Genomic DNA, 57,671 nt, shown 5'->3' on the forward strand with positions numbered 1-57,671 from the left:
AACGCGCTAGAACATCGGCCCACATCTTTCGGTACCCCTGAATGAAATTTCAGGGGATTTTACTAAAGACCTTGAAAGGGATGACCCTAAGTACGCGATAGAAAACGCTTTTGTAGTGAGCGGGGGTGTTGTGGTGGAGTGGGGGTGTTGTGGTGAGCAGGGTTGTTGTGGTGAGCGGGCTTGCCCCGCGCTGGGTGGCGAAGCCGCCCCAACAAAGACACCGCCGAGCGCCTGATAAACCAAGTCGCCTGGTTTGGGGCGGCTTCGCCACCCAGCGCGGGGCAAGCCCGCTCACTACAAAAAAGCACGCACAAAAAAAGCAGACACAAAAAAAGCAGACACAAAAAAGGCCACTCTTTCGAGTAGCCTTTTTTGATGTTTGGTTGCGGGAGCCGGATTTGAACCGACGACCTTCGGGTTATGAGCCCGACGAGCTACCAGACTGCTCCATCCCGCGTCTGTGTGTCGGCATTCTACAGAGGAACGCGTGTGTGTCAACCTGTGAATTGAAGAAAAGCGCTTGTGGTTCAAGTGGTTAGCTCTCCAAGCTGACGCCGGATGAGGCTCTGGGCCAGTAGGGCCGAGGGTTTCAGCTCTATTGGGATGCGAAATTCGATTGAGAAAATAAATTCATCTTGGAATTTTCCTACCGCTCAAGCGGAAGATTCAAACTACTGGTGCTATATACAGGTGTGAATGCGATACTGGCGCCCCGTAGGTTCACACCCCGTTTATATGACGCAGCGCAAAATCATCCACGTCGACTGTGATTGCTTCTACGCCGCCATCGAGATGCGCGATGACCCGAGCCTGGCGCAAAAGCCGTTGGCGGTGGGCGGCTCGGCGGACCGGCGCGGGGTGATCGCTACCTGTAACTACGAGGCACGCGCCTACGGGGTGCGCTCAGCGATGTCGTCACGCCATGCCTTGAAGTTGTGTCCGGACCTGACCATCGTCAAGCCGCGCATGGATGCGTATAAGGAAGCGTCGAAGGAAATCCAGACGATCTTTCGCGATTACACCGACCTGATCGAACCGCTGTCGCTGGATGAAGCCTACCTGGACGTGTCCGACAGCCCGCATTTTGGCGGCAGCGCCACGCGTATCGCCCAGGACATTCGCCGCCGCGTCTCCAACCAATTGCATATCACCGTGTCCGCAGGCGTGGCGCCGAACAAGTTCCTGGCCAAGATCGCCAGTGACTGGAAGAAACCCAACGGGTTGTTCGTGATCACCCCGGACCAGGTCGAAGACTTTGTCTCGCAGTTGCGAGTGAGCAAGTTGCACGGTGTGGGCAAGGTCACCGCCGACAAGCTCGCGCGCCTGGGCATAGAAGACTGCTTGCAGTTGCGTGAATGGAACAAGCTGGCGCTGGTGCGCGAATTCGGCAGTTTTGGCGAGCGGCTGTGGAGCCTGGCCCGTGGGATCGATGATCGTGTGGTGCAGAACGACAGTCGCCGGCAGTCGATCAGTGTAGAAAATACCTACGACGTGGACCTGCCGGACCTCTCAAGCTGCCTGGCCAAACTCCCCGAATTGATGGAAACCCTGGCCGGACGCATGGCGCGCATCGACAGCAGTTACCGTGCGGGCAAGCCGTTCGTTAAGGTGAAGTTTCATGACTTTACCCAGACGACGCTGGAACAGGCGGGGGCCGGGCGGGACCTGGAGAGTTATCAGCAACTGCTGACCCAGGCGTTCAATCGTGGCGGGAAGCCGGTGCGGTTGTTGGGGATTGGTGTGCGGTTGCTGGACCTGAGCAATGGCAACGAGCAGCTCGAGTTCTCTTGGTAGGAACCCGGAACCAAAATGTGGGAGGGGGCAAGCCTCTCCCACATTTGATCTGCAACACTTCGAGCGTCTCAGCGTGCTCCAGGGTCTGCGACTAGCCGCCCCGCATCCTTGGTCAGTGCCTGCAGGAATTCCTGCTGCAACTCGGGATCATTGCGGGTCAGTTCGATCAGGCTTTGTTCCAGCTCGCTGGCTTCCTCTTCCAGGCCCAGCTCCGACAGGCGCTTGACGCGGTGCACCCACTGGCTGACTTCGTCGTCTTCCAGGTCGTCGTAGATCAGGCCATGGGCTTCCAGCAACTTGCCGCGCAGGGTGTTGCTGATCGCCAGGGTCGAGTCCGAATGCACATCGTCCTGGCCATCTTCCACGCTGATCTTCAGGGTCGTGACGCGGTTCAAGTCCTGCTCGGCAAACGGGCTGTCCAACAGGTTCAGGCGCAGCACGCCGTTGCGGTCGGTGGTCAGCTCATGCACTTGCTTGCCGGCAGTGACCTGCACCGGGCGTTCACTCCAGGGCAGGCTCGAATACTCCACACGCTTGTCGCGCTGGACTTCATCGATGCCCGCCAGGTTCTGTTGCGCACGGCCGTGGGATTGCACGTTCATGAACGGGTTGAGACCGTCCACACCGTAGGTCAGCCAGTCGTGGGTCATGCTGGTCGGCAGGTTGCCGAGGGCGAAGATGTTCACCACGTTGGCGCCCGCGCCCGCCACCAAAGCGACCGCGCCCAAGGGCATCTCATAGAGTTTGCGCCAGGGTTGGTAAGGGGTGTAGCGATCGTAGCGACGGGTGACTTCGAACTCGGTGACCTCGAAGGTCTTTTGCTCGTGAATGCGTACCCGGCGTTGCGGCAGCTCCAGCACTTTGGGTTCGCCTACATCGATCTGCAGGCTGTGGTCGAGTAACTTACGCTCGACCCGCTCCTCGTGCTCACTGCGTTGCGACATCTGGTTGGCGCAGCCGCTGACCAGCAGGGCGCCGCACAAGGCGGCGCCCCCCAGGGCTCTGGTGTTTCGCTTGAACATGACTTCTCTTGATCTGGTTTTCAGCGACGAATACGCGCCTGAAGGAAAGACAGCACGTCAGCCACCGGCAACGGTTGGGCTTCGGCTTCGGTCCGGCTCTTGTATTCCAGATTGCCATCGGCCAGGCCGCGGTCACTGACCACGATCCGGTGTGGGATGCCAATCAGTTCCATGTCGGCGAACTTGATGCCCGGGCTGGTTTTCTTGTCCCGGTCATCCAGCAACACTTCAAAACCGGCGGCCGTCAGTTCGGCATACAGTTTGTCGGTGGCTTCGCGCACTTGCTCGGTTTCATAACGCAGCGGTACCAGGGCAACCTGGAACGGCGCCAGGGCGTCACTCCAGATGATGCCTTTCTCGTCGTTGTTCTGCTCGATGGCTGCGGCCACCACGCGCGATACGCCAATGCCGTAGCAACCCATTTCCAGGGTGATCGGCTTGCCGTTCTCGCCCAGCACTTCGCACTTCATCGCCTTGCTGTACTTGTTGCCCAGCTGGAAGATGTGCCCGACTTCGATGCCGCGCTTGATTTCCAGGGTGCCCTTGCCATCCGGGCTTGGGTCGCCGGCCACCACGTTACGCAGGTCGGCCACGGTTGGCACCGGCAGGTCACGTTCCCAGTTCACGCCGAAGTAGTGCTTGTCGTCGATGTTGGCGCCGATCCCGAAGTCGCTCATCAGCTCGACCGAGCGGTCGATGATGATCGGCAGCGGCAGGTTCAACGGGCCGAGGGAGCCGGCACCGGCGCCAATGGCGTCGCGCAGTTCGGCGTCGGAGGCCATGACCAGCGGGCTGGCCACGCCAGGTTGCTGGGCGGCCTTGATTTCGTTGAGCTCGTGGTCGCCACGAATCACCAGGGCGATCAGCTTGCCTTCTTCTTCGGCGTGCACGATCAGGGTCTTGATGGTCTTTTCAATCGGCAGATTGAATTTCTCCACCAGGGCCGCGATGGTCTTGGTCTCTGGCGTATCCACCAGGCGCAGCTCTTCGGCCGGCGCTGGACGGGAGGTTTCCCGTGGCACGGCTTCGGCTTTCTCGATGTTCGCGGCGTAGTCGGAACCGTTACTGAATACGATATCGTCTTCGCCGGACTCGGCCAGCACGTGGAATTCGTGGGAGCCGGCACCGCCGATGGAGCCGTTGTCCGCTTCAACCGGGCGGAATTTCAGGCCCAGGCGCGTAAACACGTTGCAGTAGGCCTGGTGCATGCGGTCGTAGGTGACCTGCAGGGACGCCTGGTCAGCGTGGAACGAATAGGCGTCCTTCATGATGAATTCGCGGCCGCGCATCAAACCGAAGCGTGGGCGGATTTCGTCACGGAATTTGGTCTGGATCTGATACAGGTTCAGCGGCAGCTGCTTGTAGCTGCTCAGCTCGTTGCGCATCAGGTCGGTGATCACTTCTTCGTGGGTCGGGCCGGCGCAGAAGTCGCGGCCATGACGGTCCTTGAAGCGAAGCAGTTCAGGGCCGTACTCTTCCCAGCGCCCGGATTCCTGCCACAGCTCAGCCGGTTGGGTGCTCGGCATCAACACTTCCAGAGAGCCGGCGGCGTTCATCTCTTCACGCACGATGGCTTCGACCTTGCGCATCACCTTCAAGCCCATGGGCAGCCAGGTGTACAGGCCGGAGGCCAGTTTGCGGATCATACCGGCGCGCAGCATCAGCTGATGGCTGATCACGACCGCGTCGGAAGGCGTTTCTTTCTGTGTGGCGAGCAAATATTGACTGGTACGCATGGTAGGCCGTTGTCGGTTGCTTGGACTTGAAATGACTTGGGATTGTACGGGCGCAAGCTGCCGCCGTACAGGCATCAGAATACAGGGCTGTTTGTAGTGAGGGCGCTTGCTCCCGTTCGACAGCGCAGCTGGAGCCGGCTTTTATAGGGGCGCTTCGCACTCCAGCGGGAGCAAGCTCCCTCACTACACAAGCATGTGTGTCAGTCGTCTACCGGTGGATTCAACCGAATCCGCCGATTCTCCTGATACCAATGCAGCGCAATCAGCAACAACGTCGGCACACCCAACATGCAGGTGATCAGGAAGAAATTGTGATACCCGAACTTTTCGACCATCACCCCCGAATACCCACCGATCAGGCGCGGCAGCAGCAGCATGATCGAGCTGAGCAGGGCGTATTGGGTGGCGGAGAACTTCAGGTTGGTCAGGCTTGAAAGGTAGGCGACGAACGCCGAGGTCGCCAGCCCCGAGCTGAAGTTGTCCAGCGAGATGGTGAAGATCAGCATCTGCAGGTCCGGGCCCATGTCCGCCAGCATCACGAACAGCAGGTTGGTACCGGCCGACGCGATACCGCCGATAAACAGGATCGGCAGGATGCCGAAGCGCACGATCAGTAGGCCGCCCATGCCGGCACCCACCAACGTCATGATCAGGCCGAAAATCTTGCTGACCCCGGCGATCTGGTCCTTGGTGAAGCCCTGGTCGATGTAGAACACGTTGGCCATCACGCCCATCACCGTGTCGGACATGCGATAGGTGGCGATCAGCCCCAGCAGCAGTAATGCTTGCCAGCGGTAGCGCAGGATGAAGTCATTGACCGGCGTCAGCACAGGGGCCAGGCCGCGTCGACCCATGGCCGAGAGGCACAGGGCGGTCAGGGTGATATAGAGGATGGCGCGCAGGAAGGCACGGTCTTCCATCAGCAAGTCCCACAGGCTCATGCCGTGGAACAGCACGCTTGCGAAATCCGTGTTGAACAGTTGGGTGAACATCGCCGGCACCGACACCAGCAACACGATCAGCACAAACACCGAGACCAATTGATGCACGAAGCTGTAGCGCCCGGCCTGCAACTGGGTGCGCAGTGGCACATTGGGTTCGCGCATGAACAGGGTGGTCAGCAGCGCAGGAATCATCAACACGCCGAACAGCACATAGGTGCCGGTCCAGGCTGAGTGTTTATAGTTGAAGCCGGTGGAACCGAAGCCTTCGGCAAAGAACAGTGCACCCGCCGTGGCCAGCAGCGCGGCGATGCGATAACCGGACATGTAGCTGGCGGCCAGGGCAGCCTGGCGGCTGTCGTCGGCGATTTCCAGGCGGTAGGCGTCGACGGCGATGTCCTGGGTCGCCGACGCGAAGGCCACGACGACGGCGATAGCGATCAGCCAGGACAAGTGTTTCTGCGGGTCGCAAAAGCCCATGCCGATCAATCCGAGGATCACCAGCGATTGGGCCAACACCAGCCAGGAGCGGCGGCGTCCGAGTTTGCCGAGCAACGGCAGGCGCCATTGGTCGAGCAGCGGCGACCAGACCCATTTAAAGGCATACGCCAGACCGATCAGGCTCGCGTAACCGATGGTTTCGCGGGCCACACCGGCCTCACGCAACCACACTGAAAGCGTCGAGAACACCAACATGTAAGGCAAGCCGGCGGCAAAGCCGAGCAACAACAGGACTAACGTCGAGGGGCTGGCATAGGCGGCGAGCGCGGCGCGCCAGGTTTTACGGGGCATGGGCTGGAGTCTGCCTCAGGTTTGCGGAAACAAAGCGCGCACTCTAACCGCTGTGCTCTACCGGGCGCCAGCCATGGCGCTGAATATCCACGCGATTGTTGCGGACAGTGACACCTTCATCGCGTAAACGCGCGCGCTGTTCGTCACCTGACGCACTGCCCGCCGGCAGACTTATCCGACCACCGGCACCCAATACACGGTGCCAAGGCAGCTTGGTGTCTTCGGGAAGCTGGCTCAAGGTGCGGCCCACCCAGCGCGCCGCGCGTCCGAGCCCGGCCAGGTGTGCCAGCTCGCCGTAACTGACCACGCAACCTTCAGGCACTTGCGCCAGGGTCAGGTACAGCGCGGTGCGGCGCATCTCGGCGGGGCTTTGCGGGGGCTCGGCAGATTTATTCACTGTGAGTCTATCCGTTGAAATCGTCGTCATTTGTGTAAGAAACGTCTGTAAACATGGCGATGGGCATTGAACTCAACCCCGATCCTTGAGTCAGTCCTTGCTAAGACGTTATCTAACACGATAATGCCCTCTTTTCGCCAAGCCCGAGCCTCGAATCCGCTTATGTTGTCCAGAACCCTGCTGTGCCTCGCTGTTGTCAGCGCCTCAACGCCCTTGCTCGCAGATACCGTGTGGTTAAAGAACGGTGACCGCCTGACCGGCAAGATCAAGGTCTTCGACGGCGGTAAGTTGCTGATCCAGACCGACTACGCGGGCGCCATCCCGGTGGACTGGAAGCAGGTCAAGACCCTGCAAAGCGACCAGGAGTTGCTGGTCAAGCAGGATGCCTACACGGGCGAGAAGGCCAAATCATTGCAAGCGGCGGATGATGGCAAAGTGGTGCTGGCCAATGGCGAGGCGCCCAAGACCGTCGACCTTGCCAGTATCCAGCAGATCATCAAGCCCAAGCCGGTGATCGAAGACTTGGTATGGAAGGGCAATGTCGACATGGCGCTGGACTACAAGCGCGCCGAGAAGGACACCAACGACTACGATGTCGACTTCAAGACCACCGCGCGGCATGGCCAATGGCGCCATACCGGGCAGGGCGAGTACAACCGCGAATTCCAGGACGACGTGACCACCACCGACAACTGGGCGTTGGAATACGACCTCGACCGCTTCCTGACCGAACATTGGTTCTGGCAAGGTCGCTTGACCTACAAGCGTGACAAGGTTGAAGACCTCGCCCGCCAGCGTACGGTCGGTACCGGCCCGGGCTACCAGTTCTGGGACGATGAGCTGGGGGCATTCTCCCTGGGTTCGCTGGTTAACCGCACCGATTACGAATATTCCGACGGCGGCAAGGACAACTTCTATTCCCTGGCCATGAAGTGGAACTACAACCGCTATCTGGTAGGCAAGACCGTTGAGTTCTTCACCAGCGGCGAACTCGGCAAACCCATCGGTGGTCCGGCGGAGTATTCCCTGGATGCGGAAATGGGCCTGCGCTACAAAGTCACCGAATGGGCCTCGCTCAACCTCAAGGCTGAACGCGATGTCATCAGTGGCGACTCGGAAAGCAGCCTGAGCAAGACCCGTTACACCGCAGGCTTCGGTGTGGCCTGGTAACAGCCTTCGACACATCCCGGCAGGAGAGCCTCTGGCAACTGGTGCGTAGATTGATTACCTTGTGTTGAGATCCATTCCCATATGCCATGGGCGGCGGAATACCCGAGGAGTCAAACGTTGAGCGCACAGGTTGCCAAGAACGCCCGAGAGCTGTTGCTCAAGGAATACCGTGGGGCCCTCTCCACATTGTCCAAGGCCATGCCCGGTTTCCCTTTCGGGTCGGTCGTGCCGTATTGCCTGGACGAGCAGGGCCGCCCGCTGATCCTGATCAGCCGGATTGCCCAGCACACCCATAACCTGCAAAAAGACCCCAAGTGCTCATTGCTGGTGGGTGAACGTGAGGCGGATGACGTGCAGGCGGTCGGGCGCCTGACCTACCTGGCCGAAGCCGAAAAACTGGAAGAGGGCGCCGCGATTGAAGCTGCGGCCGAACGCTACTATCGGTACTTCCCCGATTCGGCCAACTACCACAAGGCCCACGACTTCGACTTCTGGGTACTCAAGCCGGTGCGCCACCGCTACATCGGCGGCTTTGGCGCGATTCACTGGGTTGACCAACTGACCCTGGTCAACCCGTTCGCCGGCCAGGCTGAGCGCGGCATGATCGAACACATGAACAGCGATCACACCAAGGCCATTGCCCACTACGTTGAACTGGCAGGCCTGCCTGCCACCGAACCTGCGCAGTTGGCGGGCATCGACAGCGAAGGCATGCATTTGCGTATTGGCCAGTCGTTGCATTGGTTGCCGTTTGCAGCGCCTTGCAACACGCCGACACAAGTCCGCGAAGCACTGGTTTCATTGGCTCACGCCGAGGTCTGGCCGAAAAAAGAGGCCGCTGACGCTTGAATTCACGAAATGGCGACGTCATCTAAGGTGGACTGGCAAGGCATTCTTGCGTTGAGGAACCATTTGATGCGCCCTTTTTTATTGCTCTTTCTGCTGTTCCCGGTGTTGGAGCTGTTCGTATTTGTTCAAGTCAGCGGTGCGATCGGGTTTTTCCCGGCCCTGTTGCTGATCATTCTCGGCTCGATGCTCGGCGTCTTGGTGCTGCGCGTCGCCGGCCTGGCCACGGCGCTACGTGCCCGTGAAAGCCTCAACCGTGGCGAACTGCCCGCGCAGACCATGCTTGAAGGCCTGATGATGGCCCTGGCCGGTGGCCTGTTGATCCTGCCAGGCTTTATCAGCGATGTGGTAGGCCTGGTGATGTTGCTGCCGGTCACCCGTAAGCTGCTGGCCGGCAAGATGCGCCAGCGGGCTGAAGAGGCTGCGATTCGCCAGCGTGCCTTCGCCGAAGACCTGCAACCCCGTGGTGGCCCGGCTCCGCGCCAGCCCCTGGGGCGTGAAGGCGATGTGATCGAAGGTGAGTTCGAACACCGCGACAGCAAATAACCGCTTCATTGGCACGGCACCTTCGGGTGCCGTGTTGCTTTCAGCCGTCGGCACAGGTAAAAAATTTCCGCCGCGGCCCCTTGTAATAAGCTTATGCGCCCTTATGTAACGGTCACCGCAAGGTTTCTGGTGGCGACACCAGACAGACTTCCGCGTCTTGCTTGGCGAGGCGCGACCGGCACAGCCGGAAGACAACCCGCCGGTACACACACCGGCCGATGAAAAACACAATTAGGAGAGATCGACAATGAGCAAGCTTCGTCCTCTGCACGACCGCGTCGTAATCCGTCGCAGCGAAGAAGAAAAGAAAACCGCCGGCGGGATCGTTCTGCCAGGTTCGGCTGCTGAAAAAGCCAACCACGGTGTGATCGTCGCTGCTGGCCCAGGCAAGACCCTGGAAAACGGTGATGTACGTGCGCTGGCCGTTAAAGTCGGTGACAAGGTTGTATTCGGCCCTTACTCCGGCAGCAACACTGTGAAAGTCGACGGCGAAGACCTGCTGGTTATGGCTGAGAACGAGATTCTCGCCGTTCTGGAAGACTGATTTCCCCGCTCATTTTCCCGTTACTACAAAGTATTTAAGGAATATCGATCATGGCTGCTAAAGAAGTTAAATTCGGCGATTCCGCCCGCAAGAAAATGCTCACCGGTGTCAACGTCCTGGCTGACGCAGTAAAAGCGACCCTGGGCCCGAAAGGCCGTAACGTGATCATCGAGAAGAGCTTCGGCGCTCCGACCATCACCAAGGACGGCGTTTCCGTCGCCAAAGAAATCGAACTGGAAGACCGTTTCGAAAACATGGGCGCGCAGCTGGTCAAAGACGTTGCCTCCCGTGCCAACGATGACGCAGGCGACGGCACCACCACTGCTACCGTCCTGGCCCAGGCGATCGTCAACGAAGGCTACAAAGCCGTCGCTGCCGGCATGAACCCGATGGACCTCAAGCGCGGCATCGACAAGGCGACCATCGCCATCGTTGCTGAGCTGAAAAACCTGTCCAAGCCATGCGCTGACACCAAGGCTATCGCTCAGGTAGGCACCATCTCCGCCAACTCCGACAGCTCCATCGGCGACATCATTGCCGAAGCCATGGAAAAAGTCGGTAAAGAAGGCGTGATCACCGTTGAAGAAGGCACTGGCCTGGAAAACGAACTGTCGGTTGTAGAAGGCATGCAGTTCGACCGTGGCTACCTGTCCCCGTACTTCGTCAACAAGCCGGAAACCATGGTTGCCGAGCTGGACAGCCCGCTGATCCTGCTGGTCGACAAGAAAATCTCCAACATCCGCGAAATGCTGCCAGTGCTGGAAGCCGTTGCCAAAGCCGGCCGCCCACTGCTGATCGTTTCCGAAGACGTTGAAGGCGAAGCCCTGGCGACGCTGGTTGTGAACAACATGCGTGGCATCGTTAAAGTCGCAGCCGTCAAGGCTCCAGGCTTCGGCGACCGTCGCAAGGCCATGCTGCAGGACATCGCCGTTCTGACCGGCGGTACCGTTATCTCCGAAGAGATCGGCCTGAGCCTGGAAAGCGCCACCCTGGAAAACTTGGGTAGTGCCAAGCGCGTGACCATCTCCAAGGAAAACACCATCATCGTTGACGGTGCTGGCGTTGAAGGCGACATCCAATCGCGCATCACTCAGATCCGCGCCCAGGTTGCCGAGACTTCGTCCGACTACGACCGTGAAAAACTGCAAGAGCGTCTGGCCAAGCTGTCCGGCGGCGTTGCAGTGATCAAGGTTGGCGCCGGTTCCGAAGTTGAAATGAAAGAGAAGAAAGCCCGCGTTGAAGACGCCCTGCACGCAACCCGCGCAGCCGTTGAAGAAGGCGTGGTACCTGGCGGTGGCGTTGCGCTGATCCGTGCTCTGGAAGCCCTGACCAACCTGACCGGCGACAACGCTGACCAGAACGTTGGTATCGCTGTGCTGCGTCGTGCTGTTGAAGCGCCGCTGCGCCAGATCGCTGCCAACTCCGGCGACGAGCCAAGCGTTGTGGTCAACGAAGTCAAGAACGGCAAAGGTAACTACGGTTACAACGCTGCGACTGGCGTCTACGGCGACATGATCGAAATGGGCATCCTGGACCCTACCAAGGTGACTCGTTCCGCGCTGCAAGCTGCAGCCTCCATCGGCGGCCTGATCCTGACCACCGAAGCTGCAATCGCTGACAAGCCTAAGGCTGAAGGCGCTGGCGGTGGCGGTATGCCAGACATGGGCGGCATGGGTGGCATGGGCGGCATGATGTAAGCCAGCCTTACCCCCGCTCTGAATAAGCCCCGCCTGCAGTGATGCAGGCGGGGCTTTTTTGTACCTGTATGGGCATCGGCAGTGGTTGAACAGGTTGCCCGTCTACGTGTGGAGTTCCCGCACCTGCGGCACCTCAACCCTCGAGGGCCGGTAGAGCAACAGGCAGTACAGGCCCAGGCAGATTAACCAACAGAAAATCGCCGTCCATACATTGTGGGAGAAGAAGTGGGCGCCTTGCAGCATGCGGCTCACTGAAAAAGCGCTGCCCAGGCCGATGGCAAAGATGAATGCCTTGCGCGCCAGGCGTGGCCGGCGATCGCGTAGCGCAAAGAACCAGGCAAACAAGGCAAACCCGGTTGCCGCATGACCGCCGGGCCAGCAGCGCCCAGGTTTATCCGTGGGCGGGCGCGAGCTCAGCAGTGCGCTGTAGGTTTCCTGGCCGCCGAATTCCTTGAGGCTCCAGGGGCACTGCACGGCGGTGATGGTTTTCAACGGCGAGACGAAGGCCGTCGCCAGGCCGAGGGACAGGACCAGGCAGACGAGTTCGCGGCGATAAGGCTTGAGCCGTTGCAGGATGAAGGTGCCGACAAGCCCTAGAATCGCCAGGACCGAAAACAGGATGACCAATTGCTTGGCACGGTCATGCAGGATGTCTTCAAGGAAGAAACTGTAACGCCCGATGAAGCCGCCATCCGCCGCATTGTAGAAACGCTTGGCGAGGTCCATGTCCAGCGATGTCAGCTCCAGCAACAGCATCAGGAGCGCGCCACCGGCGGGTATGCCCAGGCACAGCCAAAGATTGAGTGGCTTGGAAGCCGGCGCCGCGAGTGTGGACTGCATGACGAACCCTGCTTGAAGAATCCCGTACCGAACGGCACGGGACGTGTTCGTTAACGCTTGCTAAGTACCGGAGCCTCGTCCTTGGGGGCTCGCCATCCAAGTAATTGCTGCTTGAACCCGTAACTGGCGGCTTGGTAGTAGGTGATCGCCCGTTGGATCAACGCGTCATCGCTGCCGACCCGCAGCTCCTGGCTCTCGCCCAGGGCTTGATCGTGGCGACGCAGACCCAGGCGTGGGCTGAGGATCGCCAGGTCAGTGCCGTCAAACAAACCCAGGTGTTGATAGTTACCGACCACTACGCGCGGTGGCAGCGGGTTGTCCTGCAACAGGTTGCGGCCGAAGAAGGTTGATTCGTAGCTCAGGTTGATCAGGCCCAGCAAGGTTGGCGCCAGGTCGATCTGGCTGGCCAGTTGCGCGGTTTCCCGAGCATCGATCAGCTTGGGCGCATAGATGAACAGTGGAATCTGGTAGTTGGTGATAGGCAAGTCTTCCTTGCCCGCGCTGCCGGCCGTGTGGTCGGCGACGAACACGAAAATCGTGTTATCGAACCACGGCTTCTGGCGTGCTGCCTCCAGGAACTCGCCGATGGCATGGTCGGTGTATTTCACCGCGCCATCACGGCCGTTGCCGGATTTGATATCGATGCGCCCGTCCGGGTAGGTGTAGGGGCGATGGTTGGACGTGGTCATCAGTTGCAACAAAAACGGCTGCTGTTTGGCGTAGTCGGCATCGGCCAGCTTGAGGGTCTGTTTATACAGATCCTCGTCGGCCATGCCCCAGGCGTTTTTAAACGAGATCTCCGATTCAGGCACGCTGCTCTGATCGACGACCCGATAACCGTTGCCGCTGAAGAACGCGTTCATATTGTCGAAGTAACCACGCCCGCCGTAGACGAACACACTGTCATAGCCAATGGCGCTGAGGTGTTGGCCGAGGCTGGCGAAGCCGCTTTCCCGGCCGATGCGCTTGACGATCGAGCGCCCAGGCGTGGGGGGAATTGCCAGGGTGATCGCTTCCAGACCGCGATCGGTGCGGGTGCCGGTGGCGTAGAAGTTATTGAAATACAGGCTCTGTTTGCGCAGCGCATCCAGGTTAGGCGTAAGGTTGCGGCCATCGCCATTACTGCCCAGGTACTTGGCGCTGAAGCTTTCGATGGTCACCAGCACGATGTTGGGTTTACGTAGCGTGCCTGGGTTGGTGATGGCGCGGCGGATATCCAGCGGATCCTGGCCGATGAAGCGCGCGTTGGGTTCGCTGAGTTCAGCGCGCAGTTGTCGTGCCACGATGTCCGTCGGCAGGGTTTTGTAGAACTGCGGGTAATCCAGCTCGTTATTACGGAAGGCGGCAAAGAACTGATACGGGCCATTGCTCGCCAACTCGTTCTTGTAGGCATTGCCGCCCTGCGTGCGCGGGCTGTCCTGGCTGATCAGTTGCAGGCTCAGGCCGGTGACGACCAGCAAGGCCAGGGCGTTCAGCAGACGACCACGCATCGCCGGCAGCGGGGCACTCATCGCTGCGTTGAATGGCTTGCGCAGGGCCAGGCTCAGCACAATGGCCAGCATCGCCAGCAGGCTGAGCAGTTTGCCGATCGGGTAGGACTCCAACAGGTTGTTCAACACCTCATCGGAATACACCAGGTAATCGACGGCGATAAAGTTGAAGCGCACGCCGAATTCATCCCAGAACAACCATTCGGCAACCGAAGTAAACAACATGGCGAACAGGCTGACAGTCAGCACTGCCTGCAGGAACCAACGGTGCCCACGGCGGCGCCACAGGGCGGGTGGGCATAGCAGCAGGTACAGCCCCAGTGGCAGGGCGGCGTAGGCTAGAAAACCCAAGTCGTAGAGCACACCCACACCAAACACCGGCAGTAAGTTGCCTCCGACCTCGTCCAGGTGAGTGATGAGCAGTACGCTGCGTGTGAGCAAGAAAATAACCAGCCAGGCACCGGTTACCAACAGCAAATAGCGCATTGGCGCAGTTTTGAACAAACCCATGTCTATGTTCCTTATATCAATGGGGGCGATCTTCGCCCTGACACTGTAGTCAGTTTGTGAAGCTATAGTGAAAAACTCGTTCGACAATACAATCAGTTGAAAAGCTTTATCGACAGGCCTTTCAGCTCTATCCCTGAGCCCCACTTGGCCTTAAGCTGCGCGAGCCAACACGGCCGTTACCGCGTACGGAGACACTGCCCATGCGAATTTTATTGGTTGAAGACAACCGCGATATCCTCGCCAACCTGGCGGATTACCTGGGGTTGAAGGGCTATACCGTGGACTGTGCGCAGGACGGTTTGTCAGGCCTGCACCTGGCCGCCACCGAGCATTACGACCTGATCGTGCTCGACATCATGCTGCCCGGCATCGACGGCTACACCCTGTGCAAGCGCCTGCGTGAAGACGCCCGCCGTGACACGCCGGTGATCATGCTCACCGCCCGCGACCAACTCGACGACCGGCTGCAGGGCTTCAAGTCCGGTGCCGATGACTACCTGCTCAAGCCGTTTGCCCTGTCGGAACTGGCCGCGCGTATCGAAGCCGTGCTGCGCCGTGCCCAGGGCGGCGGTCGCCGCGCCCTGCAGGTGGGTGACCTGAGCTACGACCTCGACACCCTGGAAGTCACCCGCGAGGGGCGCCTGCTCAAGCTCAACCCGGTCGGCCTGAAACTGCTGGCGGTACTGATGCAGAAAAGCCCGCACGTGCTGCGCCGCGAAATTCTCGAAGAAGCCCTGTGGGGCGATGACTGCCCGGACAGCGACAGCCTGCGCAGCCACGTTCATCAATTGCGCCAAGTGATCGATAAGCCGTTCGCCAAACCGTTGCTGCAAACAGTGCACGGCGTGGGTTATCGCCTGGCCGAGGGTCGTGATGGAGTTTAAGCAAAGCCTTTCCCAACGGATCATCATCGCCTTTGCCTTGATGAGTGCGTTGGTGGCGGGCGCCTTTGCCATGGGCATCGTGGCGACTGTGCACTTGGTCGAAGAAAAGTTGATCTCGGCGGGCCTGGGCGGTGACTTGCAGCGTCTGCTGCTGATGGACACGGTCGAGGACTGGCGGCACCGGCCCGAGCCGGACCAACTGTTTTACTTCAGCGGTGGGCCTGGCGACTTTGAGTTGCCCAAGGATTTGCGGCACCTTGAGCCCGGGTTCCATGAAGTATTCCGCGAGACGCTGTCGTACCACGCCATGGTCGAAGTCATTGACGGCAGGCGCTACGTGCTGCTGCAGGATCAAAGCGATTTCGAAGAACGCGAGCGGGTGCTGTTTGCGGTCGTGCTGGTGGGCTTCGTCCTCAGCCTGGCGCTGGCAGTGTTCCTGGGTTGGGTGCTGGCGCGCAAAGTGATGGCACCGGTCGTGCGTCTGGCCCGCCAGGTACGTCACCGTGACCAGTTGCTGGGCCTGGCACCGCCCCTGGCGCCGGACTACGCGGCGGATGAAGTGGGTGAGCTGGCCGTGGCCTTTGATGCCACGCTGGGAAGGCTGCGTCAGGCGCTGTCCCGCGAGCAGATGTTTACCAGCGATGTAAGCCACGAATTGCGCACGCCGTTGATGGTATTGGCCAGCTCCTGCGAACTGTTGCTGGAAAACCCGGCCATCGATCAGCGTGGGCGTAACCAGGTACAGCGTATCGCCCGGGCGTGTGAAGAGATGCGTGAGCTGGTGCAAACCTTCCTGATGCTTGCCCGCGCCGAACACGACAATGCGTCGATGTCGCCACAGGTGACGTTGCCGCAGGTCGCCGATGACTTACTCGGCATCTGGCGTGAACAAATCGAGCGTAAAGGCCTGGAACTGATCTACCAGCCGGGTAACCCCCTGGACACGCGCTACAACACCACCTTCCTGCATGCGGTAATGGGCAACCTGTTACGCAACGCCTTGCACTACACCGAACACGGCTTTATCCGCCTCACGTTGGAGCCGAGCGGTTTTGTGGTGGAAGACTCCGGAGTGGGCATTCCGGAAGACAAGCGCGAAGCGATGTTCGAGCCCTTCGTGCGCGGCAACGAGAAACGCGGTGAAGGCTTGGGCTTGGGCTTGTCGCTGGTCCAGCGGATCTGCGAAAACCAGGGCTGGAGCGTCAGCCTCAGCACCATGGAGCCCAACGGCTGCCGCTTTCATGTGCAATTGAGTCAGGTCAACGCCTGACTCCACCCCTCCTGCCGCAATCCTGCCAGAGATCCCCGCTATTCGGCGAAGATGGCCCCATGCCATTGCTTGTGTCTGTAAAGTCTTGAAATGTATGGGATTGGACAGGACAAGTTTTTCACAACTGGTTGACCTGTTGATCACAGTTCACTGCTTAAGGTTGTAGGCATCAGTAACTGGAGATCAGTGATGTCTACCCCGATCAAACTCGAATTTTCCGAAAAGTACGACGACGAGCACGCGCAGAATTATTTGCTCAAGCATCAGGACAATCTGGCTCGCCGGCTGTCCCACAAACGCGACGAGCAATTAGCGCGCGGTGCGCTGGCCATGGCCGGTGAGCCGGGGTTGGTGCTGGACCTGCCATGCGGGGCCGGGCGGTTCTGGCCGTTGCTGGCGGAGAAGCCCAACCGTGTGATTATCGGTGCCGACAATTCAGAGTCGATGTTGAAGGTCGCCACAATCGCCCAACCGGCGGACGTGGTGAAACGGGTACGCCCCTTGCAGACATCTGCCTTTGATATCGATTTGCCAGATAACTCGGTCGACAGCATCTTCTGCATGCGCCTGATGCACCATATTGGTGATCCGGCTCACAGGCTAGCGATACTGCGGGAATTTCAGCGTGTTACCCGCGACAGCGTCATCATTTCGCTTTGGGTGGATGGCAATTTCAAGGCCTGGAAACGCAAGCGCGCCGAAGTAAAACGTCGCAACAAGGGTGAGCAGGAAGGTTACCAAAACCGGTTTGTGTTACCGGCTGCTACTGTTGAAGCAGAATTTGAGGAAGCGGGTTTCCGTGTCCAGGAGTCCCTGGACTTCATACCGCTCTACGCCATGTGGCGAGTCTATGTATTGCGCAAGAGGTAACAGGATGGCAGTTGAGTGCGTAGCGGGCAGTCACGTAGCTCCCGAAGAGCGATTCGATTATTTCTGGCGCCAGCAGGGCGAGTGGGTCGAGGAGCCTAACCGTCGGCGTGGCGGTGAAAGTGGCGTGCAACGGGTCATGGGCCCCAATGGACGCTTGCTCTACAGCAAACGCCAGACTGGGCATATCTACCGCAGCTGGTTGCACCCGTTCGGCCGCCCCACGGTGTTGCGTGAGCGCGATGCCATCAAGGGCCTGCGCCTGTTGGATGTGCGAGTGCCGGAGATGGTGTTTTGCGAGGCGCGCCGCGACCCCGAGCACCAATGGAAGGCGTTATTGGTTACCGCCTCTCTCGACGGTTTCGACGAAATCGAAAACTGGTACGCCGCCGGTGGCCGCGAACAGTACGGCGAGTTGGTTCACGAGCGTCTGCTCAAGGAATTGGCCGGGACCCTGGCGCGTATGCACAAGGGCCGCTGGCAGCATGGCTGCCTGTACATCAAGCATATTTTCGTGCGGGTGACGGGCGAAGGTGACTCGGCCAACGTGGAAGTGGCGCTGCTGGATTTCGAGAAATGCCGCCAGCGTTTGACCGCTTATCGGGCGGCCTCCCATGACATGCTGCAATTGCGCCGCCATTCGTCGTGGAACGATACCGACTGGAAGAAACTCAGCTATTTTTATGAGACGGCGTTTGGCAGCGCTATCAAGGGTTTAACCAGATGAAGCTAGAAATAGCACGAGGTTTGTTCCTGGTCGGGGCGCTGGGCGTTGCAGCCTTGGCGCTGGCGGCGTGGGAACAGCCCCGCACACAGGTGCTCAGTGCAACGCAGGGTGGCGGGCAATGCCTGTTGCCGCGCGTCGCCAAGACCAGTGTGGCGGTCAAGCCTGATCATGAGTTGTTGCTGTTCATGTTTGGAATGTCTCAAGGGATGAGGCCGCAGAGTTGAAACGATTCAAACCCCCGAAAAAGGGCCTTGCGATGCGAGGCCCTTTTTTTTGCCTGCAGGTCAGGCCTTATCCGGTTTGGCCAGCAAGGTATACACGCAAGGCAGGACAAACAATGTAAACAGCGTGCCGATCGACATCCCTGTCGCAATCACCATACCGATATCAAACCGGCTGACCGCGCCCGCACCCGTGGCGAAAATCAGCGGCACCATGCCGAACACCATCGCCGCGGTGGTCATCAACACCGGTCGCAGGCGAATCGCTGCCGCTTCTTCCACCGCCTGGCGTGGCGTCAGGCCCTTGTCTTTGCGCAGTTGGTTGGCGAACTCCACGATCAGGATCCCGTGCTTACTGATCAAACCGATCAGCGTCACCAAACCGACCTGGGTGTAGATGTTCATGCTCGACCAACCCAGGAACAGCGGAATCAGCGCCCCGCAGATCGACAACGGCACCGTCACCAGAATCACCAACGGGTCACGGAAACTCTCGAACTGCGCCGCCAGCACCAGGAAGATAATCGCCAGGGCCAGGCCAAAGGTGACCCACAGCGCCGTGCCTTCCTGGATAAATTGCCGGGACGCGCCGCTGTAGTCGAACGCATATCCGGGCGGGGTTTCTTCAAGGGCTATCTGGCGCACGGTGTCGATGGCCTCGCCCATGCTGACGATGGGAAACCCCGAGATCAGCGCCGAGTTGAGTTGCTGGAACTGGTTCAGCTGCCGGGGGCGGGCGCGGTCCGTCAACGTGATCAGGGTCGAGAGTGGCAGCAACTCGCCCTGGGCGTTTTTCACGTAGTAGTTGTTCAGCCAGTCGGGGTTGTCGCGGTAGGCACGCTCGACCTGGGCAATCACTTTGTAGCTGCGTCCATCCAGGGTGAACCGGTTGATTTCCGCCTCCGCGAGCAACGTCGCCAGGGTGCCGCCGAGGTCCTGCATCGACACGCCCATCTGCGCCGCCTTGGCACGGTCGATATCCACCACCACTTCGGGTTTGTCGAATGCCAGGTCGATATCGACAAAGGCAAACTTGCCCGACGCCATCGCGCGCTTTTTCACCCGGTTGGCCACATCGAGCAACGACTCATAGTCGTTGGCCGTGTTGATCACAAAGCCGAACGGCAAGCCTTCGCCCGTGCCCGGCAAAGAGGGCAGGTTGAAGCCGAACACTTGCAGGCCGGGAATCTGCTCGAGGCGCTTTTGTACCTCGGGCAGGATTTGCATCTGGGTGCGGTCGCGCTCGTTCCACGGCTTGAGCAGAAAACCGCCGATGCCCGATTGCACACCGTTGAAGCCGTTGATCTGGAACGACGAGTAGTACTCCGGGAACTCCTTGAAGATTTTGATGAACTCGTCTGTGTAGGTGTTGAGGTAGTCCAGGTTAGTCGGCTGCGGCGCGCTGGCCATCATGAAGATAATGCCTTGGTCTTCGTCAGGCGCCAGTTGCGACTGGGTGAACTTGAGGAACACCGGGATCAGGCACAGCACGATCAACGCAAACACGATCACCACCGGCCGCGTGTTCAACGTGCCGTGCAGCATGCTCTGGTAGCGGCGCTTGAGGCTGTCGAAGATCCGGTCGAGGCGGTGAGCCAGGCCCGAAGGGTTTTCATCGTGACGCAACAACAGCGCGCACATCATCGGCGACAGCGTCAGGGCGACGATGCCGGAAATGATCACTGCACCGGCGAGGGTGAGGGCGAATTCCTTGAACAGCGCACCCGTGAGCCCTTCGAGAAAGCCAATCGGCGCATACACCGCCGCCAGGGTGACGGTCATCGACACCACCGGCAGCGCGATTTCCCGTGCACCTTCCAGCGCTGCATCCAGAGGCGTCTTGCCGTCTTCGATATGCCGGTGGATGTTTTCCACCACCACGATGGCATCGTCCACCACCAGGCCGATGGCCAGGACCATCGCCAGCAGGGTCAGCAGGTTGATCGAATAGCCCATCAACTGCATGAAAAACAGCACGCCGATCATCGACAGCGGGATCGTGATGACCGGGATCACCACCGACCGCAGGGCACCGAGGAACAGGAACACCACCACAATCACGATCAGTACCGCTTCAAACAGCGTCTTGACGACTTCGTTGATGGACGCCTGGATAAACAGCGTGGCGTCGTAGGCGATTTCGGCCTTGAGGGTGGGCGGCAGCTGGGATTCCAGCTCCGGCATGATCTTGCGCACTTCCTTGATCACATCCAACGGGTTGGCGCTGGGCGTGGCCTTGATACCGATGTACACCGACGGCGTGCCGCCAAATGAGCTGATGGCGTTGTAGTTTTCCGCGCCCATTTCAACCCGGGCCACGTCCCGCAGCAGCACACGGCTGTCGCCGTCGGTTTTCACCGTGATCGCGCCAAATGCGTCGGCGGACTTGAGGTCGGTGTTCGCGTTGATACTGGTGACCACGAACTCGCCCTTCACCTCGCCGGCGGCGGACAGGAAGTTGTAGCGGCGCACGGCGTCGGTGATGTCGCTGGCGCTGAGGCCGAAACCGGCGAGTTTCACCGGGTCGAGCCAGATGCGCATGGCGAATACCTGGTTGCCGAGGATCTCCGCTTCGGCCATGCCGGGCAGGGTGGCGAGCTTGGGCTGGATCACCCGAGACAGGTAGTCGGTGATCTGCGGATTGCTCAGTTGCCCGCTGGAGAAGCTGATGTACATCAGCGCCGAGGCGTCGGCGGCTTCTTTGCTCAGCACCGGGTCCTCGGCATCCTGGGGCAGCTTGTTCTTGACCTCGTTGGCCTTGGCCAGCAATTCGGTAAACAGGCGGTCGCTGTTGGCGCCGATGCGCGCGTAGATCGAGATCACCGAGAAGTTCTGGCGACTCACCGAGGTCATGTAGTCGATGCCTTCGGCGCTGGCCAGGCTTTGTTGCAGGGGTTGGGTGATATAGCCCTGGATGGTCTCGGCGTTCGCACCGGGGTAGGCGGTGGTCACCGTGATCAGGGCGTTCTCCATGCTTGGATACTGGCGCAGCGGCAGCTTGCTGTAAGCCTGGAAACCCAGCAGCACGATCAGCAGGCTGACCACCATGGCCAGCACGGGCCGGCGAATAAAGACGTCGGTGAACTTCATGGCTCAGTGCCCTGCCGGCAGGTTTTTGTCCGGGCTGATGGCAATAGGCGTGCCGTTGTCCAGCTTCAGCTGGCCGGCGCTGACCACCTGCTCGCCGGCTTTCAGGCCCTTGCTCACCAGCACCAGGCCGCCGCGCCGCTCACCGGTCTCGACGAACCGCCGTTCGGCGATCAGCAGCGGCTTGCCATCGGCATCCTTTTCCACCTCGCCGCCCTCGGTTTTTTTCTCGGCCACGGCGTACACCGAGTTGCCGTAGAGGGTGTAGGTAATCGCGCTTTCCGGCACCACGATCTGCGCGGCGGGATTGGGCAGCAGCACGTCCAGGCTGGTGAACATGCCGGGCAGCAGCTTGCCCTCCGGGTTGGCCAGGGTGGCGCGCACCAGCACATTGCGCGTGCTGTTCTCGACCTTGGGGTTGATCGCACTGACGCTGCCGGGGAATGGTTCGCCCGGGTAAGCCGAGACGCTGACCTGCACGGCCTGCCCAAGGGCGACTTTGGGCACGGCGTGCTCGGGGATATAGAAGTCGACGTAGAGGCTGCTGATGTCCTGCAAAGTGGCGATCACCGTGCCGCTGGCCAGGTAGTCGCCTACGTCCACTTGGCGAATGCCGATGGTGCCGCTGAATGGCGCGACGATGTGCTTTTTCGCCAACGACGCCTTGAGCTGATTGACCGTGGCCTTGTTCTTTTGCAGTTGCGCGGAGAGGCGGTCGAACTCGCCTTTGGAGATGGCTTGGCTGCCGACCAGTTGACTGCCGCGACCGTAGTCCAGCTGGGCCAGGCCGAGGTCGGCCTGGGCGGTTTCCAGCAGGGCGCTTTCCACTGCGCTGTCGAGTTGCACCAGCGGCTGTCCGGCCTTGACCTTCTGCCCGGACGCGAACTGCACATCCTTGACTGTGCCGGCAACCTCCAGGCTCAGGTTGACCCCTTGCAAGGCTTTGAGCGTGCCCACCGAGGGCAGGCGCAGTTGCCAGGGCTGCTCGGTCGCCGTGGCGACGGCCACACTCACCGGCGGCTTGGGTTTGGAGAAGACCTGGATTTGCTGATAGATGGAAAAGGCTTTATAGCCCGCCAGCAGCAGGACAATTAACAGGACAACACCCAACATGATCAGCAGGCGACGGCGCAGCATATTCCGGTTCCTTGGAAAAACTGGGGCAGACGAAGACAGGCACATCCGGAACATACTCCGAGTGTCGGAGGTATTCCAGCGGGTAAGTTTTACCGTCGGTGGCAGGCTGGAACTCACCGATTGTCAGTTATAAAAGGTGAGAAAGGGCTGTCAGCCCTTTCCAGTGAATCAGTGCGGGGATGTGCTGCCAACCGTTCGAGCCGCTGGGTCGGCTTTGGTCAATGCCGCGTACACCGATGGCAGGACGAACAAGGTAAATAATGTCCCGATCGACATGCCGGTGGCGATCACCAGGCCAATATCAAATCGGCTGACGGCGCCTGCGCCGCTGGACAAAATCAGCGGGATCACCCCCAGCACGGTCGCCAGGGTGGTCATCAGAATAGGTCGCAGACGGATTGCTGCTGCCTCCTCGACGGCGGCGCGCGGTGACAGGCCCCGTTCCTTGCGCAGTTGGTTAGCAAATTCGACGATGAGGATTCCGTGCTTACTGATCAGGCCTATTAACGTGACCAAACCGATTTGCGTATAGATGTTCAGGGTGGACCAACCCAGGAACAGCGCGATCAACGCCCCGGCTATCGACAGTGGCACCGTCACCAGTATCACCAAGGAATCGCGCAGGCTTTCGAACTGTGCGGCCAATACCAGGCCGATGATCGCCAGCGCCAGGCCGAAGGTGCCCCACAGCGCGTTCCCCTCCTGAACAAACTGGCGGGTAGCATTGCTGTAATCGAAGGTGTAACCCGGTGGCGCCTCTTCTTGGGCGATTGCTTGCAGGGTTTCGAGCGCATGACTCATGCCGACAATCGGAAATCCTGAAACGATGACTGAATTGAGCTGTTGGAACTGATTCAACTGCCGTGGTCGCACCTGTTGGCTGGATACTTTGATTAATGTCGAAAGGGGAAGCAATTGACCGTCGGCGTTTTTGACTGCGTAGTGGCTCAGCCATTGCGGATTGTCTCGGTAGGTGCGCTCGACCTGGGCAATCACCTTGTAGAGGTGGCCATCAATGCTGAATCGGTTGATTTCCGTTTCAGCCAGCAGGGTCGCCAGGGTCAGGCTCAGCTCTTCCATGGATACCCCCATTTGCGCGGCTTTGGTCCGGTCGATGTCGATCACCACTTCGGGGCGGTCGAACGCCAGGTCGATATCCACGTAGGCAAATTTTCCTGAGTCTATTGCACGTTGCTTGATGCGTTCGGCCACGCTCATCATCGACTCATAGTCTTGCTGGGAACTGAGCACGAAGCCGAAGGGCAGGCCCTCACCCCCTCCTGGCAGGGACGGCAGGTTAAACGCGAAGACCTGCAGGCCGGGGATACGGTCCAGTTTTTCGCGCAGGGGGGCAAGTACCTGCATCTGTGTGCGGTCACGCTCTTTCCAGGGTTTGAGTAGAAACCCACCGACACCTGAATGAACACCGTCCAGGCCGTTGATCTGGAACGAAGCCTGGTATTCGGGCAGCGTCTTGAACGGCTCGATAAATGCCTGGGTATACGTATTCAGGTAGGCCAGGTTGGTCGGTTGCGGCGCACTGGAAAGGATGAATATCAGGCCCTTGTCCTCATCGGGTGCCAGTTCCGAAAGGGTGAACATGAGCATTACGGGAATCAGGCCGAGTACGACCAGGGCAAACACCAAGACCACCGACTGCGCTTTCATGATCTGATGCAGGCGTTGCTGATAGCTTTTTCTCAACGCATTAAAGAAGCGGTCCAGGATCAGGAACAGGCCCTTGGGCTGTTCTTCGGGGCGTAGCAGCACCGCGCACATCATCGGCGACAGGGTCAGCGCGACGATACCGGAAATCACCACGGCACCGGCGAGCGTCAGGGCGAACTCCTTGAACAAGGCGCCCGTAAGGCCTTGCAGGAAACCGATAGGGGTATACACCGCAGCCAGTGTGATGGTCATGGACAGCACCGGCACACATATCTCTCTCGCACCCCGGATAGCCGCTTCAAGAGGGGATTTACCCCTTTCGATGTGCCGGTGAATGTTTTCCATCACCACGATGGCGTCATCGACGACCAGGCCGATCGCCAGAACCATGGCCAGCAGGGTCAGAACGTTGATGGAGTACCCCATCACTTGCATGAAAAACAGCGTGCCAATCAGTGACAGCGGAATAGTGACGACTGGAATTAGCGCTGAGCGCAGCGAACCCAGGAACAAAAAAACCACCAACACCACGATCACGATGGCCTCCACCAGGCTGGACAGCACCTGGTCGATAGAGGCGTTGATGTACAGCGTCGAGTCGTAGGCGATGTCCACGTCCAGGCCAGGTGGGATCTGCGATTGCAGCTGCGGCAGCAATTCGCGAACGTGCTTGGCCAACTCCAGGGGGTTGGCGTCGGGGGCCGGTTTGATGCTGATGTAGAGTGCAGGAATGCCATTGAACGTACTGAAACTGTCGTAGTTCTGTGAACCCAATTCCACGCGTGCCACGTCACCCAGGCGCACCTGGCTGTCGCCCTTGGTTTTCAGGGGGATCGCATTAAACCCCTCTACCGAATGGAGTTCGGTGTTGGTCTGGATGCTGGTGACGACATATTCACCCGTTACATCACCTGCGGTGGGCTGCACGTTGTAGCGCTTGATCGCCTGCGTCACCTCACTGGCGCTCAAACCAAAACCAGCGAGTTTTATAGGGTCCAGCCACAGGCGCATGGCAAAGCTCTGGTTGCCGATGATCTGCGCTTCGGCCATGCCCGGCAGGGTCACCAGCCGAGGTTGAATCACACGACTCAGGTAGTCAGTGATCTGGGCGTTGTTCATGGTTTCGCTGGAAAAGCTCAGGTACATCAACGCGGTATTGTCAGCTGCGACCTTGCTCAGTATCGGGTCGTCAATCTCGCGCGGTAACTGGTTCCTGACTTCATTGGTCTTGGCCAGCAGCTCCGTGAACAAGCGGTCGCTGTCGGCGCCGACTCGCCCGTAGATCGAGATGATCGAGATGTTCTGGCGACTGGAAGACTTCATGTAATCGATGCCTTGCGCGCTGGCCAGGCTCTTCTGCAACGGTTGGGTGATGTAGCTTTGAACACTCTCGGCACTTGAGCCTGGAGAGACCGTGGTCACCGTGATCAGCGCACTTTCCATCTGTGGGAACTGGCGCAACGGCAATTTTCCGTACGCCTGCCAGCCCAGCAACACAATTAACAGACTCACCACCAGCGCAAGTACGGGGCGGCGAATGAACAGGTCGGTGATCGTCATTCTTGGTTTTCCCGATAGGTCGCCTGGGGCAGGTCATCCGGTTGATTCCTGTCGATGCTGATATGCACCGGCGTACCGTGCACCAGCTTGTTCTGACCAGCAGTGACGACTTGTTCACCCTTGTGCAGGCCCTTGTCGACCACGACAAGGCCATCGCGTCGCTCGCTGCTTTGGATCAAGCGCCGCTCGGCGATCAGCACCGGCGTGCCGTCTTCCTGCAGCCCATGCTCCTGGGTGTCATCGGGGGGGGGCACAACGTACACGTATTGCCCGTAGGGGCTGAACGTGATCGCGCTTTCCGCAACCACCGTGTGCAATTGCGGGTCGGCCAGCTGTATCCGCAGGTCAGCGAACATGCCTGGCAGCACATTTTTGGGCGGGTCTGCCAGGGTCGCCCGCACCAATACATTTCGCGTGCTGTCATCAACAATCGGGTTGATGGCGCTGACGCTGGCGAGGCTGAAAACACCGGGGCGCGCAGAGACTTCAACCTGAACCGACTGGCCGATCGTGATCAATTGGGCGGCTTGCTCGGGGACATGGAAATCAACGTAAAGACTGCTGGTGTCCTGCAGGCTGGCGATCACCGTACCGCTTTGCAGGAAGTCACCCAGATCCACTTGGCGAATACCGATGATGCCGCTGAAAGGGGCGACGATAGATTTCTTTTTCAGTGCTTCGCTGCGTTGCGCAACGAGGGCATTGTGCCGCGTGAGCTCTGCACTCAGTCGATCGTACTCACCTCGGGAAATGGCGTTGATCGTCACCAGCTCCTTGCCGCGTTCGAAATTCTGCCGGGCCAAACGTTGGTCGGCCCGTGCCATGTCCAACTCGGCCTGTTCGGTCTGGTGCTCAAGTTGCAGCAACGGTTGGCCTGCATCGACCCTTTGCCCTGACTCGAAGTGCAGCTGGGTGACCACGCCGGGAACTTCGATACTTAAATTGATACCTTGCAATGCCTTGAACGTGCCAGCTGCCGGCAACTGGCGCTGCCAGCGCTTTTCGAATGCGTTGGAGACCGCGACGCTCACGGGCGGCTTTGGCGCATGCAGGATTTGCAGCTGTTGGTAAACCCAAAACGCCTTGTAGCTGGCAAGCATCAGTACGACTAACAGGACGATACTGAGCATGGTAAGCATCCGACGGCCCGGCATAGCTGATTCCTTGTAGTGAGGCGAGTGAGGTGTTGCATGAAGGACGCGCAGGCAGGACCATCCGACGACACGCTGAGCGCCGAAGTTTTCACGAGAAAGGCGGGGGCAATAAGCAGTAAATTCGCGAGTTTCTGTAGGAATACAGATCTCTAAATGAAAGGTGTTTTCATATTTGTTGTAGGAAAAATGCGGAGTGTTGCTGAGGGAGGGGCATGCGCCAGGGCGTCAGCCCAGGCGCTAAGGCGCTGAAGAGAGTCCCGGCGTTAGATCAGATGCAGATGGTTATCCCAGAGCCCCGCCGGCAGCTCCAACGGTTTTGCAAGCAGTGGGTTCTGGCGGCAGTCGTAGAACCGGCAACGCCCTTGTCCCGACGTCACGACAAACCCATCGTCTACGGCACCGACACCGGCACAGTCGGGCAGCGGCCCATCAAGCCGCAGTTCGCCGCTGTCCATGTCCCAGATGAAGAAGCGGTTGCCACGCGGTGCGGTCAACGCCACCAGGCGCAGCTCGCTGTGCACTGCAACGCTGGCGGTGTAGTGCCCCATGGCCTGCAGCTGTTCATCGGCCACCGGGAATGCCACGAAGGGCTGCCCTGGACGCTTGATCGCCAACAACTCGGAGCGTTCCTGGGACGGCCCCATGAACTGCTGCCCGGTGAGAATGGTGCCGTCGCGGGCGATCCCCATATGGCGCACGCTGTTCATCTGCTGGCCGAGGGTTTCCTTGCTGATCAGCGTACCGTCACGCTGCATCAGCACCAGGCTCGGTTCCATGGCGTTGAGGTTCATCTCCACGCGGCTTTCGGCTTCAGTGCGAATGCCGCCGTTGGCCACCACCAGGGTTTCGCCGTCGGGCATCCACGACACCTGGTGCGGACCGATACCGTGGGTGGAGATTTCGCCAGTGTGCACCAGCCGTTCGCCTTCGAACCTGTACACGCCGAGCAGGCCACGGCCAGGGTCGGACGTATCGTTTTCGGTGGCGTACAGCCAGTCGCCGCTCTTGTGAATGACCGCGTGGCCATAGAAGTGGCGGTTGGCCTTCGAGGTGATGGTTTGCAGCAACGCGCCATCCCGCAGGTCGATCAGGTAACTCTCGGTGCCCGGGCGACGGGCGACAAACAGCGCAATCGGCAACGTCGGGTGGTTGATGATGTCGTGGCAGCGCTGGCCGACCTGGGTGGCAAACACCGGCTTGCCGTCCAGGCGATAGCCCACGGCGTAGTGCTTGCCGTCCGCATCATCCCGCGCCGAGAGCAGCAGCGGGCCCTTGTCTTTACTTTTGAACAGCGTCCAGCCACCCAACGTGAGTGCGCTGAGCAGCACGCTGCCAACGGCCAAAGCCTGTCGCCTGAGCATCATCAGTCACCGTCGTTGGCATTGAAGCCCAGTTGGATGCCCAGCGCCTTGGCCAATTCGCCTTCGTGCAGGCGGTGGACGACGTTGAGGCTGTCATAGATATCGTTGAGCTGCTGGCGCCCGGCATCGTCGGCCAGCAGCTCGTTGAGGGTGCGCGGGTTGCTGTCGAACAGTTTCAGGGACGCGGCGTAGGCGGCGTCGATCTTGTCGGCCAACGGTTTCTGCTCGGACGGCAGCAGGCCGCGCAGGCCTTTGTTGTCGACGCCGACCCACACGGTCTGGGCCGCCGCGAGGCTGGCTTGCAGGCTTTGCAGGGACGACTGGCTACGCCACGCATCGGCCTGGAAAGGCTGCGGGATACCCTTGGTCTGGCGGCCCATCGGCGTGCCGAGCTTTTTCTTCAGGGTGTCCAGTGCGGTCACTTGGACGCGCAGCAGATCGGCAATGGCTTCGTGGGAATCGGCGTAGCGCTGGTTCGGGAACTTGGTCATCTGCGCGAGCATGCCGTCGGTGCTGTTCCAGCTGGCCAGGATCTCTTCGGCGAGCGCCTTCTGGCGATCACCGATGGCCACCAGCAATGGGCAGTAACGGGCCTTTTGGGCGTCGTCGGCGATATCGGTCTTGGCGTCGTAGAGGATGTATTCGTAGGCCGACAGACCTTGCACCACCACGCTGGACTTGGCCAGGGCGGCACCGTCGATCTGCGGCTGGCTGGCGACCAGTTGCTCGACCTGGCGGCCGACCAGGTTTTTCTTGTCCGGCCAGAATTGCACCTGCCACGCACGGTTGCCTTCAGCCAGCGGGCCGATCAACAGCGGTTGCAGCTCGGCCCAGGCCTTTTGTGCGTGGAGGAAGTCGGCACGCGCGGTGTCCAGGCTCTCTTTACCCTGGCAGTAGGCCAGGGCGCTGACGGCCAGTTGACGGTCGGCTTCAACCCAGCGGCTGTAGGTGGGCAGAATCACTTGCTTGGCGATGGCCGCCGAGGTCACGGCTTGCGGGTCTTGCGGCGAGCAGGCACCGAGGGCGAGGGCGGCAAGGCTGGTGAACAACAACTTGGGACGGAACATGTCGAGCTCCCTTCTGTAATTGGGGCGAAGCTTATAAAGAATTCAGGAACGCCAGCAACGCAGCGCGCTGCTCGGCATTAAAAGACAACACATGCTGCTGCGCCGCTTGTGCTTCGCCGCCGTGCCACAGCACGGCTTCCAGCAGGTTGCGAGCGCGGCCGTCATGCAGGAACTGGGTGTGGCCACTCACGGTTTGCGTCAAGCCGATACCCCACAACGGCGGCGTGCGCCAGTCGCGGCCGCCGGCCTTGAATTCGCTGCGGTTGTCGGCGAGGCCATCGCCCATGTCGTGCAACAACAGGTCGCTGTAGGGGCGGATCACTTGGTTGGCCAGCTCAGGTTCGGCGGCGTTGGCGGCCGTGGTGAACGCGGGCGTGTGGCAACCCTGGCAGCCAGCTTGATAGAACAGGTTTTTACCGGCCAGCACCTGTGGCGTGTTGACGCCTCGGCGCGCCGGTACGGCCAGGTTACGGGTATAGAACAGCACCAGGCGCAGGATATTGTCGCTGACCTCCGGCTCGCCGTCGGGGCCATTGCCGTTAGGGGCTTGTTTGCAGGCGACTTGGGCATCGGTGCAGTCATCGAACGGTCTCAGGGAAGTCGTGAGGCCCATATCACCAGAGAACGCGTGAACATTTTGTTGATTGAGGTTGGGTTGCCCGGCTTTCCAGCCAAAACGCCCGAGCACGGTTTTTTGCTGGGCGTCGTCCCAGACCCAATTGGCGCGGCCGACGATGGCTTCCTTGTCGGCGGTCTTCGGGTCGGTGTTGCGCAGGATATCGGCGTCGCTGATGGCTTCGAGCAGGCCCAGGCCGATCATCGGCGGGGCGATGCGCGCGGAGAAGCGTGTGTCCGGATGCATCGGGCCGTAGCCGAGTTGGGTGATTTGCAGGTCCGGCTTGCGTAACTCGACCACGGTGCCGTCCTTGAACGTCACGTTGACCGGTGTGTAGTCCATGCGCACCTTGCCTTCGGGCACTACGCCCGGCACCGCCATGTCCTGCAGTTGCCCGCCGTAGACCGGCTCGGGCACTACGCCGATCTGTTCGATGAGTTTGGCGTAGGGCGCAGCGTCCGGAATCGACAGGCGCACCAGCATTGACACCGCATTGGGTGCGTCGGGCAATGGCGGATGCCCACGGCCGTCCTTGATATGGCAGTTCTGGCAGGCGTTGGTGTTGAACAGCGGGCCCAGGCCATCACGCGCCGTGGTGGTGGACGGGGCGATCACCCACGGGCTGCGAAAGAAGCTGTTGCCGACGCTGAAGTCCAGGCGCCGCGTGGGCGACAGGTTCGCCGAGGGCAAGGAAAACGCGTTCTGGTCGCGCTTGTTCACCGTCGCAGCGCCGCCCGCCCGTGATTCACCCGGCTCGGCCTTGGTAAACCTGGGCGCGTCATCGCAGGCAGTCAGGCTCAAGGCCAGCAACCCCGCGGACAGGCGAAAAAGCGAACGGAACATCGGGTTTCCTGAGTGAAGGCGCAAAATAGGGGCGCAAAGTCTAACAGGGCGGGGCGCAATGAATAAGAGCAATTATCGTTTGGTGGTATCCGATTCATTCCCGCTAGAATGACCGCACATTTTTTTCTGGAGGTGGCCAATGCAGGCTCTCGACGCTTTGCTCAACCGTGTTTCCGTGCCGCGCCTGCTGGAACCGGCACCGACCCAGGAGCAGCGCGACGTGCTGTTTGCCGCCGCCATGCGTGCACCCGACCACGGCCAGCTGCGCCCTTGGCGTTTCCTGACGGTTGAAGGGGCTGCCCGTGAGCAAATGGGTACGCTGCTGGCCGAGGCTGCGCGCCTGCAAGACGCGGACGCACCGCAAGCCGCCATCGACAAGGCCCAGAACGGCCCGCTGCGTGCGCCGCTGGTGGTGGTGGTGATTGCCCGTTTGCAGGAACACTTCAAGGTGCCCAAGTCCGAACAACGGCTGGCCGCCGCCTGCGCGGCCCACGGCATCCTGCTGGCCGCGTATGCCCAGGGGATTGGTGCGGTGTGGCGCACCGGCGAACTGTCCTACTCGGCCCACGTCGCTAAAGGCCTGGGGCTGACGGAGGATGAGGAAGTGATTGGCTTCCTCTATTTGGGTACGCCGCAAAACCCGCCGCGCACGGCGGCTAAGGAAGACCTGACGCAGTTTGTCAGTGCCTGGACGGGTCTCTAAGCCTGCAGCGATCTAAATGTGGGAGGGGGCTTGCCCCCTATAGCGGTGTGTCAGCTACAGATAAGTAGACTGATACTCTGCCATCGGGAGCAAGCCCCCTCCCACATTGCTCCTTTGGTGTTATTTAAACCTTGAACTGATCCATGAGTTTCATCTGCTGGCTGGCCAAGGCATTGAGTTGGCTGCTGATGGCCGCCGACTCAGTCGCCTGCCCGGTCAGGGTTTCGGTCACGGTGCGGATCGCCGAGACATTGCGGTTGACCTCTTCGGCCACCGCGCTTTGTTGTTCGGCGGCGCTGGCGATCTGCAGGTTCATGTCGCTGATCACGGTGACAGCATCGCTGATCTTGCCCAGGGCCTGCACCGCTTGGTGGATCTGCCCCGCATTGCTCTGGGCCTGGCTTTGGCTCGAATGCATGGTGGCCACCACGCCACGGGTGCCGCTCTGGATGCGTTCGATCACCAGGCGGATTTCCTCCACCGAATCCTGGGTGCGCTTGGCCAGGTTGCGCACTTCGTCGGCCACCACCGCAAACCCACGGCCACTTTCCCCGGCGCGCGCCGCTTCGATGGCGGCGTTGAGGGCCAGCAGGTTGGTCTGCTCGGCAATGCTGCGGATCACTTCCAGCACTGAGCCGATCTGCTCGCTGTTGACCGCCAGGGCTTCGACTTCCGTCACCGCCTTGCTGACTTCCTCGGCCAGGGTCGTGATATCCCGTGTGCTCCGTTCAATGATTTGCATGCCTTCGCGTGCCGATTGATCGGCACCGCGTGCCGCGTTGGCAGCATTCGAGGCGCTGTTGGCGACGTCGTGGGCGGTGGCGCTCATTTCATTGGACGCGGTGGCCACCTGGTCGATTTCACGGAACTGCACCTGCATGCCTTCACTGGTCTGGCGCGCGATGGCGGAAGACTGGTCCGCCGTGCCCCGGGCTTCGGTGATGCTCTGCTTGATCTGGGCGATGGTCGGTTGCAGCTTGTCGAGGAAGCGGTTGAACCAGTTCACCAGTTCACCCAGTTCATCCTTTTTGGCATAGGCCAGGCGTTGGGTGAGGTCGCCTTCGCCGCTGGCGATGTCCTTGAGCATGGCCGCCACGCCGTTGATCGGGCGGGTCACGCCGGTGGCGGTCAGCCAGATCAGCAGCAGGCCCAGCAGGCCGGCGGCAGCGGCCACCAGCAGTGCCTTGAGGGTGCCGGCCGCCTGGGCTTTATCGAGTACCCCTTGCAACGCGACGTTATCGGCCAGCATCACGGCTTTTGGCAGCTTGATCACCACGCCCCAGGATTTGGCGTCGGCGATCGGCTTGACCGGGTACACGGCGCGAATGGTGCCGTCTTGTTCGCGGATCATGCGGTTGTCACTGGCCAGCAGTTGCACGATTTCCTTGCCTTCGGCGCCGAGGGTGTCGATCAGGTTCTTGCCGACCTTCGCCGGCTCGCCGCTGTAGGCGGCAATCAAACCGGTGCTGGAGAGAATCTCCAGGTGTGCTGCGCCGTTGAACAGGTCCTTCTGTGCAGCGTCGGCGGTTGCTTGCAGGGCGGTGAGGGCGATGTCGACACCGACGACGCCGATGAGTTTGCCCTCCACGATCAGCGGCGAGGCGATGGTGGTCATCAATACCTTTTTGCCGGCCACCGTGTCTTCATACGGGTCCAGCAGGCAGGTATTGCGGGTGTCCCGTGGGCAGGTGTACCAGATGTTGTAGGGCGTACCGTTGAGGGTGAGGGTGGTCTTGTTCAGGTCTTCTTCGACCATGATGGTGTTCACGCCTTCGCCGCCGGCACGGCTCCAGTAGCTGGAGAAGCGCCCTTTTTCGTTGGAGACGCGCGCCTTGTCATCGACGAATTCGCTGTCCTTGCCGTCGAGGCCGTTGGGTTCGAATGACAGCCAGAAACCCAGCACTTTGCTGTTGCGATCAAACGTGGTTTTCAAGCTCTGGTTGATTTCTTCGCGCAGCGCGCCGGCTTCCAGGCCACGCTTGCTGGCCATGATGCGCAAATCCTTGATTTGGTCGGCCAGTGCGGTCAGCGCCATCAGGCTGTCACCGAAGGTTTTCTGCAACTGCACCGCCTGTTCGGCCGCCCTGGCTTGCAGCAGTTGTTCGACGCTGGCAGTGAGCATGCGCGAGCTTGAGTCGCTGACCAACCGATCATTCTGGGTGGTGTTGTAGATATTGATGCTGACGACCAGCGCGATCACCCCCAACAGGCAAAGACCGGACAGCAGCACAATTTTCAAGCGGATGGAGAGGGTGTTGAACATAGGTTCACTCACGAATGGACTCATGGGTATGCAAGCACCAGAGCCACGTCCATTCAGCGCTATGTCTGAAACATCGGCGTCATAAATCAATACATGAGAGGCAGGCGATGAACGGCGCGCAAGCGCCTGTACGCGCCGTTATACGGGCTGTGCGAGCCGTTCGGGGCGTGACCAGATCCACAGGTTGCCCAGGCTCATCCCGGCAATCGCCAGGTAGATCGGCCAGCCGTGGTCGAGCATCACCAGCATCAGCGTGGCGCAGAGCAGCATGCTCACGGTGGCGCTGACCTTGGCCCGCCGGGCGATGATCTTGCCGTTGCGCCAGTTGGACAGGATCGGCCCGAACAGCCGATGGTTTTCCAGCCAGGCGCTGAGGCGCGGCGAGCTTTTGGTGGCGGCCCAGGCGGCCAGCAGGATGAATTCGGTGGTGGGCAAACCCGGTATGACAATCGCCACCAACCCGATGCCCAGGCTGACGTAGGCCAGCAGGCCGAAGAGGATCCGGGCGATTTTCGAGGTGGATGGGGTTTTGCGGGTCATGGTTTATTTGTAACGTCGCGAAGTGAGCGCCAACTGTGGGAGGGGGCTTGCCCCCGATGGCAGTAGTTCAGTCACTGTAGAGGGTGACTGGTACTCAGCTATCGGGGGCAAGCCCCCTCCCACAGTTGATGGCATTTCAATCTGGAGGTCAGGCCAATTCAGGGGCGCTAGCGTACGCCTGTTCCAGCAATACGGTGAAGCGTACAAACGCGTCGATCGCGCCTTTTTCCACAGCAGCTTCTTCTTCGGCGGTGAATGGCAGGGCGTCGAGGGTGCGCGTGAAGCTTTTCCAGCCTTCGGCACGACCACCGGCCGGCTCACCCAGGTGGCGGGCACCGAAGGTTTCACTCAGGCCCAGGCCCACGGCGCGCTTGATCAGGAACGCGGCGCCCAGCTTGGAACCTTCTGACACAAACAGCCAGCCCAGGGCTTCGGCCTTGCTCGGGTTTTTCACGGCGCCGGCGACCGGTGCAGGCACGTCGGTGTCCAGGTCGCCCAGGTCCAGCTTGGCGGCTTCGGCGCGGCAGCGCTCGGCCAGGTCCGGCACGATATTGATCAGTTCGGCATCGTTGTACAGGGCCACCAGTTCCGATTGGAACAGGTATTGCGCCACCACGAAACGGGCGAAGTTGGCTTGGGTTTCAAACGGGGCATGAGCCTTCACCAGTGCGTCGAGCTTGGTGTGTGGCGCGTGGGTGATCTGGTTCAGGCGCTGGGAGCGCAGGCTTGGGCGTTCAGCGGTAGGGGAAGCGGTCATGAAAAAAGTCCTTGAGAAGGGAAGCGCCTGGGTGCCCGAAAGAGAGCTGTTATCAACTAGACGAACAAGAAGACGCGGCACAGTAAAAAATCCTCACCCCGGCGCTGAATAATTACGCCGGGGCGAGGCGGGTTTCATCAGATGTCCCAGATCACGTTGATCGCAAAGTTGCGACCTGGCTGGGTCAGGCGGTCGAGGTTGGCCGGGGAGGTCACACCGGCTTCGCCGACGCCGTCGTAGCTGCGCACGTCGTCCCAGTTCCAGTACTTCTTGTCGGTCAGGTTGTAGAGGCCGCCGTTGACGGTCACGTCGTGGGTGACCTTGTAGAAACCGGTCAGGTCGACGATGCCGAAGCCTGGGGTCTTGAACGGGGCACTGGTGGTGTTGCCGTCGGGCGAGAAGAACGTATTTTTGTCGACGCGGTTCTGTTTCTTGACCAGGGTCCAACTGACCAGGGCGCCATATTGCTCCTGGTCATAACCCAGGCCGAACACGCCCTTGAGTGGGTTGACACTGTTGAGCGGCTGGCCGGTTTCGTCGTTACGGCCGTAGGCGTAGGCCACGGCGCCCTGTGTATACAGACCCTGTGGCGCGCCGAAGGCGTCCAGGTTCATGCGGCCCTTGGCTTCAATGCCCTTGATGGTGGCGCGTTTGATGTTGAAGGGTTGGAAGATCGTGCCGGTCGGACTTACCGAGGTGTTGTCCTCGTCGATGAAGTCCTTGTACTTGTTGTAGAACACCGCGACATCGAAGTTGCCCGCGTCGAAGTTGCCGCGAATCCCGGTCTCGATGCCTTTGCTGGTTTCCGGCTTAAGGTCCGGGTTGGGCTCGACCACGTAACCTTGCTGGAGGTTTTCAAAGCGACCGTACAACGCCTTGGCCGACGGCGTGCGGAAGCCTTCGGCGTATTGGCCGAACCAGGTGTAGTGATCGGTCAGCGCGTAGGTCAGGCCGAATTTCGGCGAGACCCGGTGCCAGGTCTTGGTGCTGTCGTCGTGGGGATAAATGCGGGTCGGGTCGGTGGCGTTGAGGAAGTCCTCGGTCAGCTTGGGCTTGAGCTGGGTGTAGTCGTAGCGAACGCTGGGCAGGAAGGTCCAGTTGTTCCAGGCGATCTGGTCCTGGGCAAACAGCGAGTAGGTGTTGATGGTCGGGTCCGGGAAGTCGCTGGCCTTGCGCACGCTGTCACCGGCCGAGGGGCTGGGTGCGCCGATGGCCGTGCAACCACTGCCGACGGCCAGGCAGGTGGCGGCGCCTTCGCGCGAACCGGTGACTTTCTGCTGCTTGAGGGTGGTGCCGTACGTGACGTGGTGATCGGTTTCGCCGAGGCTGAACGCCTTGTCCAGCTGTGCGTCGAACACCCATTGCCGTTCTTGGTACAAGGTCTCGCGGGTACGCAATACGCGGCGACTTGGCTGGTAGATTTCGGCCGTCGTCTGGTCGGTCTTGGCAATCTGGTAGTTGAGGCTGGTCTTGATGCGGTCGGCAATCGGCGACTCGAGGGCTATGCTGTTTTCCAGGCCGAAGCGTTCACGGGTAATGGTGTCGTTGCCGGTACGGGCACGGTACCAGTTCGAGACGAAGGGGCCGGCGTTGAACGGGCCGCCCACGGCGTTCTTGAGGTTGGTGTCGCGATCATCCTTGTACTTTTCATACGTCAGGCCCAGGCGGTTGTCATCGCCGTAGTTCCAACCGAGCTTGGCCAGGATATTGGTCGTACGTGCGTCTTCCGGGTTGGCGCCGGTGCGGGCCAGGCCGGTGGCGTTGTTGCCGTCGTAGGACTCCATCTCGTGGCCATTGCGCTGGCTCAGGTGCAGCAAGCCGTCGACGTCCTGCACACGGCCGGCGACGGTGCCGGAGGTCAGCCAGCTTTCGTCGGCGGAGCTGTAGCCGGTCTTCAGGCGCGCGCCGACGTCCTGGCCGGGCTTGATGATGTCGTCCGGATCGAGGGTGAAGTAACTCACCGCGCCACCAATCGCGCTGCTGCCGTACAGGGCCGACGCCGGGCCGCGCAGGATCTCCACGCGCTTGACGATTTCCGGGTCGACGTAGTTGCGACGGGTCTTGGCGTAGGGGCCGTTGAAGAAGTTGTCCGGCACTTCCACGCCGTCCACCTGGGTGAGGATGCGGTCGCCGTCGATGCCGCGAATGTTGAAGCCGGCGTTACCGGCACGGGTGCCGGCGCCGCCGACTGAAACGCCAGGCTCGTAGCGCACCAGCTCGCGAATGGTGTTGACGTTCTGGCGGTCCAGCGCTTCGCGTTCATGCACGCTGACGGTGCTCGGCACGCTGCTCACATCCTGCTCGTTACGGGTGGCGCTGATGGTCACCTGTTGCAGGTTGAGGGCGCCGCCCGCTGCGCGCTTTTCCAGGACGATGCTGTTGCTGCCCAGTTTGCGGTAGCTCAGGTTGGTCCCCACCAACAGCCGGTCCAGGGCTTTTTCCGGCGACAACGGGCCGCTTACGCCAGGTGACGATACACCCTGGCCCAGTTCCGCCGGCAGGCCGACTTGCCAGCCGGTCACGGCGGTAAAGGCGTTCAGTGCCGAAACCAGCGGCTGCTGCTCGATGCTGAAGGTGTAATTGCCGTGGCTGCGCGGTGCAGGTTCGGCGGCGGTGGCGGTCATCACTGGCGCGGCGGCCAGCAGGATGGCTGCCGTCAGCAAGGACAGGACGGGCGAAGAGGACCGGCGGTTGAAACAAGAGGACATCGAGAGCGCTCCGGGGTACGAGTCTTATAGTTGCGAACTGAGACAAATAGGAATCAGTTGCATTGGCTAAGACGAGACGTACCACCGACAGCTATCGAGTAAAAATAATTCTCATTTAGTTCAAGATCACCAGCGCCGGGTATTCCGACAGCTTGGCCGAGGTGATGTGCGCAAGCGAACGCACCACGTCCAGGGGCTGGTCGAGGCGGTAATTGCCGGTGACGGCGACGCTGGCGAGTTGGTCGTTGGTGTTGACGATCCAGCCGGGGTAATAGCGACGCAGCTCGGCGAGCACTTCGCTCATCGGGCAGTTTTCGAAGATCAGCCGGCCTTGCACCCAGGCCAAGTCCTTGTTGGCGTCCAGTTTGGCGGGTTGGCCAAAGCCCTTGGGCCCGATGCGGATACTTTCACCGGCGCTCAGGCGCACACGGGCATCGTCGAAGGTATTGCTCAGGTCCACATCGCCGCGCTGCACTTGCACCTGCGCTTCGCCATTGAGGTAGCGCACGGCGAAGGCGGTATCCCGCACGCTGGCGCGTACGGGGCCGGCGTCGATCTCCAGGGGCAGGCCATGGCTGGGCACGACGTCGAAAAACGCTTCGCCCTGGTACAGGCGGGCGATGCGCTGGTGGTCCTTGATGCGGCTGGAAAACGCCGAGTTGGTGTTGAGCAGCACTTTGGAGCCATCGTCCAATTGCAGGCGCTGGCGTTCGCCCACCACGGTGAGGTGGTCGGCTTGCAGGCGTATCGGCAGGTTGCTGAAGCTGAACAGGCCGATCAACAACACGGCGGCAGTGGCCAGCGGTTTCCAATGCGGCTTGACCCGGCGCCAGGCGCTGGGTTTGCGCGGCGCGGCCAGTGCGACAGCAGCGCTGTGGACCGGCGCGCCACCCCAGGCGGCTTGGGCCTTGCCGAACGCGTGGACATGCGCGGGGTCGCTGGCCAGCCAGGCTTCGAATTCAGCCTGCTGCCCGGGCAGCGGGCACTGCAGGGCGATCAGCCAGTCGAGGGCTTGGTCCATAGCCGTGTCTTGCAACACCTCATGAGCCAGCTCATGGGGGCGCAGTTTATTCGGGTCCGTCACGGTGTTCCTCGGGTCTTCGCCACGTTCTATTCAACTTTCCTACAGCTTGGGTCGACGTTTCTGTCGGGAGAAGCTTAAGGCCGATCCAGCCGTTCGGCCACACCTACACAGATGGCCATGATCAATTTCAGTTCCTTTTGCACGGTGCTCAAGGACACTTCCAACTGATCGGCGATCTCCTGGTAACTGCAACCGTGCAAGCGGCTGAGGATGAAAATCTGCTGTTGGCGAGCGCTCAACTGGCCGAGGCTGACGCTCAGGGCTTCAAGCATCTGCTCGGCCTGAGTGGCGTCTTCGGGGGTGCTGATGGGCGCGGCGACGCTTTGCAGGACGTCCAGCGGAACATCTTCCTGCAGCGTACGGGCCTGGATCCTACGCGCGCGCAGATGATCCAGCGCGAGGTTGCGCGCAGTTTGATAGACGAAGGGCTCAAGGTGATCGATCGGCCGCTCACTGAGGGCCCGGGTGACGCGCAGGTAGGTTTCCTGCAACAGGTCCTCGGCGGTGCTGTGGTTATTCACCATCCGCTGCAAGGTGCGAAGCAGAATCACCCGTTGGGTGATAAAGACGTGGTTGAAGCGAGATTGGCTCACAGTGATACCAGACCGGTTTGCAGTTAATGATAATGCTTATCATCAACTCAAATGGCAAGTGGCTATTGCTGTGAGCCTGTATCGATCAAATGTGGGAGGAGGCAAGCCCCCTCCCACACAAGCCCTGCACAACTCAAATTATTCCGCGTTGCACAGCGCCAGGCAGTTATCCAGCATACGGTTCGAGAAGCCCCACTCGTTGTCATACCAGGCCAGCACTTTCAGCAATTTGCCGCTGACTTTGGTGTGATTGGCATCGAAGATCGAGGACAGCGGGTTGTGGTTGAAGTCACTGGAAACCAGCGGCAGGGTGTTGTAGCCGAGGATCTTCGAGTGTTGGCTGGCTTCTTTCAGCAGCGCGTTGACTTCTTCGGCAGTGGCTTCTTTCTTCAACTGCACAGTGAGGTCCACCAGCGACACGTTGATCACCGGTACCCGCACGGCCATGCCGGTCAGCTTGCCCGCCAGTTCCGGCAGCACCAGGCCGACCGCTTCGGCGGCGCCGGTCTTGCTCGGGATCATGTTCTGGGTGGCCGAACGCGCACGGTACGGGTCGGTGTGGTAGACGTCGGTGAGGTTCTGGTCGTTGGTGTAGGCGTGAATCGTGGTCATCAAGCCGCTTTCGATGCCCAACTCGCGGTGCAGCACCTGGGCGACCGGCGCCAGGCAGTTGGTGGTGCACGAGGCGTTGGAGATGATCTGGTGCGATTGACGCAAAATGTCATGGTTGACGCCGTAGACCACCGTGGCGTCCGCGCCCTTGGCCGGTGCCGAGATGATCACCTTGCGTGCGCCGGCGGTAATATGGGCGGCAGCCTTGTCACGGTCGGTGAACAGGCCGGTGCATTCAAACACCACGTCGATCTTGTGCGCGGCCCACGGCAGGTCGGCCGGGTTGCGGATGGCACTCACGGCAATCCGGTCACCATTGACGGTCAGGCTTTCCTGATCGTGGGCGACCTCTGCTTCGAAAGTGCCATGTACGGTGTCGTATTTGAGGAGATGGGCATTGATCGAACTGTCGCCCAGATCATTGATGGCGACGATCTGCAAATCCTGGCGGTAGCCTTGGGTATACAGTGCGCGCAGGACATTACGGCCGATACGGCCAAAACCATTGATTGCGATACGAAGAGTCATTGGAAAGTGCCTGTCGTCGATTTGTTGTAAGAATTACAAGATTATTCGCATAAAAATAGAAAACAAGCCTTTTTAGTGGCAATATTTTGTTCAATCTACAACGAGTGACCTGAATCAACTGGTCCGATGATCCAAACGACTCCCTGCCATCCCATGCGCTGCGGGCGTTTGATCAGCATAGACACTCAGGTCGCCACATCCGTTAGCCTGGAGTTCTACACATGCATCCCCGCGTCCTTGAGGTCACCGAACGGCTTATCGCCCGCAGCCGCGCCACCCGCGAGGCTTACCTTGCGCTCATTCGCGGCGCAGCCAGCGACGGTCCGATGCGCGGCAAGCTGCAATGCGCCAACTTCGCCCATGGCGTGGCCGGTTGCGGCACCGAAGACAAAAACAGCCTGCGCATGATGAATGCCGCCAACGTGGCAATTGTTTCTTCATATAACGACATGCTCTCGGCGCACCAGCCGTACGAACATTTCCCGGAACAGATCAAGAGAGCCCTGCGCGAAGTCGGCTCGGTCGGCCAGTTCGCCGGCGGCACCCCGGCGATGTGCGACGGCGTGACCCAGGGCGAGCCTGGCATGGAGCTGAGCCTGCTCAGCCGCGAAGTGATTGCCATGTCCACGGCGGTAGCGCTGTCCCACAACATGTTCGACGCCGCGCTGATGCTGGGCATCTGCGACAAGATCGTCCCCGGCCTGATGATGGGGGCGCTGCGCTACGGCCACCTGCCGATGATCTTCGTACCGGGCGGGCCAATGCCGTCGGGTATTTCCAACAAACAGAAGGCCGACGTGCGCCAGCGCTACGCCGAAGGCAAGGCCACCCGTGAAGAGCTGCTGGAATCGGAGATGAAGTCCTACCACAGCCCCGGCACCTGCACCTTCTACGGCACTGCCAACACCAACCAGCTGTTGATGGAAGTGATGGGCCTGCACTTGCCGGGCGCCTCGTTCGTCAACCCGTACACACCGCTGCGTGATGCGCTGACCCGCGAAGCCGCACACCAGGTCACGCGCCTGACCAAGGCCAACGGCAACTTCACGCCGATCGGCGAGATCGTCGACGAGAAATCCATCGTCAACTCGATCATCGCGCTCAATGCCACCGGCGGGTCCACCAACCACACCCTGCACATGCCGGCCATCGCGATGTCGGCGGGCATCATCCTTACCTGGGACGACATGGCCGACCTCTCCGAGGTGGTGCCGACCCTGTCCCACGTGTATCCAAACGGCAAGGCCGACATCAACCACTTCCAGGCGGCGGGCGGCATGTCGTTCCTGATCCGCGAATTGCTCGAAGCCGGCCTGCTCCATGAAGACGTCAACACCGTGGCCGGCAAGGGCCTGAGCCGTTACACCCAGGAACCGTTCCTGGTCGACGGCGAGCTGATCTGGCGCGACGGCCCCATCGAAAGCCTCGACGAAACCATCCTGCGCCCCGTGGCCCGTGCGTTCTCGCCCGAAGGCGGCTTGCGCGTGATGGAGGGCAACCTTGGCCGTGGCGTGATGAAAGTCTCGGCCGTGGCACCGGAGCACCAGATCGTCGAAGCCCCGGCCGTGGTGTTCCAGGACCAGCAGGACCTGGCCGACGCCTTCAAGGCCGGGCAACTGGAAAAAGACTTTGTCGCGGTCATGCGCTTCCAGGGCCCACGGTCCAACGGCATGCCCGAATTGCACAAGATGACGCCGTTCCTCGGCGTGCTGCAGGACCGCGGCTTCAAGGTCGCGCTGGTAACAGACGGGCGGATGTCTGGCGCGTCGGGTAAGATCCCCGCCGCGATTCACGTCAACCCCGAAGCCCAGAGCGGCGGGCCACTGGCGCGGGTGCGCGATGGCGATATCATTCGCGTGGATGGCGTGAAGGGCACCTTGGAGCTTAAGGTGGACGCCGAAGAGTTTGCAGCGCGCGCGCCTGCCACGGGCCTGTTGGGCAATAACGTGGGGGCCGGTCGCGAGCTGTTTGCATTTATGCGCATGGCCGCAAGCTCCGCAGAGCAGGGCGCCAGCGCCTTTACCTCTGCCTTGGAGACGCTTAAGTGAAGTTAGCGCTGGTCGGTGACATCGGGGGCACCAATGCCCGTTTTGCGTTGTGGCGGGATCAGGAACTGCATTCGATCCGTGTGCATGCCACGGCGGATCACACGAGTCCTGAAGAGGCGATCAAGGTCTACCTCAACGAGGAAGGCCTGGAAATCGGGGACATCGGCGCGGTGTGCCTGTCAGTCGCCGGGCCAGTGAGCGGGGATGAATTTAAATTCACCAACAATCACTGGCGCCTGAGCAAGACTGCCTTCTGCAAAACCCTGCAAGTGGATGAACTGCTGCTGGTCAATGACTTCTCGGCCATGGCCCTGGGCATGACCCGTCTCAAGCCCGACGAATTCCGCGTGGTCTGCGCAGGCACGCCGGAGCCGTTGCGCCCGGCGGTGGTGATCGGCCCGGGCACCGGCCTGGGTGTCGGTACGTTGCTGGACCTCGGCGCTGGCCGCTTTGCGGCGTTGCCGGGGGAGGGCGGGCATGTCGATTTGCCGCTCAGCAGCCCACGGGAAACCCAGTTGTGGCAGCACATCTACAGCGAGATCGGCCACGTCAGTGCGGAAGCCGCGTTGAGCGGTGCCGGGTTGCCGCGTCTGTACCGGGCGATTTGTGCGGTTGATGGCCACGCACCGGTCCTGGAAACGCCCGAGGCCATCACGGCCGCCGGCCTGGCCGGTGACCCGGTGGCGATGGAAGTATTGGACCAGTTCAGCATCTGGCTGGGCCGCGTCGCAGGCAACAATGTGCTGACCACCGGTGGACGCGCAGGTGTGTATATCGTGGGCGGGGTGATACCGAGGTTTGCCGACTTCTTTATCCACAGTGGCTTTGCCAAGAGCTTCAGTGACAAAGGCTGCATGAGCGACTACTTCAAGGGCATTCCGGTGTGGTTGGTGACGGCGCCGTATTCCGGGTTGACCGGGGCGGGTGTGGCGCTCGAACAGGCTTTTGCATAGGCAGTGATGGCCCTGTCGGGGGCAAGCCCCGTCCCACATTTTGATGTGTGAATACATTCAAAGTGTGGGAGGGGGCTTGCCCTCGATGAGGCCATCAAGTACACCTCATAACAACAAGGAGGACCCCGTGAGTGTAATCAGTAAATCGATTCTCCTCGTCGACGACGACCAGGAAATCCGCGAATTGCTGCAGACCTACCTCAGTCGCGCCGGCTTCCAGGTGCGTGGCGTGCCGGATGGCGCGGGGTTCCGCCAGGCGATGAACGAGGCGCCCTGCGACCTGGTCATCCTTGATGTGATGTTGCCAGACGAAGACGGTTTCAGCCTCTGCCGCTGGATCCGCCAGCACCCGCGCCAGGCGCAGGTGCCGATCATCATGCTCACCGCCAGTTCCGACGAGGCCGACCGCGTGATCGGCCTGGAGCTGGGCGCCGATGACTACATCGGCAAGCCTTTCAGCCCCCGCGAGCTGCAGGCGCGGATCAAGGCCTTGTTGCGCCGTTGCCAGTTCGGCCAGGAGCGCAGCAGTGGCGGCGATGTGCTGGTGTTTGATGAGTGGCGCCTGGATATGATCAGCCACCGCCTGTTCCACGTGGATGGCGAAGAGGTGATCCTCTCCGGCGCCGACTTTGCCCTGCTCAAATTATTTCTCGACCACCCGCAACAGATCCTCGACCGCGACACCATCGGCAACGCCACCCGTGGCCGCGACCTGATGCCGCTGGACCGTATCGTCGACATGGCCGTCAGCCGCCTGCGCCAACGCCTGCGCGATACCGAAAAACCGCCGAGGCTGATCCGTACGGTGCGCGGCAGTGGGTATCAACTGGCAGCCAGCGTGGTTGCCGGCAATGCCCACTGAACCATTGACCGAGCGCCGTCGGCGCTTCCCGGTGCCGCGCTCGCTGTTGGGGCGCATGCTGCTGCTGACGCTGCTGGCCGTGTTGTTTGCCCAGGCGCTGTCCAGTGTGATCTGGGTGTCGCAGTTGCGTGCCACCCAGCTCGAAGGGCTGGTCACCAGCGCCCGCAGCCTGGCGCATTCGATGACCGCCAGCGTGAGTTACTTCCGTTCGTTGCCGGTGGCGTATCGGCCGTTGGTGCTGGACCAATTGCGCAGCATGGGCGGCACGCGTTTTGTGGTGACCCTCAATGATCGTCCGCTGGACATGGCCATCCTGCCGCAGACCCCGCGTAAACAGGCGGTGCTCGAGGCGGTGGACGAGGTGTTGAAACAAACCCTCGGCGCCGATGTGCACATGTCGGTGGAGTTCGTCAGCGCCGAAGACCTGCGTATCTTCAACGCCGGCCTGAAACTCGATGAACTGCCGCGCTCCTGGGCGCACTACGCCCTGACCCTGGAACCGGTGAACCCGCCGGTGCTGGTCACCCAGATCCAACTCGCCCAGGGCGAATGGCTGTACATCGCCTCGCTGTTGCCCGAGCCCTACACCAGCCTTGAAGAACAAGGCCTGCCGTCCCAGCAAGTGTGGTTTATCGTGCTGACCAGCGGTTTCCTGCTGCTGTTTATCGGGTTGCTGGTGCACTGGCAGAGCCGGCCGCTCAAGCGCCTGGCGCGGGCGGCGCGGGACATGTCCCTGGGGGCCGATGTTGAGCCGGTGGCCGAAGGCGGCGGCAGCGAAGTGGTGGAAGTAGGGCGTGCGTTCAATGCGATGCGCGAGCGCATCAGCCGCTACCTGACCGAACGCAGCCAATTGTTCAGTGCGATCTCCCACGACTTGCGCACGCCGATCACCCGCCTGCGCCTGCGCGTGGAATTGCTTGAAGACGAAAACCTGCAAGCCAAGTTTGGCCGCGACCTGGATGAGTTGGAGTTGCTGGTGAAGGGCGCGCTGCAATGTGTGAAAGACACCGATATCCACGAAAACATCGAGCCGGTCGACCTCAACCACGTGCTCGACTGCCTGGTGGAGCCGTATCTGGCGCCTAACGGAAATGGCCGCGTGACTCAACATGGCCGCGCCCTGACCACTTATCCGGGCAAGCCGCTGGCGCTCAAGCGTTGCATCGGCAACTTGATCGACAACGCCTTGAAGTACGGGCAGAACGCGCATTTGCACATCGAGGACGATGGCGCGGAGTTCATCCTGCACGTGGATGACGAAGGCCCCGGCGTGCCGGAGCAGCGGTTGGAGCAGGTGTTCGAACCGCACTTCCGCCTGGCCGGGCAGCAGCAGGGTTACGGCTTGGGCTTGGGGATTGCGCGCAATATTGCGCATAGCCATGGCGGCGAAGTGAGTTTGCAGAATCTGCGCGAGGGTGGGTTGCGGGTCACCCTGCAACTACCGCGCGGCTTAGACTGAACACAAGCGGTCAACGTGTGGGAGGGGGCTTGCCCCCGATGACAGTGTGTCAGTCAGCTTAGTCTGTATCTGACCCACCGCAATCGGGGGCAAGCCCCCTCCCACATTTTGATCTTCATTGGTTCAGATGCTCTGGCGCAACCGCGCCAGGTCACGCAATGGCGGCGCACCAAAAAGCCGGCTGTACTCGCGGCTGAACTGCGACGGGCTTTCATACCCCACGCGATACCCCGCCGCCGACGCTTCCAACCCTTCGGCAATCATCAATCGCCGGGCCTCCTGCAAGCGCAGTTGCTTCTGATATTGCAGCGGACTCATGGCGGTGATTGCTTTGAAGCGGTGGTGCAAGGTCGAGACGCTCAGGTTCACTTCCTTGGCCAGGTCATCGATGCGCAGCGGTTGTTCGTAGTTGCCATTCAACCACTTGATCGCCTGGCTGACGCGATGGCTCTGACTGTTGGCCACGGCAATTTCATACAGCCGATAACCCTGCGGGCCCCGCAGCAGGCGATAGAGAATTTCCCGGTTGATCAATGGCGCGAGCATCGCGATATCTTTGGGCGTATCGAGCAGGCGCGCCAGGCGCAGCACGGCGTCGAGCAATTGGGTGTCGATACGGTCCACGTACATGCCACGGGAGGTTGGACGCGTCGGCACGCCCATCGGGCCGGCTTCGGCAATCAAGGCGGTGAGCTGGGCCGGGTCGATGTTGATGCGTACTGACAGGTTCGGGTCTTGCGGGGTGGCATCAATGATCCGCCCGGCCACCGGCATGGCCACCGAAAAGACTAAATAGTTGAGCGGGTCGTAGGCGAAGATTTCGTCAGCCAGGCGCACTTCCTTGCTGCCGCTGGCCAGAATGCACAGGGCCGGCTCGACCAGCACCGGCATGAAGTCGCGCGGCGTGTTGTGGCGGTTCAGGTACAGCGTCGTGATGGCCGTGCCGTAGGAGCCTTCTTCCCAGGTATGCCGGTGCACGATACTGGCCAGCTCGGCGCGCTGTTTTTCCATCTCGGCATCGAGGGGGATGGATTTGGATTCGGGCGACGGCATGGGGCGTCCTCTACAGGCTGCGGTGATGGGGGCAAGCTTAGCGGCGACGGTTCAAACAGTGTTACGTCGATTCTGCACAATCCTTGCCTGATCCTGCGCCATATCGTGAATCAGGCAAGCAGCTGGCCTGTCATCTCCCTGAAACACGGCGTTTGCCCGTGGAATAAAGCCCTGGGCCGAACGTCCTCTCTACGCTTCTCGCAGGATTGTGCAATAAGCCGGCAGGAATCGACTAACCGCGTGCTCACCCGCGCCGTTATCTTTGATCCTGTGGCAACACACCCTCACAGTGCTTGCCGAGCATCACTTCTCAACGGGAGAGTCGAACATGTCCACCCCCATTCCCGCGAGCCATATGGCCTTTATCCGCGCCCGCACCGGGTGCAGCACCGAACTCGGTGCACGCTTGAGCAGTTTGATCGAACCCGGCCGCCAGGCTCAGGGTTGCCTGCAATTCTCGTTGCAGCATTCCCAGGTCGACCCTGATGTCTGGCTGATCTCCGGTTTCTGGAGCAGCGAGCAGGCGATGAGCGCCTACTTCGACTCTCCGGCCCTGATGATCTTTACCGAGCTGTTGAACGACATGGTCGTGCGCAGCATGGACTTCCAGACCTTCACCGATGCATCCGCCGCGAATGCCTACGGCGAGTACCTGCAACTCGCCGGCTGATCAGGTTTAGAATGGCCGACTTTCCATTGGCCAGGACCTGCAACATGGCACGTAAACAATTTGCCCACCACGAAGCCGTATCCGCCGTAGTACCGGGTGAAGGTGGCTACAGCGCCGCCGTCGCCGTCAAGGCACTGGATGGCATGGGCGCACCGAAGTTTCACAAGATCCTTGATGGACAGACGTTCAAGACCGCTTCTGACGCCGACGATGCAGCGACGGTGCAATTGGAGCGATTGGTCGATGTGGACGAAGACGGTCAACTGACCTGGGCAGCCGCCGCAAACTAAACCACACGTGGGAGGGGGCTTGCTCCCGATAGCGGTGTATCAGCTAAAGGTTTGCTGATTGACCCCCTGCTATCGGGAGCAAGCCCCCTCCCACAGTGTTGACGGCATTTTCAGTCAGGGTTTGGTGGCACCTGGCCGGTACATCTTGAACAGCGCCTCCGGCCCCAACTGGAAGTAATCCGCCGGGCCACCACCGCGCAAAATCGGCTCGGCGGCGGCGGTGTCGTAGACCCCATCCTTGAGCAGCCACTTGGCGATGTGCACCGCGACCACCTCGCCCAGCACCAGCCAACTCGGCACCAACGCTTTGTCCGCACGTTGCAACTGGATGATCTGCGTCACCTTGCACTCGAAAGACACCGGGCTCTCGCCCACCCGTGGCACGCCAACGATCTTGGAAGCCACCGGCGTCAGGCCGGACAACTCGAACTCGTTGACCTCGGGGGAAACGGCGGCGCAACTCTGGTTCATCTGCTCGGCCAGCGGGCGGGTCGCCAGGTTCCACACAAACTCGCCGGTCTGTTCGATGTTGTTCAGGCTGTCTTTGCGCCCGACACTGGAAAACCCGATGATCGGCGGAATGTAGTTGAACGCATTGAAGAAGCTGTAGGGCGCCAGGTTCAGGCGGCCTTCACTGTCGTGTGACGAAATCCAGCCGATCGGCCGTGGCCCGACGATGGCATTGAACGGGTCATGGGGCAGGCCGTGGCCGTTGGCGGGTTCGTAGAAGTGGATATCGTCGGACATGGCCGGGTTCCTGCTGTTGGCTTCGTTGAGGTGGCCATACTGCAACCCAAGGCGGCTAATTTCCATCGGCGATATGGAATTTTCATTCCTCGCCCACCTATTTTTCACAGTTCCCCGTTCAGTCTGCGCCCAAGGTCGACACCCCCATAAGACTGAACCTTGGAGCCTTCTACCGCATGAACAAACTTCCTCAGATCACCCTCGCGTTCTGGGTCATGAAAATCTGCGCAACCACCCTAGGCGAAACCGCCGGGGATTTGCTGTCGATGACGCTGAATGTCGGTTATGCCATCAGCTCAATGATCCTGATCAGCGTGTTCCTGGTCACCTTGGTGACGCAACTCTGGTCCAAAACCTACAACCCCGTGCTCTACTGGATCGTGATCCTGTCCACCAGCACCGCCGGCACTACGATGTCGGACTTCATGGACCGCACCCTCGGCCTGGGCTACGCCACGGGGTCGATGATCCTGATTGTGATCCTGATGATCATCTTTGCCGTGTGGCACCTCAGTGGTGACTCGCTGAACGTGAACAAGGTGCAGACCTTCCGAGGTGAGTTGTTCTACTGGATGGCGATCCTGTTCTCCAACACCTTGGGCACGGCCTTGGGCGATTTCCTCGCGGACGATTCGGGGCTTGGTTTTGGCGGTGGCGCCTTGTTGATCGGCTCGACCATCGCCGCGGTGGTGGCGCTCAAGTACTTCACCCGGATCTCGTCGGTGCTGTTGTTCTGGGTGGCGTTTGTGTTGACGCGGCCATTCGGCGCAACACTGGGGGACTTTCTCACCAAGCCCCATGAAAAGGGCGGATTGGACTTTGGCACGGTGGGGTCGTCGGCGGTGTTGGCGGGTGTGTTGCTGGTGATGATTGTGGCTGCATCGTATGCGCAGCGGCGGTATGGGCAGCGTGAGGTTGCGGAACTGTCCTGATCTCACAAAAAAGGGCTGTGTCATCTGCTGACACAGCCCTTTTTGCAGGACTGGCGAAGCGTTAGTCAGTGGTGATACGTGAATGCTTGCGCGTGTCCTTCATGGTCACGTAGACCACCAGCGACACCGCGATGCATGCGGTCACATACCAGTAGTAGCCGGTCTCCATGCCGATGCTCTTGAACCACAGCGCGATGTATTCAGCGGTACCGCCGAAGATCGACACCGTCAGCGCATATGGCAGGCCCACGCCCAGGGCGCGGATTTCGGTCGGGAACAGTTCGGCTTTCACCACGGCGTTGATCGAGGTGTAGCCGCTGACGATGATCAGCGCAGCCATGATCAGGAAGAACGCGCCCCACCAGGACTGGATGGTGTGCAGGGTGGTGAGGATCGGCACGGTGAACAGCGTGCCGAGGATACCGAAGGCGATCAGGATCGGCCGACGGCCTACCTTGTCCGACAGCCCACCGACGATCGGTTGCAGGCACATGAACAGGAACAGCGTCGCCGCCGAGATGGTGGTGGAGTCGGAAATGCTCATGCCGACGGTGTTCACCAGGTATTTCTGCATGTAGGTGGTGTAGGTGTAGAACGCCAGCGTACCGCCCATGGTCAGGCCGACCACGGTCAGCAGTTCCTTGGGGTGGCGCATCAAGGTGCGCATGGCGCTTTCCTTGGCTTTTTCCTTTTTGGTGAACGACTCGGTTTCTTCCATGCCGCGACGCAGGTACAGCGCGACCACCGCACACAGGGCGCCAATGGCGAACGGGATACGCCAGCCCCAGGCATACAGTTGCTCGGTGGTCAGCACTTGTTGCAGCACGATCAGTACTGCCAGGGCGATGAGCTGGCCGGAGATCAGGGTCACGTACTGGAAGCTGGAGTAGAAACCGCGACGTTCCTTGGTCGCCATCTCGCTGAGGTAAGTGGCGGAGGTGCCGTATTCGCCGCCGACCGACAGGCCCTGCAGCAAACGGGCAAATACCAGCAGGATCGGCGCACCGATACCGATGATTTCATAGCCAGGGCTCAGGGCAATCAGCAGCGAGCCGAAGCACATCAGGTAGACCGAGGCCATCAAGGCCTTTTTACGTCCGACTTTGTCGGCATACAGGCCCATCAGCCAGCCACCGATCGGGCGCATCAGGAAGCCCACGGCGAAGATCGCGGCGGTGTTGAGCAGTTGGGCGGTGGTGTCGCCTTTCGGGAAGAAGGCTTTGGCGAAGTACAGCGAGAAAGCGGCGTAGACGTACCAGTCGTACCACTCGACCATGTTGCCGACCGATCCGCTGAAGATCGATTTGATCCGGCTGGACGTGGTGCGCTCTTTCGCCGGCGCAGCCGCCGACCCCAGAGGCAGGGAGTTGGAGTTATCCATTGAAGGATCCTTCATCTAGTTGTTTTTATGGAGCGTGCTTGAGCACTGCCTGGCTGGGGCTATAGCAGGAGCTGTGCCAGGTGGGTGAAGGCCCGGAATAGAAGGGTTACAAGATTTTATTGAGCGGAAAGTTGCTGATGATTTTAAGGGGGTGAGCGGAAATCCGCTTATGGCTGCTGTCCTCATCGGGGGCAAGCCCCCTCCCACATTTTGATTTGTGAACACGCTCAAGTGTGGGAGGGGGCTTGCCCCCGATAGCGGCCTGCCAGTCAACACAACGATTGGCCTAGAGAAACATCTCCCGCACCAACCCATGCCGCTGCATCTTTTCATTGAAGGTGCGCCGCGGCAGTTGCAACTCCGCCAGCACCGCCTTGATATCGCCTTTATGCCGGGTCAACGCGGCCTTCAAGCAATGAGCTTCGAACGCCTCCTGCTGCGCCGCCAGGGATTGCCCGGCCTCGACGCCTTCCGGTTCCGGGTCGCCAAGCCCCAGCACCTGGCGCTCGGCGACGTTAGCCAGCTCACGCACATTGCCCGGCCAGTCGTGACTGAGCAGGCGTCCCAGTTGCGCGCCACTCAGCGGTTCGACGGTGCGGCCCAGGCGATCGGCGGCACTGTGGGTGAAGTGGTCGAACAGCAACGGGATATCCTCGCGGCGCTCACGCAAAGGCGGCAGGCGCAATTGCGCGACGTTCAAGCGGTAGGCCAAGTCTTCGCGAAAGCGCCCGGCGCGGGCCTCTTCCAGCAGGTCCGGCTTGGTGGCGGCGATGATGCGCAGGTCCACGTGAATACTGTGGTTGGAGCCCAGCCGCTCCAGCTTCTGCTCCTGCAGCACGCGCAGCAGTTTCACCTGCTGGGCCAGCGGCATGCTTTCGATTTCATCGAGGAACAGCGTGCCACCGTGGGCGTACTCCAGCTTGCCGATGCGCTTGCTCTGTGCGCCGGTGAACGCGCCGCTTTCGTGACCGAACAGTTCGGCCTCGAACAATTGCTCGGGAATCGCGGCGCAATTGAGTGCCACAAACGGCTTTTTCGCGCGCGGGCCAAAATCATGCAGGCAGCGGGCGACCAGCTCCTTGCCGCTGCCGGTCTCTCCACGGATCAGCACGTTGACCGGCAGGCTCGCCAGGTCCAGCACTTGGCGGCGCAAGGTTTGCAAACCCCGGGACACGCCCAGCAGCGTCGATTCCAACTGCGCCCGATGATCGGCCTGTTGATGCAGGCGTCGGTTTTCGAGAATCAAGCCACGCTTGTCCAAGGCACGGCGCAGGCTGTTGAGCAAGGCATCGGGGCTGAAGGGTTTTTCCAGGAAGTCGTAGGCACCGTCGCGCATGGCCTCAACGGCCATCGGCACATCGCCGTGGCCGGTGAGCAGGATGACCGGCAAATCCGCGTCGCGGCGCTGCACCTCGGCCAACAGTTCCAGGCCGCTGAGGCCGGGCATGCGCACGTCGCTCAGGATCACCCCAGGGAAGTCCTTGGGCAGTCGCGCCAGGCATTCGTCGGCGCGGCTGAACAATTGCACCTCAAACCCCGACAGGCTCAACCATTGCTCGACGGCTGTGCGAATACTGGCTTCGTCATCGACCACAATCACCGCGTTCAGCATGGTTCGGGCGTCTCCAGCGCGATAGGCAAGGTCAGGGTGAATACCGCGCCGTCGCCCCGGTTGCCGGCGCTCAGGCGTCCGCCCAGTTCGTGCACGATAGCGTAGGACACCGCCAACCCCAAGCCGAGCCCGTCACCGACGGGCTTGGTGGTGAAGAACGGGTCGAACACACTGTTCAGGTGGTCGTCGGCAATCCCGCCGCCGGAGTCGCTGACGGTCAGCTGCCACAGCTGTTGATCGGCCTGCAGGCGGATTTCCAGGCGTTTGCGCGGCTTATCGGCCATGGCGTCCAAGGCGTTGCGCAGCAGGTTGATCAGCACCTGCTCCAGGCGAATCGCATCGCCGCGGACCCAGGCGGGGCGGGTCAGGTCCAGCACTACGCCGATGGCTTCATCGCGCAGGCGTGCATCCAGAAGATGCAGGGACTGGTCCACCACCGTGGCCAAGTCCAGGCGTTCACGCAGGCCACTCGGGCTTTTGCGCGCGAAGGTCTTGAGGTGACCGGTGAGCGCGGCCATGCGCGTGAGCATGTCGTCCAGCGGGGTGAGCGCCTTGTAGGCGTCGTCGACGCGGCCGTGATCGAGCAGTAGGCGCAACGTTGCCAACTGCATGCGCTGGGCCGTCAGTGGCTGATTGATTTCGTGGGCGAGGGCGGCGGACATCTGCCCCAGCGCTGCCAACTTGGCCGATTGCACCAGGCCATCTTGGGCGGTACGCAGCGCCTGGGTGCGTTCTTCCACCAGTTGTTCAAGCTCCTCGCGACTGCGCTGGCGCAAACGGGCCAGGCGCCAGCGTTGGGTCAGGAACAGCACCAGGAACACCAGCGCCAGCCAGGAACCGGCGGCGGCCAGCCCGGCGTTGCGTTGATCCTCGAAGGCGAACTGGGGCTTGCGCAGCAGGTGCAGGGTCCAGCCTTCGGCTTTCAGCGGCAAGGACTCCCAGATGTAGTTGGCGCTGCCCTCCGGGCCGTTAACGCGCATCAAATGGCTGTTTTCGCCAAAGCGCTGCAGTGACTGGGCATCCAGCGGCAGCAGTTGTTTTTTGTCGTATTGGCGGGTGGCCTTGAGTTCGGCAAGGTCGCTGGCCGACAGCGGCCGCAGGTTGCGATAACGCCAGCCGGGTTGATTGGCGATAAACACGATGCCACGCGCATCACTGACCAGCAGTAAGTCATTGCCTTGGGCCCACTCGCGCTCAAGCTCGGGGAACTCCAGCTTGACCACCATGGCGCCGAGGAACTGCTCGTGTTCATCCAGCACCGCGCTGGAGAGGAAGTAACCGGGGATCCCGGTGGTTACGCCCACCGCATAAAAGCGCCCGGTGCCCTGGCTCAATGTCTGGCTGAAGTATGGTCGGAACGCGTAGTTATGCCCCACGTAACTGCTGGGCAGGTTCCAGTTGCTGGCGGCCACGGCCAGGCCGGTGCGGTCCATCAACTCCAGCGTGGAAGACTGCGCAGCCCCGTTGATGCGTTCGAGCTTGCGGTTGAGCAGGTCCTGGGTGGAGGGATCCAGCGGGCTCTTCAAGGCGTTGATCATCTCCGAGTCCAGCGCCAGCACGGCGGGCAGGGCGCGGTAGCGTTCGATCAGGGTGTGCAGCGAGTTGGCATACAACGCAAGCTGCTGATTGGCGCGGGCGGCATCGTCCACCAGGGCCTGGCGTTCGGCATGGCGCGTGGCCAAGGCGGCAGCCAGCACGGCACCGGCGATGATCAGCAGCGAGTAGAACGTCAGGCGCAGGGGGCGAGGGATCACGATCATACGGTGATGGGCAGGCGCAGAAAGGGGAGTGCACCATAGCATGCACGACGTTATCGTTGTGGCGAGCGGGGTTGTGTAGTGAGCGGGCTTGCCCCGCGCTGGGTGGCGAAGCCGCCTTAAAACCTGACACCGCGTTCTGTTTGGCAAAATGATGGGGCGGCTTCGCCACCCAGCGCGGGGCAAGCCCGCTCACTACAGAGAAACCAGCAGGCAATAAAAAGGCGACTAGGGCCAAGGCCGCAGTCGCCTATCCTTGCAGGGGAAATGCTTACTGCACTTCTACCGCCAGGCTGTCACTGATCTTTTTCTGCCAGATGGCAGGACCGGTGATGTGGACGGATTCGCCCTTGCTGTCCACCGCCACGGTGACCGGCATGTCTTTCACATCGAACTCGTAGATCGCTTCCATGCCCAGTTCGGCGAAGGCGACAACGCGCGACTTCTTGATGGCTTGCGCCACCAGGTAAGCGGCACCACCGACGGCCATCAGGTACACGGCTTTGTGGTCCTTGATCGCTTCGATGGCGGTCGGACCGCGCTCGGATTTGCCGATCATGCCCAACAGGCCGGTCTGCTCGAGGATCTGACGGGTGAACTTGTCCATCCGCGTCGCGGTGGTCGGGCCCGCGGGGCCAACCACTTCTTCGCGCACCGGATCAACCGGGCCGACGTAGTAGATGAAGCGGCCCTTGAGGTCCACCGGCAGGCTTTCGCCCTTGTTCAGCATCTCGACCATGCGCTTGTGCGCGGCGTCGCGACCGGTGAGCATCTTGCCGTTGAGCAACACGGTTTCGCCCGGCTTCCAGCTCTGCACTTCTTCCGGGGTGAGGGTGTCGAGGTTGACGCGGCGGGCCGAAGGGCCGGCTTCCCAGACGATTTCCGGGTAGGCGTCCAGCGGTGGCGCTTCCAGCGACGCCGGGCCCGAGCCGTCGAGCACAAAGTGCGCGTGACGGGTGGCGGCGCAGTTGGGGATCATGCACACCGGCAGCGAGGCGGCGTGGGTCGGGTAGTCCATGATCTTCACGTCGAGCACGGTGGTCAGGCCACCCAGGCCCTGGGCGCCGATGCCCAGTTGGTTGACCTTCTCGAACAGCTCCAGGCGCATCTCTTCGATACGGTTCTGCGGGCCGCGCTTTTTCAGCTCGTGGATGTCGATGGACTCCATCAACACTTCCTTGGCCATCACCGCGGCTTTCTCGGCGGTGCCGCCGATGCCGATGCCGAGCATGCCCGGAGGGCACCAGCCGGCGCCCATGGTCGGAACGGTCTTGAGCACCCAGTCAACGATCGAGTCGGACGGGTTGAGCATGGCCATTTTCGACTTGTTTTCGGAACCGCCGCCCTTGGCCGCCACGTCCACTTCCACGGTATTACCCGGGACGATGGAGTAGTGGATGACCGCTGGGGTGTTGTCCTTGGTGTTTTTACGCGCGCCTGCCGGGTCGGCGAGGATGGAGGCACGCAGGACGTTTTCCGGCAGGTTGTAGGCGCGACGCACGCCTTCGTTGATCATGTCGTCCAGGCCCATGGTGGCGCCATCCCAACGCACGTCCATGCCCACGCGCACGAACACGGTAACGATACCGGTGTCCTGGCAGATCGGGCGATGGCCGGTGGCGCACATGCGCGAGTTGATCAGGATCTGGGCGATGGAATCACGCGCCGCTGGCGATTCTTCGCGCAGGTAGGCTTCGTGCATGGCCTGGATGAAATCAACGGGGTGGTAGTAGGAAATGAATTGCAGGGCGTCGGCAACGCTCTGAATCAGGTCGTCTTGCTTGATCACGGTCATGAGTCGCGCTCCTCTATAAGGGAACATTCAATAAAGGTGAGCCCAGTGTTGCATCGGTCGGCTGAGCTCACCTTTCCAAGGCACGCCAAAGTGGTGCAGGCGCGACGCTAAAAAGGCGCGGCAGTATAACCCGGCGCGGTGGCCGATACACCCGACTATGGTCAAACTGTCGCAGGCATGATTCCCTGTGCGCGCCCTTTGTGATTGAGTCCTTATATGCCTGAACTGTACGTCGGCGAACGCCATTGGTCGGTAACGGCCGGCAGTAATCTGCTGGATGCCTTGAACCAGGCGGGTGTGGCCGTGCCTTACAGTTGCCGCGCCGGCAGTTGCCATGCATGCCTGGTGCGGTGCCAGGGCGAGGTCGAAGATAAGCAGCCCGAGGCCTTGAGCGCGGCGCAACGCCAGGATGGTTGGCGCTTGGCGTGCCAGTGCCAGGTCCGTGGGGATCTGCGTGTCGAAACGTTTGACCCGCTGCGTGACGGTTTGCCGGCCGAGGTGGTGGGGATCGAGTGGTTGAACTCGACGGTATTGCGCCTGCGCCTGCAACCGGCGCGCAGTCTGCGCTACCGGGCCGGGCAGCACCTGGTGCTGTGGGCGGGGTCGGTGGCGCGCCCGTATTCCCTGGCGAGCTTGCCCCAGGAGGATGCCTTTCTGGAGTTTCATATCGATTGCCGTCAACCGGGCGAATTCAGCGATGCGGCGCGGGCGCTGTCGGTGGGTGACCGATTGCGTTTGGGCGAATTGCGCGGTGGCGCACTGCAATATGATCCTGACTGGCAATCCCGGCCGTTGTGGCTGCTGGCATCCGGTACCGGGTTGGGGCCGTTGTGGGGCGTGTTGCGTGAAGCGCTGCGCCAGGATCATCAGGGGGCCATCCGTGTGATTCACCTGGCCCATGATGCCGATGGCCATTATCTGGCCGAACCCTTGGCGGCGCTGGCCGCGCAGTACCCCAACCTGTCGGTGGAGCTATGGACGGCGGCCGAGTCGGCCCAGGCATTGGCGCAACTGCGGCTTGTTTCGCGGCAAACTCTGGCCTTACTCTGCGGGCACCCTGCCAGCGTGGAAGCGTTTTCCAAGCGTTTGTTCCTGGCGGGACTGCCGCGCAATCAACTGCTGGCCGATGTGTTCCTGCCCCGTGGTTGAGCGCTGAACTCTACAGTCGCGAGATTGACCATGACTGACGCCATCCAACAGCGGCGCGAACGTGGGCTGCTGACCCTGCAGCTCAATCGCCCCGACAAAAAGAACGCCCTGACCCGCGCCATGTACACACAACTGGCCGAGGCGTTGGAGCAGGCCGATGCGGACGGGGAGATTCGCTGCGTACTGATCCAGGGCAGCAGTGAGTGCTTCACTGCAGGCAACGACATTAGCGATTTTCTCGACCATCCGCCCAGCGATCTTGATGCCCCGCCGTTCCACTTCATGAAGAGCCTGCTCAACTGTCGAAAACCAGTGATTGCTGCGGTGGCGGGTGCGGCGGTGGGCATCGGCACGACCCTGTTGCTGCATTGCGACCTGGTGTATGTCA

General features: G+C 60.9%; 47 protein-coding genes, 1 tRNA gene and 1 pseudogene (1 of these 49 running past the window's edge). 21 read left to right on the forward strand and 28 right to left on the reverse strand.

Annotation, left to right across the window (positions count from 1 at the left end):
• Positions 1 to 380: 380 nt before the first annotated feature.
• Positions 381 to 457: transfer RNA gene (locus tag AO064_RS21290), tRNA-Met, on the reverse strand.
• 278 nt (positions 458 to 735) lie between these two features.
• Between AO064_RS21290 and dinB the strand changes: the two genes are divergently transcribed.
• Positions 736 to 1,794 carry a DNA polymerase IV gene (gene dinB, locus AO064_RS21295; RefSeq protein WP_064054577.1) on the forward strand — a complete coding sequence of 353 codons (1,059 nt, stop codon included), beginning with the start codon at positions 736 to 738 and terminating at the stop codon, positions 1,792 to 1,794.
• Between the two features lie 68 nt (positions 1,795 to 1,862).
• On the opposite strand, the gene AO064_RS21300 is transcribed toward dinB, so the two are convergent.
• From AO064_RS21300 to AO064_RS21315, 4 genes are all read right to left on the reverse strand, one after another.
• The gene (locus tag AO064_RS21300) at positions 1,863 to 2,816 is read right to left on the reverse strand and encodes a hypothetical protein (RefSeq protein WP_015885686.1); all 954 of its coding nucleotides are present in this window, start codon (positions 2,814 to 2,816) and stop codon (positions 1,863 to 1,865) included.
• Positions 2,817 to 2,836: 20 nt separating this feature from the next.
• The gene (locus AO064_RS21305; protein ID WP_064054578.1) at positions 2,837 to 4,552 is read right to left on the reverse strand and encodes a proline--tRNA ligase; all 1,716 of its coding nucleotides are present in this window, start codon (positions 4,550 to 4,552) and stop codon (positions 2,837 to 2,839) included.
• Positions 4,553 to 4,752: 200 nt separating this feature from the next.
• Complete coding sequence (locus AO064_RS21310) at positions 4,753 to 6,285, reverse strand: AmpG family muropeptide MFS transporter (RefSeq protein ID WP_015885684.1); 1,533 nt, start codon at positions 6,283 to 6,285, stop codon at positions 4,753 to 4,755.
• A 43-nt stretch (positions 6,286 to 6,328) separates the two neighbouring features.
• Positions 6,329 to 6,643, reverse strand: a complete 315-nt coding sequence (locus AO064_RS21315) for an MGMT family protein (protein WP_046035256.1) — start codon at positions 6,641 to 6,643, stop codon at positions 6,329 to 6,331.
• 201 nt (positions 6,644 to 6,844) lie between these two features.
• Between AO064_RS21315 and AO064_RS21320 the strand changes: the two genes are divergently transcribed.
• From AO064_RS21320 to groL, 5 genes are all read left to right on the forward strand, one after another.
• The gene (locus tag AO064_RS21320) at positions 6,845 to 7,852 is read left to right on the forward strand and encodes a DUF481 domain-containing protein (RefSeq protein WP_046035257.1); all 1,008 of its coding nucleotides are present in this window, start codon (positions 6,845 to 6,847) and stop codon (positions 7,850 to 7,852) included.
• A gap of 117 nt (positions 7,853 to 7,969) precedes the next feature.
• Positions 7,970 to 8,701, forward strand: a complete 732-nt coding sequence (locus tag AO064_RS21325) for a HugZ family pyridoxamine 5'-phosphate oxidase (protein ID WP_064054579.1) — start codon at positions 7,970 to 7,972, stop codon at positions 8,699 to 8,701.
• 66 nt (positions 8,702 to 8,767) lie between these two features.
• Positions 8,768 to 9,244 carry an FxsA family protein gene (locus AO064_RS21330; protein WP_064054580.1) on the forward strand — a complete coding sequence of 159 codons (477 nt, stop codon included), beginning with the start codon at positions 8,768 to 8,770 and terminating at the stop codon, positions 9,242 to 9,244.
• A gap of 247 nt (positions 9,245 to 9,491) precedes the next feature.
• Complete coding sequence (locus AO064_RS21335; protein ID WP_003175874.1) at positions 9,492 to 9,788, forward strand: co-chaperone GroES; 297 nt, start codon at positions 9,492 to 9,494, stop codon at positions 9,786 to 9,788.
• 50 nt (positions 9,789 to 9,838) lie between these two features.
• Positions 9,839 to 11,485, forward strand: coding sequence for a chaperonin GroEL (groL, locus tag AO064_RS21340; RefSeq protein WP_046035259.1), 1,647 nt, complete (start codon positions 9,839 to 9,841; stop codon positions 11,483 to 11,485).
• 102 nt (positions 11,486 to 11,587) lie between these two features.
• Here groL and AO064_RS21345 read toward each other — a convergent pair whose 3' ends face one another.
• The gene (locus AO064_RS21345) at positions 11,588 to 12,325 is read right to left on the reverse strand and encodes a phosphatase PAP2 family protein (RefSeq protein ID WP_064054581.1); all 738 of its coding nucleotides are present in this window, start codon (positions 12,323 to 12,325) and stop codon (positions 11,588 to 11,590) included.
• A 50-nt stretch (positions 12,326 to 12,375) separates the two neighbouring features.
• Positions 12,376 to 14,325, reverse strand: a complete 1,950-nt coding sequence (locus AO064_RS21350) for an LTA synthase family protein (protein ID WP_064054582.1) — start codon at positions 14,323 to 14,325, stop codon at positions 12,376 to 12,378.
• Positions 14,326 to 14,525: 200 nt separating this feature from the next.
• On the opposite strand from AO064_RS21350, the gene colR reads away from it, so the two are divergent.
• The 5 genes from colR (at position 14,526) to AO064_RS21375 (ending at position 18,297) form a co-directional block, all read left to right on the forward strand.
• On the forward strand, positions 14,526 to 15,209 hold the full coding sequence (colR, locus tag AO064_RS21355; RefSeq protein WP_003175870.1) for a two-component system response regulator ColR: 684 nt from the start codon (positions 14,526 to 14,528) through the stop codon (positions 15,207 to 15,209).
• Positions 15,199 to 16,479, forward strand: a complete 1,281-nt coding sequence (locus AO064_RS21360; protein WP_015885676.1) for a sensor histidine kinase — start codon at positions 15,199 to 15,201, stop codon at positions 16,477 to 16,479. The genes colR and AO064_RS21360 overlap by 11 nt, the downstream gene beginning before the upstream one ends.
• A 189-nt stretch (positions 16,480 to 16,668) precedes the next feature.
• On the forward strand, positions 16,669 to 17,349 hold the full coding sequence (locus tag AO064_RS21365) for a class I SAM-dependent methyltransferase (RefSeq protein ID WP_064054583.1): 681 nt from the start codon (positions 16,669 to 16,671) through the stop codon (positions 17,347 to 17,349).
• Positions 17,350 to 17,353: 4 nt separating this feature from the next.
• The gene (locus AO064_RS21370; RefSeq protein ID WP_015885674.1) at positions 17,354 to 18,073 is read left to right on the forward strand and encodes a lipopolysaccharide kinase InaA family protein; all 720 of its coding nucleotides are present in this window, start codon (positions 17,354 to 17,356) and stop codon (positions 18,071 to 18,073) included.
• Positions 18,070 to 18,297, forward strand: coding sequence for a hypothetical protein (locus AO064_RS21375; protein ID WP_015885673.1), 228 nt, complete (start codon positions 18,070 to 18,072; stop codon positions 18,295 to 18,297). The genes AO064_RS21370 and AO064_RS21375 overlap by 4 nt, the downstream gene beginning before the upstream one ends.
• 60 nt (positions 18,298 to 18,357) lie before the next feature.
• Here the strand turns inward: AO064_RS21375 and AO064_RS21380 are convergent, their stop codons facing one another.
• The 7 genes from AO064_RS21380 to AO064_RS21410 form a co-directional block, all read right to left on the reverse strand.
• Positions 18,358 to 21,384, reverse strand: coding sequence for a multidrug efflux RND transporter permease subunit (locus AO064_RS21380; protein ID WP_064054584.1), 3,027 nt, complete (start codon positions 21,382 to 21,384; stop codon positions 18,358 to 18,360).
• A 3-nt stretch (positions 21,385 to 21,387) separates the two neighbouring features.
• Positions 21,388 to 22,518 carry an efflux RND transporter periplasmic adaptor subunit gene (locus AO064_RS21385; protein WP_064054585.1) on the reverse strand — a complete coding sequence of 377 codons (1,131 nt, stop codon included), beginning with the start codon at positions 22,516 to 22,518 and terminating at the stop codon, positions 21,388 to 21,390.
• 168 nt (positions 22,519 to 22,686) lie between these two features.
• Positions 22,687 to 25,746 (reverse strand): multidrug efflux RND transporter permease subunit, encoded by a 3,060-nt coding sequence (locus AO064_RS21390; protein WP_064054586.1) that lies wholly within the window; start codon positions 25,744 to 25,746, stop codon positions 22,687 to 22,689.
• Positions 25,743 to 26,900: an efflux RND transporter periplasmic adaptor subunit gene (locus AO064_RS21395; RefSeq protein ID WP_064054587.1), complete on the reverse strand. Its 1,158-nt coding sequence runs from the start codon at positions 26,898 to 26,900 to the stop codon at positions 25,743 to 25,745. Before AO064_RS21395 ends, AO064_RS21390 begins: the two co-directional genes overlap by 4 nt.
• Before the next feature lie 263 nt (positions 26,901 to 27,163).
• Entirely contained in the window at positions 27,164 to 28,261 is a 1,098-nt protein-coding gene (locus AO064_RS21400; RefSeq protein ID WP_064054620.1) for a DUF1513 domain-containing protein, read from the reverse strand.
• 2 nt (positions 28,262 to 28,263) lie between these two features.
• A complete protein-coding gene (locus AO064_RS21405) occupies positions 28,264 to 29,328 on the reverse strand; it encodes an imelysin family protein (protein ID WP_064054588.1) in 1,065 nt (354 codons plus the stop codon).
• Positions 29,329 to 29,359: 31 nt separating this feature from the next.
• Entirely contained in the window at positions 29,360 to 30,787 is a 1,428-nt protein-coding gene (locus AO064_RS21410) for a di-heme oxidoreductase family protein (protein WP_064054589.1), read from the reverse strand.
• Positions 30,788 to 30,926: 139 nt separating this feature from the next.
• On the opposite strand from AO064_RS21410, the gene AO064_RS21415 reads away from it, so the two are divergent.
• Positions 30,927 to 31,490: an NAD(P)H nitroreductase gene (locus AO064_RS21415; RefSeq protein WP_064054590.1), complete on the forward strand. Its 564-nt coding sequence runs from the start codon at positions 30,927 to 30,929 to the stop codon at positions 31,488 to 31,490.
• 124 nt (positions 31,491 to 31,614) lie between these two features.
• Here the strand turns inward: AO064_RS21415 and AO064_RS31880 are convergent, their stop codons facing one another.
• The 8 genes and pseudogenes from AO064_RS31880 to gap all read right to left on the reverse strand — a co-directional run bounded on the left by AO064_RS31880 (position 31,615) and on the right by gap (position 40,575).
• A complete protein-coding gene (locus AO064_RS31880) occupies positions 31,615 to 32,370 on the reverse strand; it encodes a methyl-accepting chemotaxis protein (protein ID WP_375232523.1) in 756 nt (251 codons plus the stop codon).
• Between the two features lie 102 nt (positions 32,371 to 32,472).
• A pseudogene (locus tag AO064_RS31885) lies at positions 32,473 to 33,777 on the reverse strand (methyl-accepting chemotaxis protein); the annotation flags it as partial.
• Between the two features lie 114 nt (positions 33,778 to 33,891).
• Positions 33,892 to 34,293 (reverse strand): YbaN family protein, encoded by a 402-nt coding sequence (locus AO064_RS21425; protein WP_015885663.1) that lies wholly within the window; start codon positions 34,291 to 34,293, stop codon positions 33,892 to 33,894.
• A 148-nt stretch (positions 34,294 to 34,441) separates the two neighbouring features.
• Complete coding sequence (locus tag AO064_RS21430) at positions 34,442 to 35,050, reverse strand: biliverdin-producing heme oxygenase (protein ID WP_064054592.1); 609 nt, start codon at positions 35,048 to 35,050, stop codon at positions 34,442 to 34,444.
• 137 nt (positions 35,051 to 35,187) lie between these two features.
• Positions 35,188 to 37,758: a TonB-dependent receptor gene (locus AO064_RS21435; protein WP_064054593.1), complete on the reverse strand. Its 2,571-nt coding sequence runs from the start codon at positions 37,756 to 37,758 to the stop codon at positions 35,188 to 35,190.
• A 115-nt stretch (positions 37,759 to 37,873) separates the two neighbouring features.
• Positions 37,874 to 38,842: a FecR family protein gene (locus tag AO064_RS21440; protein WP_064054594.1), complete on the reverse strand. Its 969-nt coding sequence runs from the start codon at positions 38,840 to 38,842 to the stop codon at positions 37,874 to 37,876.
• 74 nt (positions 38,843 to 38,916) lie between these two features.
• On the reverse strand, positions 38,917 to 39,435 hold the full coding sequence (locus AO064_RS21445; RefSeq protein ID WP_064054595.1) for an RNA polymerase sigma factor: 519 nt from the start codon (positions 39,433 to 39,435) through the stop codon (positions 38,917 to 38,919).
• Between the two features lie 138 nt (positions 39,436 to 39,573).
• Positions 39,574 to 40,575 carry a type I glyceraldehyde-3-phosphate dehydrogenase gene (gene gap, locus AO064_RS21450; RefSeq protein WP_015885658.1) on the reverse strand — a complete coding sequence of 334 codons (1,002 nt, stop codon included), beginning with the start codon at positions 40,573 to 40,575 and terminating at the stop codon, positions 39,574 to 39,576.
• A 221-nt stretch (positions 40,576 to 40,796) separates the two neighbouring features.
• Between gap and edd the strand changes: the two genes are divergently transcribed.
• The 4 genes from edd (at position 40,797) to AO064_RS21470 (ending at position 45,897) form a co-directional block, all read left to right on the forward strand.
• The gene (edd, locus tag AO064_RS21455; protein ID WP_064054596.1) at positions 40,797 to 42,623 is read left to right on the forward strand and encodes a phosphogluconate dehydratase; all 1,827 of its coding nucleotides are present in this window, start codon (positions 40,797 to 40,799) and stop codon (positions 42,621 to 42,623) included.
• Positions 42,620 to 43,576 (forward strand): glucokinase, encoded by a 957-nt coding sequence (locus tag AO064_RS21460; protein WP_064054597.1) that lies wholly within the window; start codon positions 42,620 to 42,622, stop codon positions 43,574 to 43,576. The genes edd and AO064_RS21460 overlap by 4 nt, the downstream gene beginning before the upstream one ends.
• Positions 43,577 to 43,661: 85 nt before the next feature.
• Entirely contained in the window at positions 43,662 to 44,438 is a 777-nt protein-coding gene (locus AO064_RS21465) for a response regulator (protein WP_252121015.1), read from the forward strand.
• Between the two features lie 31 nt (positions 44,439 to 44,469).
• The gene (locus AO064_RS21470; protein WP_015885654.1) at positions 44,470 to 45,897 is read left to right on the forward strand and encodes an ATP-binding protein; all 1,428 of its coding nucleotides are present in this window, start codon (positions 44,470 to 44,472) and stop codon (positions 45,895 to 45,897) included.
• A 123-nt stretch (positions 45,898 to 46,020) separates the two neighbouring features.
• Here AO064_RS21470 and AO064_RS21475 read toward each other — a convergent pair whose 3' ends face one another.
• Positions 46,021 to 46,950: an AraC family transcriptional regulator gene (locus AO064_RS21475; RefSeq protein ID WP_015885653.1), complete on the reverse strand. Its 930-nt coding sequence runs from the start codon at positions 46,948 to 46,950 to the stop codon at positions 46,021 to 46,023.
• Between the two features lie 328 nt (positions 46,951 to 47,278).
• On the opposite strand from AO064_RS21475, the gene AO064_RS21480 reads away from it, so the two are divergent.
• The gene (locus AO064_RS21480) at positions 47,279 to 47,620 is read left to right on the forward strand and encodes an antibiotic biosynthesis monooxygenase family protein (protein ID WP_064054598.1); all 342 of its coding nucleotides are present in this window, start codon (positions 47,279 to 47,281) and stop codon (positions 47,618 to 47,620) included.
• 44 nt (positions 47,621 to 47,664) lie between these two features.
• Positions 47,665 to 47,910, forward strand: coding sequence for a hypothetical protein (locus AO064_RS21485; protein ID WP_043205829.1), 246 nt, complete (start codon positions 47,665 to 47,667; stop codon positions 47,908 to 47,910).
• A gap of 114 nt (positions 47,911 to 48,024) precedes the next feature.
• Here AO064_RS21485 and AO064_RS21490 read toward each other — a convergent pair whose 3' ends face one another.
• The gene (locus AO064_RS21490; RefSeq protein WP_015885650.1) at positions 48,025 to 48,657 is read right to left on the reverse strand and encodes a flavin reductase family protein; all 633 of its coding nucleotides are present in this window, start codon (positions 48,655 to 48,657) and stop codon (positions 48,025 to 48,027) included.
• Positions 48,658 to 48,833: 176 nt separating this feature from the next.
• On the opposite strand from AO064_RS21490, the gene AO064_RS21495 reads away from it, so the two are divergent.
• A complete protein-coding gene (locus AO064_RS21495; protein ID WP_015885649.1) occupies positions 48,834 to 49,589 on the forward strand; it encodes a COG4705 family protein in 756 nt (251 codons plus the stop codon).
• A 61-nt stretch (positions 49,590 to 49,650) separates the two neighbouring features.
• On the opposite strand, the gene AO064_RS21500 is transcribed toward AO064_RS21495, so the two are convergent.
• The 4 genes from AO064_RS21500 to AO064_RS21515 all read right to left on the reverse strand — a co-directional run bounded on the left by AO064_RS21500 (position 49,651) and on the right by AO064_RS21515 (position 56,134).
• Positions 49,651 to 50,970 (reverse strand): MFS transporter, encoded by a 1,320-nt coding sequence (locus AO064_RS21500; RefSeq protein WP_015885648.1) that lies wholly within the window; start codon positions 50,968 to 50,970, stop codon positions 49,651 to 49,653.
• A 286-nt stretch (positions 50,971 to 51,256) separates the two neighbouring features.
• Positions 51,257 to 52,582, reverse strand: coding sequence for a sigma-54-dependent transcriptional regulator (locus tag AO064_RS21505; protein ID WP_064054599.1), 1,326 nt, complete (start codon positions 52,580 to 52,582; stop codon positions 51,257 to 51,259).
• Positions 52,576 to 54,342 (reverse strand): sensor histidine kinase, encoded by a 1,767-nt coding sequence (locus AO064_RS21510; protein WP_064054600.1) that lies wholly within the window; start codon positions 54,340 to 54,342, stop codon positions 52,576 to 52,578. Before AO064_RS21510 ends, AO064_RS21505 begins: the two co-directional genes overlap by 7 nt.
• A 268-nt stretch (positions 54,343 to 54,610) precedes the next feature.
• Positions 54,611 to 56,134, reverse strand: coding sequence for a fumarate hydratase (locus AO064_RS21515; protein WP_046035276.1), 1,524 nt, complete (start codon positions 56,132 to 56,134; stop codon positions 54,611 to 54,613).
• A 216-nt stretch (positions 56,135 to 56,350) separates the two neighbouring features.
• On the opposite strand from AO064_RS21515, the gene AO064_RS21520 reads away from it, so the two are divergent.
• Both AO064_RS21520 and AO064_RS21525 read left to right on the forward strand, forming a co-directional pair.
• The gene (locus AO064_RS21520) at positions 56,351 to 57,283 is read left to right on the forward strand and encodes an iron-sulfur-binding ferredoxin reductase (protein WP_064054601.1); all 933 of its coding nucleotides are present in this window, start codon (positions 56,351 to 56,353) and stop codon (positions 57,281 to 57,283) included.
• A 30-nt stretch (positions 57,284 to 57,313) separates the two neighbouring features.
• Positions 57,314 to 57,671: the 5' end (the start) of an enoyl-CoA hydratase-related protein gene (locus AO064_RS21525; protein WP_064054602.1), read on the forward strand. Its footprint extends 392 nt past the window's final position; the window shows 358 of its 750 coding nt (coding positions 1-358); the start codon lies at positions 57,314 to 57,316; its stop codon lies beyond the right edge, outside the window.

This window comes from Pseudomonas marginalis (assembly GCF_001645105.1).
Lineage (GTDB): Bacteria > Pseudomonadota > Gammaproteobacteria > Pseudomonadales > Pseudomonadaceae > Aquipseudomonas > Aquipseudomonas petroselini.

Excerpts from the sequence above, each read along its gene's own strand:
- AO064_RS31880 (WP_375232523.1), bottom strand. The coding sequence starts at position 32,370 with ATGCAGGTGCAGTTCCGTGAAATCGACCAGGTGGCCACCGCGTCCAAT.
- groL (WP_046035259.1), top strand. The coding sequence starts at position 9,839 with ATGGCTGCTAAAGAAGTTAAATTCGGCGATTCCGCCCGCAAGAAAATG.
- AO064_RS21390 (WP_064054586.1), bottom strand. The coding sequence starts at position 25,746 with ATGACGATCACCGACCTGTTCATTCGCCGCCCCGTACTTGCGCTGGTG.
- AO064_RS21300 (WP_015885686.1), bottom strand. The coding sequence starts at position 2,816 with ATGTTCAAGCGAAACACCAGAGCCCTGGGGGGCGCCGCCTTGTGCGGC.
- AO064_RS21495 (WP_015885649.1), top strand. The coding sequence starts at position 48,834 with ATGAACAAACTTCCTCAGATCACCCTCGCGTTCTGGGTCATGAAAATC.
- AO064_RS21475 (WP_015885653.1), bottom strand. The coding sequence starts at position 46,950 with ATGCCGTCGCCCGAATCCAAATCCATCCCCCTCGATGCCGAGATGGAA.
- AO064_RS21425 (WP_015885663.1), bottom strand. The coding sequence starts at position 34,293 with ATGACCCGCAAAACCCCATCCACCTCGAAAATCGCCCGGATCCTCTTC.
- AO064_RS21350 (WP_064054582.1), bottom strand. The coding sequence starts at position 14,325 with ATGGGTTTGTTCAAAACTGCGCCAATGCGCTATTTGCTGTTGGTAACC.
- edd (WP_064054596.1), top strand. The coding sequence starts at position 40,797 with ATGCATCCCCGCGTCCTTGAGGTCACCGAACGGCTTATCGCCCGCAGC.
- AO064_RS21515 (WP_046035276.1), bottom strand. The coding sequence starts at position 56,134 with ATGACCGTGATCAAGCAAGACGACCTGATTCAGAGCGTTGCCGACGCC.
- AO064_RS21385 (WP_064054585.1), bottom strand. The coding sequence starts at position 22,518 with ATGCTGCGCCGTCGCCTGCTGATCATGTTGGGTGTTGTCCTGTTAATT.
- AO064_RS21330 (WP_064054580.1), top strand. The coding sequence starts at position 8,768 with ATGCGCCCTTTTTTATTGCTCTTTCTGCTGTTCCCGGTGTTGGAGCTG.
- AO064_RS21480 (WP_064054598.1), top strand. The coding sequence starts at position 47,279 with ATGTCCACCCCCATTCCCGCGAGCCATATGGCCTTTATCCGCGCCCGC.
- AO064_RS21435 (WP_064054593.1), bottom strand. The coding sequence starts at position 37,758 with ATGTCCTCTTGTTTCAACCGCCGGTCCTCTTCGCCCGTCCTGTCCTTG.
- AO064_RS21490 (WP_015885650.1), bottom strand. The coding sequence starts at position 48,657 with ATGTCCGACGATATCCACTTCTACGAACCCGCCAACGGCCACGGCCTG.
- AO064_RS21310 (WP_015885684.1), bottom strand. The coding sequence starts at position 6,285 with ATGCCCCGTAAAACCTGGCGCGCCGCGCTCGCCGCCTATGCCAGCCCC.
- AO064_RS21305 (WP_064054578.1), bottom strand. The coding sequence starts at position 4,552 with ATGCGTACCAGTCAATATTTGCTCGCCACACAGAAAGAAACGCCTTCC.
- AO064_RS21320 (WP_046035257.1), top strand. The coding sequence starts at position 6,845 with ATGTTGTCCAGAACCCTGCTGTGCCTCGCTGTTGTCAGCGCCTCAACG.
- AO064_RS21405 (WP_064054588.1), bottom strand. The coding sequence starts at position 29,328 with ATGTTCCGTCCCAAGTTGTTGTTCACCAGCCTTGCCGCCCTCGCCCTC.
- AO064_RS21485 (WP_043205829.1), top strand. The coding sequence starts at position 47,665 with ATGGCACGTAAACAATTTGCCCACCACGAAGCCGTATCCGCCGTAGTA.
- AO064_RS21345 (WP_064054581.1), bottom strand. The coding sequence starts at position 12,325 with ATGCAGTCCACACTCGCGGCGCCGGCTTCCAAGCCACTCAATCTTTGG.
- AO064_RS21380 (WP_064054584.1), bottom strand. The coding sequence starts at position 21,384 with ATGAAGTTCACCGACGTCTTTATTCGCCGGCCCGTGCTGGCCATGGTG.
- gap (WP_015885658.1), bottom strand. The coding sequence starts at position 40,575 with ATGACTCTTCGTATCGCAATCAATGGTTTTGGCCGTATCGGCCGTAAT.
- AO064_RS21520 (WP_064054601.1), top strand. The coding sequence starts at position 56,351 with ATGCCTGAACTGTACGTCGGCGAACGCCATTGGTCGGTAACGGCCGGC.
- AO064_RS21335 (WP_003175874.1), top strand. The coding sequence starts at position 9,492 with ATGAGCAAGCTTCGTCCTCTGCACGACCGCGTCGTAATCCGTCGCAGC.
- AO064_RS21500 (WP_015885648.1), bottom strand. The coding sequence starts at position 50,970 with ATGGATAACTCCAACTCCCTGCCTCTGGGGTCGGCGGCTGCGCCGGCG.
- AO064_RS21465 (WP_252121015.1), top strand. The coding sequence starts at position 43,662 with ATGAGGCCATCAAGTACACCTCATAACAACAAGGAGGACCCCGTGAGT.
- colR (WP_003175870.1), top strand. The coding sequence starts at position 14,526 with ATGCGAATTTTATTGGTTGAAGACAACCGCGATATCCTCGCCAACCTG.
- AO064_RS21410 (WP_064054589.1), bottom strand. The coding sequence starts at position 30,787 with ATGTTCCGTTCGCTTTTTCGCCTGTCCGCGGGGTTGCTGGCCTTGAGC.
- AO064_RS21365 (WP_064054583.1), top strand. The coding sequence starts at position 16,669 with ATGTCTACCCCGATCAAACTCGAATTTTCCGAAAAGTACGACGACGAG.
- AO064_RS21510 (WP_064054600.1), bottom strand. The coding sequence starts at position 54,342 with ATGATCGTGATCCCTCGCCCCCTGCGCCTGACGTTCTACTCGCTGCTG.
- AO064_RS21430 (WP_064054592.1), bottom strand. The coding sequence starts at position 35,050 with ATGACCGCTTCCCCTACCGCTGAACGCCCAAGCCTGCGCTCCCAGCGC.
- AO064_RS21360 (WP_015885676.1), top strand. The coding sequence starts at position 15,199 with ATGGAGTTTAAGCAAAGCCTTTCCCAACGGATCATCATCGCCTTTGCC.
- AO064_RS21395 (WP_064054587.1), bottom strand. The coding sequence starts at position 26,900 with ATGCCGGGCCGTCGGATGCTTACCATGCTCAGTATCGTCCTGTTAGTC.
- AO064_RS21505 (WP_064054599.1), bottom strand. The coding sequence starts at position 52,582 with ATGCTGAACGCGGTGATTGTGGTCGATGACGAAGCCAGTATTCGCACA.
- AO064_RS21375 (WP_015885673.1), top strand. The coding sequence starts at position 18,070 with ATGAAGCTAGAAATAGCACGAGGTTTGTTCCTGGTCGGGGCGCTGGGC.
- AO064_RS21370 (WP_015885674.1), top strand. The coding sequence starts at position 17,354 with ATGGCAGTTGAGTGCGTAGCGGGCAGTCACGTAGCTCCCGAAGAGCGA.
- AO064_RS21415 (WP_064054590.1), top strand. The coding sequence starts at position 30,927 with ATGCAGGCTCTCGACGCTTTGCTCAACCGTGTTTCCGTGCCGCGCCTG.
- AO064_RS21400 (WP_064054620.1), bottom strand. The coding sequence starts at position 28,261 with ATGCTCAGGCGACAGGCTTTGGCCGTTGGCAGCGTGCTGCTCAGCGCA.
- dinB (WP_064054577.1), top strand. The coding sequence starts at position 736 with ATGACGCAGCGCAAAATCATCCACGTCGACTGTGATTGCTTCTACGCC.
- AO064_RS21315 (WP_046035256.1), bottom strand. The coding sequence starts at position 6,643 with ATGCGCCGCACCGCGCTGTACCTGACCCTGGCGCAAGTGCCTGAAGGT.